Below are 45,097 nucleotides of genomic sequence, written 5' to 3' on the forward strand. Positions count from 1 at the left end.
GGTCTGCCACTTGTAATCCGGAGCGGAAATGCTCCGGCCTCATTGAAGCGGACCACGCGCCATGAGGCCACAGCCGGCGGGAATGTCCTGGTAATCCGGAGCGGAAATGCTCCGGCCTCATTGAAGCGACCATACCTTCGCGGTGTACCGACCGTCGGCGACGAGGGTAATCCGGAGCGGAAATGCTCCGGCCTCATTGAAGCTCCGGGCCGCATACGATCATCGACGGGGTGACGTTGTAATCCGGAGCGGAAATGCTCCGGCCTCATTGAAGCATAGAACAGGGCGTTGCGGAGCGTCCCGGCGGCGTCGTAATCCGGAGCGGAAATGCTCCGGCCTCATTGAAGCAGCACGTCGGTGGACGACAGGTCTCCATCACCGCGGCCGGGTAATCCGGAGCGGAAATGCTCCGGCCTCATTGAAGCGACATCTGGCGGCCGAGCTACGGCGCCGCGGTGGTGACCGTAATCCGGAGCGGAAATGCTCCGGCCTCATTGAAGCACCCCGGCCTTCGCGCGGAGGATCGAGCCGGCGACAAGAGTAATCCGGAGCGGAAATGCTCCGGCCTCATTGAAACAGCTCGTTGTGATCGTCGGTGATGCCGAACAGCCTTTTCACTCCCGGCATTACGGCCCGATCCCTTGGCGAAGGCATTCACCCACGGCTTTCCACCGGAACTGCGCGGGCCGCGCTGGTCTGAAGCCATCCGTCGTGATAGGACTGCGTACCCATCTCCAATCCCGGAGGCCGTACATGAGGCCTGTCGTCCGCTTTTCGTCCTGCCCGCTTCACTGCCGGATCGGCGTGCGGCTCCGGGATATCGGGCCTTGCTGGCCGTCGGGCGGCAGGTCCTGCAACACCACCCGCCCGGTCCGGTGTTCCATCCGCCGCGCCATTCCGGGGCTCCGACGGCGGCCCGCCCCCCTTGTCCGCTCCGTTGAACGGATGAACAGGGTGCCGGAGTCTGTTTCACGCTGTTCCAACCCGCGCAACCCGCCCGCCGCTTCCCATCGCCGCGGGCGGGCGTCCGGCCGGGCGTTACCGCACCCCCGCCATCTCGCGGTCGAACCGCGCCAGCGCCTGTTCCAGCCCCCATTGCACCCGCGCCTTCTCGCTGCGCTCCGTCACCGCGCGGCAGGAGTCCTCGCGGACCGGAGGGGCGCAGCCGGGGGCCGACCACAGGCTGTCGCCGGGCAGGAAGCTGTGCTCCAGGCTGGCGCGCGCCAGCCCGACCAGATCGCCATAGCCCAGCCCGAACTCCTCCACCGCGCGCTGCAGCTCGTTGGTCAGGTCGATCCTGCTCACGCCCTCGTCGTCGGTGGACAGCACCACCGGCACGCCTGCGGCGCGATAGACCGGCAGCGGGTGGTTCCGGCCGCTGACGCCCAGGATCTTGTCGTTGCTGGTCAGGTTGATCTCCACCGCCACCTTGCGCGCGGCCATCGTCCGCAGCAGGCCCTGGGGATCGTCCTCATACATCACGTCGACGCCGTGGCCGATGCGCTTGGCGCCGGCGATCTCCACCGCCTTGCGGATGTGGTCGCGCAGCCGTTCCGGCGGGACGAGGCCCAGCGTCAGTTCGCCGGCATGCAGCGCGACGTTGGTGCCGGGATGGCGCCGTACCGCCTCCGCCACCATGCGCATGTGCAGGTCGTAGTCGTCCAGCGCCACCGGATTGTCCTCCGGCGCCACGAAGTTCAGGCCGACGATTCGCGGCTCCTGCTCTTCCAGCAGGGCGTTGAACAGGGTGGTGGCGAAGACCGGCCCCGGTCCTTGCGTCCGCGCCACCTGCTGGAGGTAGCGCACCGACACCGCGCAGCCCGGCCGCGCCGCCGGCGTGCCGCAACCCAGGACGGAGCGCATCCGCGACTCGGCGGCGTCGATCTCCTGCCGGGCCGGGGCGACCAGCGCCGGCAGGCCGGCGGCGATGAGCCGGTCGGCGGTGCCCGACAGGTCGGCCGCCGCCTGCGGCGTCCAGGCGAACGCCTTGCCGATGGCGGCGGCCGGGCCGGTGCCGAAGGACACCATCAGCTCGACATGGCGTTCACCCTGCCGGCCGGCGCGGTCCACCACCTCGGCCAGCAGATCGCCGGTGGAAGTGGGGGTCGCGTTGGCGGCGGCACGGAACCGTCCGAAGGTGGCGAAGAACTGGTCATGCAGGCTGTAGCCGGAGACCGGCAGCGCGTCGCGCGTCGACAGCGCGTCCAGCGCCACCGGATACAGCACGCTGTCGGCGGTCACCGCCGCGGCGCCCGGCCGCCCGGCCTTGGCGTCGCAGGGCGCCTGCGCCGTCGGCGCCACCAGCGTGTTGGCCTTGACGTCGAAGCACAGCCCGGCATCCGCCGCCATCCGCATGTAGCTCTCGGCATAGACCGCACCGGTCAGGTGGCTGTGCAGGTCCGCCCCCTTGGGCATGCGGTAGAGGAAGGCGCGCAGTTCCGGCGGGCTGGTCCGCACCGCCTCGAACCGCCGCGCCGCCGCCGATCCCGCGGCATCGCCCCCTCCGGCGCCCGCGCCGCCCATTTCCGCCGTGGCGCAGCCCGCCAGCAGCAGCGTCGCCGCCAGCGCCCCCATCATGCCGCCCTTCACGCGCCCGATCATTCCCGTGTCCGACATGCACCCGACTCCTTATTCTCCTTTTGCGGGTATGGATGCCGTGATAATCGCGCAGGCGCAATGGCCGAGCCCGGTGAAAGGGTGCGGATCGAAAGGCTGTAGCGGGGCGGCAATTCCCGGTATGGTGCGGCGATCTTTTCGTGTTCCCGCCGTACCCGCCGTCTTTGGAGCCGCAGCGATGACCGACACCCCCGCCCCGACCCTGCTCGACGCGGCCAAGCGATTCCGCAGCAACGATCTGGCGGGGGCGGAACAGGACTGCCGGGCGATCCTGGCGACGGATCCGCACAATGCCCAGGCGCTGCACCTGCTGGGGCTGGTCGCCGCCCACACCGACCATCCGGAAAACGCGCTGGCCCTATTCGCCCAGGCCATCGCGGAGAACGGCAACGACCCGTCCTTCCACAACAGCCGCGGCAGCCTGCTTTTCCAGCAGGCCCGCCCGGCGGAGGCGGAGGAGGCGTTCCGCGCCGGCCTCGCCATCAATCCGCGCCTGCCCGAACTGCACGGCAACCTCGGCAACGCTCTGAAGGCGCAAAGCCGGCTGGAGGAGGCGGCGGACTGCTTCCGCACCGCGCTGGACCTCCGCCCCGAAGCGCCGGAGATGCACCATTTCCTCGCCGCCACCCTGCGCGAGCTGGGCGAGCTTGAGGAGGCGGAGCAGCATTTCCGCACCGCGCTGGAGCAGGCCCCCGACTATCTCGACGTCCATTACAGCTTGGCGGAGCTTCTCTCCACCCGCGGCCGGCTGGCCGAGGCGGAGGCGGAGTTCCGCACCGTGCTCGCCGCCGCCCCGCGCTTCATCCCCGCCCAGGTCGGCCTCGCCCATGTGCTGCAGAGCCTGGACCGCGCGGCGGAGGCCATCGAGGTGATCGAGGCGGCGCGCGAACAGGCGCCCGACCACCCGATGGTGAAGTTCACCCGCCGGCTGATCTACTCCAACGCGGTACCCGGCTGGCACCTGCCGATGATCAACGATTTCGAGCGGAACGAGGCCTACAAGCAGTCGCTGGAACGGGCGGTGAAGCCCGATTCGCTGGTGCTGGAGATCGGCACCGGCTCCGGCATCGTCGCCATGATGGCGGCCCGCGCCGGCGCCAAGAAGGTCGTGACCTGCGAGGTCAACCCGATCCTCGCCCGCGTCGCCAAGGAAACCGTGGCGCGCAACGGCTTTGCCGGCCGCATCGACGTGGTGCCGCGCCTGTCCACCCAGCTGACGGTTGGCGAGGGCGGCGACCTGCCGGAGAAGGCCGACGTCTTCGTCTCCGAACTGATCAACATCGGCATGCTGGCCCCGCGCATGCTGTCGGTGCTGCAGCATGCCCGCACCCATCTGGTGAAGCCGGGCGGCGCCATCATCCCGCGCGCCTCCACCGTCTACGCCATGCTGGTGGAGACGCCGGAGCTTGCCCGCATCAACCCGGTGGAGACCATCGACGGCTTCGACATGGGCAGCTTCGACGTCTTCCGCTCCCCCGGCTACCAGCAGATCGACCTCGGCGCCGACGCCCACACCCCGCTGTCCAAGCCCTTCACCGCGCTGGATTTCGACTTCACCCGCAACATGCCGGAGGAGGGCGAGCGGGTGATCGACGTGACGATCGTCACCGCCGGCACCTGCCACGGCGTCGCCTTCTGGTTCGACCTCTTCATGGACGAGGAGGTGGTCTACAAGTCGGAAAGCCGGTCGCGCACCAACCACTGGAAGCAGGCGATGACCTTCCTGGAAAAGCCGATCGCGCTGTCCGCCGGCGACCGCCTGCGCATCGTCGCCCGCTACGACAACAACCAGATCTCCTTCGGGGTGGACGGGTTGGCGGGGGGCGAGCGGGGGTAAGCGGGAGCGCTCCCGATCTGTGATAAGGACGTCCGTCATCCCCGCGAAGGCGGGGATCCAGAGTTTCCCGTGCAAGTGTTTGAAGAGTCTGGATTCCCGCCTTCGCGGGAATGACGGGTTTCCCCCGCGGAGGGTCGAATTTTGCCAAATGCACTTGCTTCGCCCTCCCCCAACGCCCCTTCCCGCCGCGCCATCGCCTCCTGGTGTCTCTACGACTGGGCGAATTCGGCCTACAACACCATCATCACCACCTTCGTCTTCGCGGTCTATTTTGCCCGCGGCGTCGTCGGCGATCCGGTCGAGGGCACCGCGCGGTGGAGTGCCGCCATGACCGTGGCCGGTGTCGCCATCGCGCTGCTCAGCCCGGTGCTGGGCGCCATCGCCGACCGAGCCGGGCGGCGCAAGCCGTGGATGGCGCTGTTCACGCTGGTCACCGTCCTGTTCACCGCCGCCCTCTGGTGGGTGCGTCCCGATCCGGCCGACGCCGCCTTCGCGCTGGCCTGCGTGGTGGTCGCCACCGTGGCGTTCGAACTGGCCAACGTCTTCTACAACGCCACCCTGCCGGGGCTGGTGCCGGAGCGGCTGTTCGGCCGGGTGTCGGGCTGGGGCTGGGGCATCGGCTATTTCGGCGGGCTGGCCTGCCTCGTCCTGGCGCTGGTCGGCTTCGTCAAGGCGCCGGCCCCGCTGTTCGGCCTGTTCGGGATGGAGTGGGCCGACTGGGGGCCGCAGGCCAATGTCCGCGCCACCGCCCTGCTGGCCGCCGCCTGGTACGGGCTGTTCGCGCTGCCCTATTTCCTCTGGGTGCCCGACGAGCCGTCCACCGGCCACGGCCTGATCCGGGCGGCGCGCGAGGGGGTGGCGACGCTGGTCGCCACGCTGCGTCAGGTCCGGCGCTACCGCGAGGTGGCGCGCTTCCTGGTCGCCAGCGCCTTCTACCGCGACGGCATCAACACCATCACCATGTTCGGCGGCATCTTCGCCGCCGGCAGCTTCGGCATGAGCTTCGAGGAAATCCTCGTCTTCGCCATCGCGCTCAACGTGGTGGCCGGGGCGGGGGCCATCGGCTTCGCCTGGATGGACGACTGGCTGGGTGCCAAGCCGGTGATCCTGATCGCCCTGGCCGGCATGGGGTCGTGCGGCCTGCCGCTGCTGCTGGCGACCGACCGATTGTGGTTCTGGGTCTTCGCGCTGGGGCTGGGACTGTTTTTCGGGCCGGCGCAGGCGGCCGGGCGGTCGATGATGGCGCGGCTGGCCCCGCCCGGCATGTCGGGCGAGATGTTCGGGCTCTACGGCCTGACCGGCCGCTTCGTCGGCTTCTTCGGGCCGCTGCTGTTCGGGCTGGCGACCCAGGCCTTCGACAGCCAGCGCGCCGGCATGGCGACGGTTCTGACTTTCTTCGTCATCGGCTTCGGGCTTATGCTGGCCGTTCGCGAGCCGGTCCGTTAGAAAATGGGCCGCGTCAAAGCGCCGCACGTGAGACCATTCGAGGGCAGAGCTGTTACCTTCGTTTTTGCTGCGACGCACAAATGTCGAAGCCGAGGGGCACGGACCATGCTGCACATCAAAGACATCGAAGCCTTCGCCCGCATCAACGAGGCGCTGAACGACGAACCGGCCGAGACCGGGCAGACCGACCACGACACCACCAACGCAGGTCCGGCCCATCCGGCCCTGGTGATGGCGATGCTGGCGACCGGCCGCCTGCCGCTGTCGGCGCTGTCGTCCTCCGGGCAGAAGCCCGCCGCCCCGCTGCCGCCCTGGGGCAAGACGATCCGCCGATCCTGACGACACCTCGTCCGGGCGGGAAGCCGCGGAGATGGCGGGCAAGATCGACACGGATGTCACGGATTAAGACACGGATGTCACGGATGTGGCGTTCCGAAGCCATGGCTTCCGGTCGAAGCCGGAGCGTCCACAAGACCAAAAAATCCGTGTCATCCGTGTCTTAATCCGTGACATCCGTGGAAATGTTGCCCCGGACGCCGCGACCTCCCCGGCCACCAGCGGTCTTTGCATAAAATCTCCAATACCGGAAAAAATTCCCATAAGCTCTCCGCAGGACCCACCCTTCCGCGGAGCCGCCCCATGCCCGTCGATTCCCGCACGCTGAAAGACGACCGTTTCCCCTGCTGGGCGGAGGAGCCGCCGGTGCCATCCGAAGGCTCGCTGGTCCCGGGATCGCAGTTCCACGAGGAACAATGGATCATGGCCGCCGGCATGCTGGCGCGCGGCAACAGCTTTCTCCAGGTATCCCGCGCCATGGGCTGCAGCCGCACCACCCTGTGGCGGGCCTATTACGGCTCCAAGGATTTCCGCATCCGCGTCTGGTGGGAGCGTGAAGCCCTGAACCGCGAAGCCGAACTGCGCCTGTCCTCGCTCCGCGTCCTGGTGGCCGAACAGATCGAACGGCTGGTTTCGGCCGGCGACCCCTCCACCGTCCGTTGGCTGGCCGAACGCCTCGGCCTCTTCGCCGGTCTCGATACTCCGAGAGATCTCCCGGACACCAAAACGCAACCGCCCGGCCTGCAATCGCCCCGTCCCGAAGACCCGCCCGCCGTCACCGTGCCCGAACTCGACGACGATGTCCCCGGTGCGTTGCGCGAGCGCACGCCGCCCGATCCGGCCATGATCGCCGCCATCCTGGCCCGGGCGGAAGCGGAGGGTCCGAAGGGCGTCTTCCCCTGGACCGTCAACGAGCATGAACCCTATCCCAACCTCAACCCCGGCCCGGTGAGCCGCCGCGCCGCCGGTCCCTTCTCCCGGCGCCGGTAGGCGGCGGATGAAACACCACCCGGCCCCCTGTTCCACGCTGTTCCAACTCCCGCCCCTCACAGAAGCGACAGCTGATCCCCCACGGCCGGCGGCACCCGGAAGCGGCTGCAGTCGAGCTGCCAGCTCCGATCGCCCAGCCCATGCTTGCGGCAGGCCAGCTTGAAGCGATGGCGCAGCAGTTCGGCGTAAGGGCCGGTGCCCTTCATCCGCGTGCCGAATCCGGAGCGGTAGAGCGCGCCGTCGCGGCTCTGCCGCATCAGGCTCAGCACGCGGTCGGCGCGGTTGGGGGCGTGGACGCGCAGCCATTCCTCGAACAGCCCGGCGATCTCCAGCGGCAGGCGCAGCAGGATATAGCTTGCGGCGCTCGCCCCGGCCCCGGCCGCCGCCTCCAGGATCGCCTCCAGCTCATGGTCGTTCAGGGCGGGGATCATCGGGCTGGCGAGCACCGCCACCGGCACGCCGGCCTGCGTCAAGCTGCGGATCGCCTCCAGCCGGCGCGGCGGCGTGCTGGCCCGCGGCTCCATCACGCGGGCGAGGTCGCGGTCCAGCGTGGTGACGGAGAGCGCGACCGACGCCAGCCCTTCCGCCGCCATCGGCGCCAGGATGTCGAGGTCGCGCAGCACCAGCGCCGATTTGGTGATGATGCTGACCGGCTGCTTGAAGTCGCGGCAGACCTCCAGCACCCGCCGGGTGATGCCCTCCGTCCGCTCGATCGGCTGGTAGGGATCGGTGTTGGCCCCCAGCGCCAGCGGCCGGCAGTCATAGGATTTCGCCCGCAACTCCTTCGCCAGCAGTTCCGCCGCGTTGCGCTTGGCGAACAGCTTGGTCTCGAAATCCAATCCGGGCGACAGGCCGAGATAGGCATGGGTCGGCCGGGCGAAGCAGTAGATGCAGGCGTGCTCGCACCCTTGGTACGGGTTCACCGACCGGTCGAAGGGGATGTCGGGCGACTGGTTGCTGGTGATGATCGACTTGGCCGACGCCGGGGCAACAATGGTGCGGACGGGATCGGACAGCGCCTCGTTCCCACCCTCGGCATAGCCGGTCCAGCCGTCGTCGGTCAGGACGCGGGTCTCGCGCTCGAACCGCCCGGTGGCGTTGCTGACCGCGCCGCGGCCCTTGATCGGGGATCGCCGTATCTCGTCCATGCCCGCAGCTTAGCCGCGGCAGATGGGAACGTAAAGCGAACATAAAGGGATGTGGCCGGTCTTTCGATCACCGGTCTTTCCATCACCCTACCCAACAAACATAAAGATATCTTTATGCTTGCATGGTTCCGATGCCGCTGATACACCCTTGGCAAATTACAGCGGCAAGGCCGGGGATTCGATCCGGCCGGCGCCAATCATCGCTGCCCCAATCATCACTGCCCACCAGGAGTCATCCCTCATGGCCGCCGAATTCACGGACTACAAGGTCAAGGACATCAGCCTCGCGAACTGGGGCCGCAAGGAGATCACCATCGCCGAGACCGAGATGCCGGGCCTGATGGCCCTGCGGTCCGAATTCGGCGACTCCAAGCCGCTGGCCGGTGCCCGCATCGTCGGCTGCCTGCACATGACCATCCAGACCGCCGTGCTGATCGAGACGCTGACCGCGCTCGGCGCCACCGTGCGCTGGTCCTCCTGCAACATCTTCTCGACCCAGGACCAGGCCGCCGCCGCCATCGCCGCCGCCGGCATCCCGGTCTTCGCCTGGAAGGGCGAGACGGAGGAGGAGTTCTGGTGGTGCATCGAGCAGACCCTGCGCGGTCCGGACGGCTGGACCCCGAACATGATCCTGGACGATGGCGGCGACGTCACCCAGATCATGCACGACAAGTATCCGGAGATGCTGAACGACGTCCGCGGCCTGTCGGAAGAGACCACCACCGGCGTCCATCGTCTCTATGAGATGATGAAGAAGGGCACGCTGAAGGTTCCGGCCATCAACGTGAACGACAGCGTCACCAAGTCGAAGTTCGACAACCTCTATGGCTGCCGCGAGTCGCTGGTCGACGGCATCAAGCGCGCCACCGACGTGATGGTCGCCGGCAAGGTCGCCGTGGTCGCCGGCTATGGCGACGTCGGCAAGGGCTCGGCCGCCTCGCTGCGCTCGCAGGGCGCCCGCGTCCTGGTGACGGAGATCGACCCGATCAACGCGCTGCAGGCCGCCATGGAAGGCTATCAGGTCGTGACGATGGAGGATGCCGCTCCGCAGGGCGACATCTTCGTCACCGCGACCGGCAACGTCGACGTCATCACGATCGACCACATGCGGGCCATGAAGGACCGCGCCATCGTCTGCAACATCGGCCACTTCGACAGCGAGATCCAGATCGACGCCCTGCGCAATCTGGTCTGGGAAGAGGTCAAGCCGCAGGTCGACGAGGTGGTGTTCCCCGACGGCAAGCGCCTGATCGTCCTCGCCCAGGGCCGTCTGGTCAATCTGGGCTGCGCCACCGGCCACCCCAGCTTCGTGATGAGCGCCAGCTTCACCAACCAGGTGCTGGCCCAGATCGAGCTGTGGACCAATGCCGCCAACTACGAGAACAAGGTCTACGTCCTGCCCAAGCACCTGGACGAGAAGGTCGCCCGCCTGCATCTGGAAAAGATCGGCGCCAAGCTGACCACCCTGACCGACAAGCAGGCTGCCTACATCAGCGTGCCGACCGCCGGCCCGTACAAGCCGGACCACTACCGCTACTAAGCGGTCGTAGGGTTGAAAAAGAAGGGCCGTCCCGGTGGGGCGGCCCTTTTTCTTTGCGGCAATCAGAAGGTCAGAGCGGCAGCGTCACCGTCGCCCGCAGACCGCCCTCGCCGCGGTTCGCCAGGGTCACGTCGCCGCCGTGGCCGCGGATGATGCTGCGGGCGGTGGACAGGCCCAGGCCGACGCCGCCGGTGTCGCGGGAACGGGAGCGTTCCAGCCGGTAGAAGGGGGCGAAGACCTTCTCGAACTCCGCCTCCGGGATGCCGGGGCCGTCGTCGTCGATGTGGATCAGGGCATTGGCGGCATTGGTGCCGTCGGCGCCGGTCTCCAGCCGGACGATGAAGCCGCCGCCATACTTGATGGCGTTGTCCATCAGGTTGGCCAGCGCCCGGCGCAGCGCCACCGGGCGGCCTTCCGCCACCACATGGGCCGGGCCGTCGTAGAGGGCGCGGTGGCCGGCGTCGACGCGGTCGTCGCACAGGCTCTGCAGCAGGTCGGCAAGGTCGAAGCGGCCGCGCGGCTCGCGCTGGGCGTCGTCGCGGGCGAAGGCCAGCGTGGCGGAGATCATCGCCTCCATCTCGTCCAGGTCGGCCAGCATCCGGCGCTGCATCTCCGGATCGTCCACCAGCTCGGCGCGCAGGCGCAGGCGGGTGATCGGCGTGCGCAGGTCGTGGCTGATCGCCGCCAGCATCTGGGTGCGGTCGGCGACGAAGCGGGCAAGCCGCGCCTGCATCCGGTTGAAGGCGCGGGTGGCGGCGCGCAGCTCGCGCGGGCCTTCCTCGGTCAACGGATCGGCCTGCCCGTCGACGCTGAGCCGTTCGGCGGCGGCGGCGAAATTGGCCAGCGGCGCCGTCACCCGGCGGGCGGCCAGCAGCGACACCAGCAGGATCACCGCGGCGATCGCGCCCATCCACAACAGGAAACGCACGATGCCGAAGGGACCGGCCAGCGGATCGCCGCCGGTGAAGCTGAGCCACGACCCGTCGCCGAGCCGCACCGACAGCCGGACATGCGGCCCCCAGCGCCGCGGCTCGTCGCCGCCCATGAAGGGAGGATGCTGGTGGTCGTCACGGGGCGGGCGCTGGACCTCGACCAGGATGTTGCGGTCGGCGGTGTCGAGCGACTCGCGCAGCCGGCGCTTCAGCCCGTCGAACCGGCCGCTGGAAATGGCGTCGGGCGCCAGCGGCGGCGGGCGGTCGGGGCGCCATTCGACGCGCAGGACCGGATCGTCGATGGCGCGCACCACCCGCTCGCGGCCCGGCGGCGGCGTGCTTTCCACCAGCTGGACGATGGCGGTGATGCGCTGGATCAGCACGTTGGGACCGTGGATCGGCGGCCCCTCGCTGCGGTCGGTCAAATAGACCAGCGCGCTGATCGCCTGGGTCAGCAGCAGCGCCAGCACCACCGTCAGGGCGATACGTGCGGCAAGGCTGTCGGGGAAGCCCAGACGCAGGCGGCGCAGGCTGCGGCGGCGGGCCAGCCTGGATTTCGCCGTCATCTCTTCCGGCCGGGTGGTCACGATGCCAGTCCGCCGCTGCCGACGGTCGGGGTGAAGAGATAGCCGCCGCCGCGCACCGTCTTGATCAGCGTCGGTTCGGCCGGGTCGGGTTCGATCTTGCGGCGCAGCCGGCTGACCTGCACGTCGATGGAGCGGTCGAAGGGAACCGCCGACCGCCCGCGCGCCAGATCGAGAAGCTGGTCGCGGGTCAGCACCCGCTGCGGATGCTCGACGAAGGCGACCAGCAGGTCATACTCGCCGGCCGACAGCTGGACCAGCACCCCGTCGGGCGAGCGCAGTTCCCGCTTGGTCAGGTCGAGCGACCAGCCTTCGAAGCGCAGCACCGTGCCGGCCGCCGCCGGGGCGCCCGCCACCGGCGGGGCGGAGACGCGGCGCAGCACCGCCTTGATGCGGGCCAGCAGCTCGCGCGGGCTGAAGGGCTTCGCCAGGTAGTCATCGGCGCCCATCTCCAGCCCGACGATGCGGTCGGTCTCCTCCCCCATGGCGGTCAGCATGATGACGGGGGTCTGCGCCGTCTGCGGCGTGGCGCGCAGCCGGCGGCAGAGCGACAGCCCGTCCTCCCCCGGCAGCATCAGGTCGAGGACGATCAGGTCGACGCGGGCGCCGTCGAGCGTGCGCATCATCTCCGCCCCGTCCCTGACCCCGGTGACACGATAGCCGTGCTTGGTCAGGAACTGGGCGACGAGGGAGCGGATTTCGCGGTCGTCGTCGACGACGAGGAGGTGGGGCGTGCGGTCCATGGCTCCATGATCGGGCGAGGCGCGTCGGGGGTGAAGGGGAAATGTGTAACGCCCGGTTACGGGACGGCCGGCGGTTACACTCTGTTACCAAATGACCGGTTTGCGGACATTCGACCGCAACGTTCGGCGCCCATTGTCTGGTCATCGGGACAGCGGCGGCGATCCAGCCGGCAACGTCCCAACGGAATAAGCCCCCTCCATCCGGGGTTTAGAGAGCACCAAACACTGAGGAGTCGACACCATGAAACGCGCCCTTCTGACCTCCGCCCTGCTGGTCGCCGGTCTCGGCGTGGCCGTTCCGGTCTTCGCCCAGGGTGGTCCGCAGCCCGGCGGTCCTGGCATGGGGCCGGGCGCCGGCGGACCCGACCGCCACTTCGCCCGCATGTGCGAGGACCAGGAAGCCCGTCTGGCCGGCAAGCTGGCCTATGCGGAGAAGAAGCTGAACATCACCGATCAGCAGCGCGCCGCCTGGACCAAGTTCGCCGACGCCGCCCGTTCCAGCCTGAAGCCGACGCAGGATCTGTGCGTCAAGTTCAAGGACGCCCCGCGGCCTGCCGCCCTGCCCCAGCGCCTGGAGCGGGCCGAGCAGATGATGCAGGCCCACCTGCAGCAGATCCAGACCGTCCGCCCGGCGCTGACCGACCTCTACGCCCAGCTGACGCCCGACCAGCAGAAGCAGGCCGACCGCATGCTGAACCAGGGTCCGGGCGGCATGGGCGGACGGATGGGCGGCCACCATGGCGGCCATATGGGTGGCCCGGGCGGCTGGGACCATGACGGCCCGCGCCATCACGGGATGGGGCCGGGTGGAATGGGGCCGGGCAAGGGCCCGGGACCGGGTCCGGCGCCGGCACCGCAGGAGCAGCCCAAGCAGTGACGTAACAGACAGACTCCCGGCGGCGACCCCAAGCCCCCCAACGCAGCCGCCGTGAGACCATGGGCCGCCGAATCCCCCTTCGGCGGCCCTTGTCTTTTTTGGGACGGGACAGAAGGTGCAAAAGACAAGCCGCCGCTTGCATTGCGGGCCTTCGCACCCCAAAGCTTAACCCCATGACGTCCTCTCACGCTTCGGCGGGCGGCGGTCTCGGGCGGGGGGGCCGTGTGGTCGCCGTGCTGGGGCCGACCAACACCGGCAAGACCTATCTGGCGATCGAGCGCATGCTCGGTCACCGGTCCGGCATGATCGGCTTTCCCCTGCGCCTGCTGGCGCGGGAGAATTACGACCGCATCGTCTCGATCAAGGGAAAGAACGCCGTCGCGTTGGTGACGGGGGAGGAGAAGATCCTGCCCCCCAACCCGTCCTACTGGGTCTGCACCGTCGAATCGATGCCGCTGGACCGCGCCGTCGATTTCCTGGCGGTGGACGAAATCCAGCTCTGCGCCGACCCGGAGCGCGGCCACATCTTCACCGATCGGCTGCTGAACGCCCGCGGCATGGTCGAGACGATGGTGCTGGGGTCCGATTCGATGCAGCCGATGATCCGCCGGCTGGTGCCGAAGGCGGAGTTCATCAGCCGGCCACGCTTCTCGCAGCTGACCTATGCCGGCTACAAGAAGCTGACGCGCCTGCCGCCGCGCTCCGCCGTCGTCGCCTTTTCCGCCACCGACGTCTATTCCATCGCCGAGATGATCCGGCGCCAGCGTGGCGGCACCGCCGTGGTGCTGGGGGCGCTCAGCCCGCGCACGCGCAACGCGCAGGTCGGGCTCTATCAGGCGGGCGAGGTCGATTATCTCGTGGCGACCGACGCCATCGGCATGGGGCTGAACATGGACGTCGACCATGTCGCCTTCGCCCGCATCGTCAAGTTCGACGGCTTCGCCCCGCGCCGCCTGCGCCCCGCCGAGGTGGCGCAGATCGCCGGCCGCGCCGGACGCCACATGCGCGACGGCACCTTCGGCACCACCGACGAGGTGGGGGAACTGGACGCCGATCTGGTCAACCGCGTCGAGAACCACGAGTTCGAGACGGTCAAGACGCTGTCCTGGCGCAACAGCGACCTGCGTTTCGACACGCCGGGCTTCCTGCTGAAATCGCTGGAGGAACGGGCGCCGATCCAGGAGCTGTCGCGCGTGCGCGAGGCCGACGACCATCTGGCGCTGCAGGCGCTGGTGCGCGACCCGGAGATCATGGACCTCGCCCGCGGCCGGGACGCCGTGAAGCTGCTGTGGGAGGTCTGTCAGGTCCCCGATTTCCGCAAGGTGCTGTCGGATGCCCACACCAAGCTGCTGGCCCAGGTCTTCCGCAGCCTGCGAGGGCCGCTGCGCCGGCTGGACGACGACTGGGTGGCGAAGCAGATCGCCCGGCTCGACCGGACGGAGGGCGACATCGACGCGCTGGTCGCCCGCATCGCCCATATCCGCACCTGGACCTACATCTCCAACCGGCCGACTTGGCTGAAGGACCCGCTGCACTGGCAGGAACGCACCCGCGCCATTGAGGACCGGCTGTCCGACGCCCTGCACGAGCGGCTGACCCAGCGCTTCATCGACCGCCGCTCCGCCACGCTGTCGCGGACGCTGAAGGACGGGCGGTCGCTGCTGGGCGGCGTGCGGGCCGACGGCGAGGTGGTGGTGGAGGGGCATGTGGTCGGGCGGCTGGAGGGCTTCCGCTTCGTTCCCGACGCGCCCGACCGCTCCGACGAGGCGAAGTCGCTGCTGACCGCTGCGCGGCGGGCGTTGCGCGACGAACTCGCCAAGCGGCTGCGCGCCTTCGAGGCGGAGCCGGACGACGTCTTTGCGCTGGGGCCGGACGGGGTGCTGAGCGCCGACAATTTGCCGGTGGCGCGGCTGGCCGCCGGACCGTCGGTGCTGGCGCCGCTGGTGGTGCCCTTCGACGAGGGCATGCTGGATCAGGCCCAGCGCGAGCGGGTGCGGGCGCGGCTGGACCGCTGGCTGAAGGACCATATCGCCGCCCGGCTGAAGCCGCTGTTCGCGCTGTCCGCCGCCGAGGGGCTGTCGGGTGCGGGGCGCGGGTTGGTCTTCCAGCTGGTCGAGGGTCTGGGGGTGCTGCCGCGCACACCGGTCGCCGACATGGTGGAGCGGCTGGAGCGCGAGGACCGTAAGGCGCTGACCAGGCTGGGCGTCCGGCTTGGGGTGTCGCATCTTTATCTGACGGCGCTGGCCAAGCCGGCGGCGGTCAGTTTGCGCGGGCTGCTGTGGGCGGTGGCGCAGGGGCATTCCTTGCCGGTGCCGATCCCGCCGCCCGGCCGCGTGTCGGTGGAAGCCCCACCGGTGAAAGACGGCGGCGCGCCGCCGGCCTTCTGGGAGGCCATCGGCTATCCGCTGGCCGCCGGGCGGGCGTTGCGCGTCGACATGCTCGACCGGCTGGAGACGGAACTGCTGACCGCGTCCAAGGCCAATGCGCCGATCCGCGAGGTGGCGCTCGGCCAGCGCGTCGGCCTGTCGGCGGAGGAACTGGGGACGGTGCTGACCGGGCTTGGCTATGTGCGGATCGTCGCCGAGGACGGGGCGGTGACCTGGAAGCGGAAGCGGCCGCAGGGTCAACGCCAAGGAAACAGGCAGCGGCGCGAGCGGCCGACGAACGAGGACCACCCGTTCGCCAAGCTGCGGCAACTGTCGGGGATGTGAACTGGTTTTTTGAGGGGGTGGAATGAACGCACAATCGATCAGCACCTATTCTCCCTCTCCCCCCCGGGGAGAGGGTCGGGGTGAGGGGGATGCACCGCGTGCCTTCCCGAGAATCCACGCCACGCGCCCCCCTCACCCTAACCCTCTCCCCGGGGGGGAGAGGGGATCTTCGGAGGTCCCGCGATGACCGACACCGAAGACACCACCCCCGGCCGGCTGCGGATCGACAAGTGGCTTTGGTTTGCGCGTTTCTTCAAGACGCGCAGCCTCGCCGCCAAGCTGTGCAACGACGGGGGCGTGCGGCTGTCGGGGACGGTGGTGACCAAGGCGCACGCGTCGGTGAAGCCGGGCGACGTGCTGACCTTCGCCCAGGGGCGGCACATCCGCGTCGTCAAGGTGGTGGCGCTGGGCAGCCGGCGCGGACCGGCACCGGAAGCCCAGGCGCTGTACGAGGACCTCGCCCCGCCGGTGCCGGAGGAGCGGCTGCAGGATCCCTACCGGGCGCCGGGCGCGGGACGGCCGACCAAGCGCGACCGGCGCGCCATCGATGCGCTGCAAAGTGAGACCGATTAGGCGGCCGTGCTGATTGTTGCTCGAAAAAAGTGAGACCGCCTCTTAAACGGAGGCGGCACCACCCCCATCTGGCAAGGCTGGACAACAGACCAGATGCGACAAGCGAGCACGATCATGAGCGAGAAGACCCGACCTTCGAGCCTTTCCGCCACCTCTAAGACCAAGCGGGGCGCCCGCGCCGCCACGGCGGTGGCGGTTGCCCTGGTGATGGCCTTGGCCGCCGGCACCGCCGACGCCCGCGCCGGCAAGAGCAGCTCTTCGGGCAGCCGCGGCAGCCGCACGACCGAGGCGCCGGCCGCCACCTCCACCGCGCCCAACGCGGTCTCGCCGATGGAGCGCTCCGCCGCCCCGGCGGCGTCGCCGGGCATGCAGCGCCCCGGGTCCACCGCCCCGGCGGCGGCGCCCTCGCGCGGCTTCTTCGGCGGTGGCTTCATGTCGGGCCTGATGGGCGGCCTGATCGGCGCCGGCATCGGCGCGATGCTGTTCGGCGGCGGCTTCTTCGACGGGCTGGGCAGCTTCTCCGGCATCCTGGGCTTCCTCCTGCAGATCCTGCTGGTCGTCTTCCTGGTCCGCCTCGCCATGCGCTTCTTCCGCAACCGCTCGCAGACCGCCAACACCGCGGCGTCCGGCGGTCCGCTGGGCGGGAACCGGCCGGCTTATGCCGGTGGTCCGCAGGGTGGACAGATGAACCGCGACTCGGCGGATGTCGGCTATAACCCGGTGGGCGGCCCGGTTGGTGGTATGGGCGGCGGCAACGCCGGCCCGGCCCAGCGCCGTCAGGCGGCCGACGAGATCGGCATCCAGCCGGCCGACTTCGAGGCGTTCGAGCGGCTGCTCGTCACCGTCCAGACCGCCTATGGGCGCGAGGATGCCGACGCTCTGCGCGCGGCGACGACGCCGGAGATGTTCGCCTACTTCGGCGATGATCTGGCGGAGAACCGCAACCGCGGCGTGGTCAACAAGGTCAGCGACGTCCGCCTGCTGCAGGGCGATCTGGCCGAGGGCTGGCGCGAGGGGGCGCAGGAATACGCCACCGTCGCCATGCGCTTCTCGCTGATCGACGTCACGGTGGACCGCGCCAGCGGCCGGGTGATCGAGGGCAACGCCTCGCAGCCGACCGAAGCGACGGAGCTGTGGACCTTCGTCCGCCCGCGCGGCGGCCAGTGGCAGCTGTCGGCGATCCAGCAGACGCACTGACGACTCGGTCTTCCCAATGCGAAACGCCCCGGCCGATTGGCCGGGGCGTTTTCGTTTGTGCGATTCGTGCCCTCTCCCGGGGCGAGAGAGGGAGTCTTATGCCGTCGGCAGCACCACCGCGTCGGCAGCCCGGAAGCCCAGCCGCACGGTTTCGCCGGGAACGAAGGCGGGCTCCTGGCCCAGATGCGGCATCTGCACGGTCAGGCCGCCGTCGAGGAAGGCGTTGACGAAGGCGCCCTCGAAGTCGCTGTGGCTGACGCGGGCGGTCAGGCTGTTGTCGCTGTCGCCGGGCGCCAGACGTTCCGGCCGGACATAGAGGGTGGCGCGGTCGCCGGGGCCGAGTCCGCGCGGGTTGCGGCCGCGCAACGGCCCGAAGGCGGTGTCGAGGACCGCCCAGCCATCCGTCGCCTGGGTGACCGAACCCGAAAAGCGGTTCGACTCGCCAACGAAGGACGCGACGAAGGCGGTTTCCGGATGGTCGTAGATGGTCTTGCCATCGCCCACCTGCTCCAGCACGCCGCGCGACATCACGCCGATGCGGTCGGACATGGTCAGGGCCTCGCCCTGGTCGTGGGTGATGTAGATGAAGGTGACGCCGGTGCGCTTCTGCAACTCGCGCAGTTCGGCGCGCATGTGCTGGCGCAGCTTCAGGTCGAGCGCGGAGAGCGGCTCGTCGAGCAGCAGCACCGCCGGTTCCACCGCCAGGGCGCGGGCAATGGCGATGCGCTGGCGCTGGCCGCCGGACAGGTCGGTCACCCGCTTGTCCGCCGTGTCGGGCAGCGCCACCAGTTCCAGCAGTTCGCTCACCCGGCGGCGGCGAGCGGCCGACGGCACGCCGCGCACCTCCAGCCCGAAGCCGATGTTGTCCGCCACCGTCATCAGCGGGAACAGGGCCAGGTTCTGGAAGATCAGCGCGGTCGGTCGCTTGTTCGGCCCGATCCCACGCATGTCCCGGCCGCCGATGCGGATGACGCCGTCGGTCGGCTCCATGAAGCCGGAGATCATGCGCAGGATGGTGGTCTTGCCGCAGCCCGAGGGGCCGAGGAAGCTGAAGAACTCCCCCGCCCCGATGGTCAGCGACACGTCGCGGACGGCGACGGTGTCGCCGAACCGCATGGTGACGTGGTCGAGTTGGACGTCTTGGCTCATGGCCTCTTCTGTCTGCGGGTCACGCCGCCAGGAAGCGGTCCTGGTACTCGTTGCGGATCGAGACGTACCACGCCTCCTGGATCGGCCACCACCACAGCTTCTGCAGCGCGTCGCCCGGATAGGCGTCGGCGAAGAACTGCTTGTTGAGGTCGGTCAGATGCGCCTCGGCGCCGACCGCGGTGCTGGAGATGCCGGAATGGTTGGTGTAGAGCGCGCCGGCCTGGGGCGTGTAGAACCAGTTGATCCAGGCATAGGCGTTCTCCAGATTCTCGGCCTTCTTCGGGATGGCGAAGCCTTCCATCCAGGCGAGCGCCCCTTCCTTCGGCGCGATGAAGCGGATCGGCAGCCCTTCCTTGCGCAGAGCCACCGCGCTGCTGTCCCAGGTCTGGCCGATGATGCAGCCGTTGGTGCGGAAGGCGCCCTGGGCCTCGTTCTCGTTGGTCCAGAACTGGGCGACCGACTTCTTGTTGGCGACGGCCACCTTCAGGATGGCGTCGAAGTTGGCGCGCGCCTTCGCCTCGTCCTTGAACTGGTCGCGGACGGGGTGCGGCAGCTTGCCCTGGCTTTCCAGCCACAGCGCGATGCCGATCAGCGCCGAATGGCCGCGCACCGTCACCTTGCCGGCATTGGCCGGCGCCCACAGGTCGCCGTAGCTGGCGCTGCCGTAGGTCAGCGGCGCCTTCTTCATGTCGTAGGCCAGCGCCTCCGTCCCCCAGTCGGCCGGGGCGAAATAGCGCTTGCCGCCGACGACGCCGCCCATGCCGGCGGAACCCTCGACCGACGACTTCAGGCAGCCGTCCCACTTCACCTTCGATTCGTCGATCGGCTGCACCAGCTCGTATTCGACGTAGTTGGGCACGCGGTCGACGGTGGGGTGGATGATGTCGAAGCCGGCACCGCCGGTGGCCTTCAGCTGGTTCAGCAGTTCGTCGTTGGTGCCGTATTCGGTCAGGGTCGCCTTGACGCCGGTCTTCTTCTCGAAATCGGCCAGCATGTCCGGGCTGATGTAGCCGGCCCAGGAGAAGATCTTCACCGAACCCGACGCCGCGCGGCCCTCGCGCAGGATGAAGGGGCCGACCGAGGCGACACCGGCGGCGGCGGCAGCGCTCTGCAGCAGCAGGCGGCGGGTGAAGCTCTTGGCGGCGCGCTGGGTCTCGGCGCTGGACCGCTGGGACTCGGTCTGGGCGTGATCCATCTTGGACATGACGTCCGGTCTCCCTGGCTCTTGAATGGCGTTTTGTCAGGTTCCCGCGGCGGCGGCTTCGCGCAGCCCCGTTTAAGGCGGAAAGTGTGCCTGAGACAAAAGCCGTCCGTCCATGGGGGAAGATGAAGCTCCGCCAAACTTCATAGAGCCGTCACATCACGTAGAAGCGTGCCTTCACCGTCACGCCTTCGGCGCCGCGCAGGACGGTGCGGTTGCGGCCGCTGCGCTTGGCGAAATAGAGCGCCTCATCGGCCTGGGCCATCAGGTCGTTGACCGAGTCGGTGTCCTGGTCCAGGCACATGCCGATGCTGACGGTGAAGCCGAAGCTGGACCCGCTGCCGGTCTCCACCATCAACTCCGCGGTGGAGCGGCGGATCGCCTCCACCCGTACCAGCGCCGCATCCAGGTCGGCGGCGGGCAGGCACAGGCAGAACTCCTCCCCGCCCAGCCGGCCGAGGAAGCCGCCGTCGGGCAACTGGGCGGCGCAATGGTCGGCGAAGCGCTTCAACGCCAAATCGCCGTTGCTGTGGCCGTGGGTGTCGTTGATCGTCTTGAAATGGTCGATGTCGAACATCGCCACCGCCAGCGGCGAGCCGGTCTCCTTCGCGGCGCGGTAGGCCTGTTCCAGCCGCTCCATGAAATAACGGCGGTTCAGCACGCCGGTCAGGTAATCGGTGTGCAGCATCTCCACCATCACCCGGTGCATGCGGGTGATGCGCTCTCCGGCGCGGACGCGGGCGCGCAGCATCGACAGGTCGATCGGCTTGGCCAGGAACTCGTCGGCGCCGGAATCGAAGGCCTCGATCCGCCGGGCCGTTTCGGTGTCGCCCGTCATCAGGATGGTGAAGGTGCGGTGCTGGTCGTCCTCCGCCCGGACATGCCAGCACAGCTCCAGCCCGGTCATCACCGGCATTTCCAGATCGGTGATGAGGATGTGGATGTCGTGGCTGCGGTAGAGCGACAGCGCCTGCGCCCCATCCTCCGCAAGCAACACACGGTAACCGTTGCTTTCCAGATCTGTCCGGATCAGGTCGCGAAAGAAATTGGAATCATCGACGACAAGAATATTCGTTTCCACCACAACACCCACGCCGTCCGCAAAGATTCCGTGCGCGCGGACCTTAGCAAACTTCCCGTCGCGATGGGATAGCGGCGTGGCGACACGTCGCGGTTGCTTTGGTGATAAATCGGGCGATTAATTGGCAGCCCAAACGAACCTCAGCTTTCGAGCATGCGCCGCAGCAGTTCGACATCCTCGGCGAAGGACGGATCGGTGGCGCGCAGCTCGTCCACCTTCTTCACCGCATGCATGACCGTGGTGTGGTCGCGGCCGCCGAACTTGCGGCCGATCTCCGGCAGGGAGCGGGCGGTCAGCTGCTTGGCCAGATACATGGCGATCTGGCGCGGGCGGGCCACCGCGCGGGCGCGGCGGGCGGAATGCATGTCGGCGACGCGGATGTTGTAATGCTCCGCCACCCGCTTCTGGATCTCGTCGATGGTGACGCGGCGGTCATTGGCGCGCAGCAGATCGTGCAGCACCTCCTGCGTCGTCTCCAGCGAGATGGAACGGCCGACCAGCTCGGCATGGGCGACGATGCGGTTCAGCGCCCCTTCCAGTTCGCGCACGTTGGACGTGATCTTGTGGGCGAGGAACTCCAGCACCTTCAGCGGGATGCTGGCCTGGAGCGCGTCGGCCTTGGCCTGGAGGATGCCCAGCCGCAGCTCGTAGGTGGTCGGGTGGATGTCGGCCACCAGCCCCCAGCCGAGGCGGGAGCGCAGCCGCTCCTCCATGCCTTCCAGGTCGGACGGGCTTTTGTCGGCGGAGATGATGACCTGCCGGTTCTGGTCGACCAGCGCGTTGAAGGTGTGGAAGAACTCCTCCTGCGTGGAGTCCTTGCCGCTGATGAACTGAACGTCGTCGATCATCAGCACGTCGACCGAGCGGAACTGCTGCTTGAAGGCCATCGTGTCCTTGAAGCGCAACGCCCGGATGAACTGGTACATGAACTTCTCGGCCGACAGGTACAGCACCTTGCGGTTCGGGTCGTTCTTGCGGATCTGCCAGGCCAGCGCGTGCATCAGGTGGGTCTTGCCCAAGCCCACCCCGCCATAGAGGAACAGCGGGTTGAAGGTCACGGTGGTGGCGTCGGCGACGCGGCGGGCGGCGGCATGGGCCAGCTCGTTCGGCTTGCCGACGACGAAATTCTCGAAGGTGAATCGCGGATCTAACGCCGCCGACAGGTCGGAGCGGTCCTCCAGAATCGCGGGGACGGCGTTCGGCGATTCGTCCGACGCCCCGCCATAGGAGGCGGAGGTGTAGACGGTCGACGGCGCCGGTTCGGCGGAGGACGGCGGCAGCGGACGGGGAGCCGGGCGGGAATCGGCGGCACGCGATTCGAAGCCACGCTGGGGCGGAGCGGCGCGACCATCGTCGCGGCCCCCATCACGGCCATGATCCCGGCCGTCATCACGGTCGTCGTTGTCGGCGACCAGCGCCGCCGGCGGGTTGGTGGAGGCGACGATGACGTCGATCGACTGGACTTCCGGATTCTCGCCGGACCAGAGGGCGCGGATGCGGTCGGCATAGTGGGTCAGCACCCAGTCGCGCATGAAGCGCGTGGGCACGACGATGCACACCTCGCCGCCGACCAGGCTGGCGACGGACAGCGGCTGAAGCCAGCTCCGGTAGGCGATCTCGCCCACCTCTTCCTTCAGGCGTCCGCGAATGCGCGCCCACTGCTGATCCAACGACACGCCGACCGACATGCTCCCTTACTCCCGCTCCTTCCGCCGGCCGGCCCCACCGCCGTGGCGGCGCGGGATCACCCCGCAACCGGCCCCAAACCCGGCCCCAAATCCGGTTCTGCAACCGGAATAGCCGCCCGTCTGGTCCAGCCCGGAAGACTCCGGGCAAGGATAACCCCGAACGGAACACCATACCCAAAAAAGCACGCGCAAGAGTCGACGGGATCGTAAATCCCGCCCCAAGCACGACAGCTTGTAAGTAAAAGAAGATCGTGCGAACGACCGGGACTCAACAAGCCCTGATCCGGCGTAAGACCTTCAGTATTTCACTGCTGTGTTCAACCGGACACAGAGTGTTGCATCACCCCAATTCGTCCGGCCGAATGGATCAAAAGTCTAACGAGGCTGCGGAAATCTGGCAATGGGACAGATGGCGAACGGCCCAAAAAGATAAAAACGTTCGCTTTGACCACAAGACCGATCCCGAATCTCATACGCGACCGTAAGAACAATCTAAGACAATTGTCGAGCATCCGCATATTTACTTTAAACGCAAAAAGCCGCGCCCCGAGTCACGGGCGCGGCTTTTTGAAAGCAGCGGATGAAGACTCGATCAGAGAGCCTTGATCGCAGCCGACAGACGCGACAGCTTGCGCGACACGGTGTTCTTGTGCAGCACGCCCTTGGACACGCCGCGCATCATTTCCGGCTGAGCGGACTTGAACGCCTCGGCGGCGGCGGACTTGTCGCCGCTCTGGATCGCGCCCTCGACCTTCTTCACGAAGGAACGGATGCGGCTGATGCGGGCACGGTTGACTTCCGTGCGACGCTCGGTCTGACGAATGCGCTTTTCAGCGGACTTATGATTGGCCATGGAAACCCTACTCCGAACGACACGGCTGTCGTGATGCGAGCGCGCCTTATACGCGGCAGCGCACCCCGAGTCAAGGCGTGGTCGCCCGTTGATTTTGACTAATCGTAGCTAAACGACATCTTGATGGGATCTGGTCCGTCCCCCGCAAGATGCAGGGGACGGATCAGCAGGCAGAGTCAACGCCGGGTTGGCGCTGTGTCGGCGACTCAGCGATTCTTCCAGCCGGGCTGGCGCTTCTCGGCGAAGGCCGCCATGCCTTCCTTCTGGTCTTCGGTGGCGAAGGTCGAATGGAACAGGCGGCGTTCGAAGCGGATGCCCTCGGTCAGGGTCGATTCATAGGCGACGTTGACCGCCTCCTTCGCCATGGCGATGACCGGCTGCGACAGCGAGGCGATCTTGGTGGCGACCTTCACCGCCTCCTCGACCAGTTCGGCGGCCGGGACGATGCGGGAGACGAGGCCGCAGCGCTCGGCCTCGGCGGCGTCGATCATGCGGCCGGTCAGGACCATCTCCATCGCCTTGGACTTGCCGACGAAGCGGGTCAGGCGCTGGGTGCCGCCGGCGCCGGGGATGGTGCCGATGGTGACCTCCGGCTGGCCGAACTTGGCGGTGTCGGCGGCCAGGATGAAGTCGGCCATCATCGCCAGCTCGCAGCCACCGCCGAGCGCGAAGCCGGCGACCGCGGCGATGGTCGGCTTGCGGCACTTGGCCAGCCGCTCCCACTTCGCCGTGATGAAGTTGGAGTTGTAGACATCCATATAGGAGAAGCCGGCCATCTCCTTGATGTCGGCGCCGGCGGCGAAGGCGCGCTCCGACCCGGTGACGACGATGGCGCCGATGGCGGAATCGGCCTCGAAGGCGTCCAGCGCCTGGCCCAACTCGGTCACCAGCTGATCGCACAGCGCGTTCAGCGCCTTCGGACGGTTCAGCGTGATCAGGCCGACCGGGCCGCGGGTCTCGACGAGGATGGTTTCATAGGACATGGCTGCAGCACTCTCCCGATGGGGCGAGCCCGGTTGCCTCCGGGACTCGTGGTTGTTGAGATGTTCGATCCTGAACCGGCGCGAGTATGGCGGGTGTCCCCGCGATCAGCGCGGCGTCAAAGTGAAGCGGACGGCGGTCGCGACCTGCCGGCCGGCTGGTTTGGGGAACTCCAGCCGCAATTCCTCACCCTCGCGGACGAAGACGCGGTCGGCGGTCCGGCGCCAGCCAAGCTGCGGCAGGGTCTGGTCGTAGAAGGCCAGCACCGCCTGACGCGGCACCTCGCCCGACAGCACGGCCTGGACGATCCGCCCGCCCGGCTTGTCGAAGACCAGCGGTTCCGATTCGGCGGTCGCCAGCCCGGGCATCACCGGAACGTCGGTGAAGCCGGGGACGAACGGCCCGGACTCGGCAAAAGCCGGTGGGGCCGCTTGAGCCGGAGGAATGGGAACGAGGAAGCTCCCCAGGCCCGCGACCGCGGGGCCGGCAAGGAGGAAAGCGGCGGACGCCGCCCGGAGCATGGCCGGTAGAGCCGTCATGCCCCAGCTATATCACCGTTGGCGCGCCGCACAAAAGAAAGTCGAGCGGCCTGACTGTACAATCCGCTGAACGCCCCCCGTCCGGGCACGGTCGCAGTCGCAATCGGGGCAGCCCTCCCCCTCCCGGTCGTAGACGGCGAACTGGTGCTGGAAATAGCCCAGCTCCCCCGACGCCTGCCGGTAGTCGCGCAAGGAGGAGCCGCCGGCGGCGATCGCGCGCTCCAGCACCTCGCGCACCGCGCTGGCGAGCCGGTCGACCTCCGCGGCCGTCAGACTGGCGGCGGTGCGGGTCGGCAGGATGCCGGACTGGTACAGCGCCTCCGACACATAGATGTTGCCGAGCCCGGCGACGATGCTCTGGTCGAGCAGGGCGGCCTTGATCGGGGTGATCTTGCCGGCCAGCCGGCGGGCCAGCTCGGGGCCGGAGAACTCGTTGCCCAGCGGCTCCGGTCCCAGATTGCGCAGCATCGGGTGGTCGCCCAGCGCGTCGGCCACCGTCAGGTCCATCAACCCGAAGCGGCGGGCGTCGTTGAAGGTGACGACGGTCCCGATATCGGTCTCGAACACCACATGGTCGTGCTTGTCGAAGGACTCGGGCCGTTCCGGCGCGATGATCATGCGGCCGGACATGCCGAGATGGGCGATCAGCACGCCGCCGTCATCCAGATGCATCAGGATGTATTTGGCCCGCCGCCGCACCGACTCGACGCGCCGGCCGGTCAGCCGCTCGCAGAAGCGCGGCGGAAAGGGGGTGCGCAGGTTGGGCCGCCGCTGCTCCACACGGACCAGCCGCCGGCCTTCGAGATGCGGGGCGAGGCCCCGGCACACCGTCTCGACTTCGGGAAGTTCAGGCATCGGCAGAGTGTGGGGTGGGAGGAAGGCGGGTGCAAGGGCGCGAGGCGGTCGGCGGGACGGGAGGTTCGGGAGTTGCGGGCAAGATGAACACGGATGTCACGGATTGCAGCACGGATTTCACGGATGTGGCGTTCCGAAGCAGCTGCTGTCGGGTCTGGCCGGCGCACCGCCACGCTCAAGAAAAATCCGTGACATCCGTGCCTAAATCCGTGACATCCGTGTCAATCTTGTCCTCCGATCCAGCGTCTCCCCGAAACTCCCGTCACCGATATTCCTTGAACCGCTCCGTCGCCTGGATCAGCGCGGCGCGGATGCCGGGTTCCATGGCGGAGTGGCCGGCGTCGGGGACGATGCGGTAATCGGCTTCCGGCCAGGCGCGGTGCAGCGCGTCGGCGGAGATCACCGGGCAGACGATGTCGTAGCGGCCCTGGACGATGACCCCCGGCAGATGGCGGATGCGGGAGACGTCGCGCAGCAGCTTGTCCTCCGGCGTGAAGCGGTTGGAGCGGAAATAATGCGCCTCGATCCGCGCCAGCCCCAGGGCGTGGCGGTCCTCGCCGCTGGCCGCAATCAGGTCGGGCGACGGCAGCAGGGAGGAGCAACTGCCCTCATAGATGCTCCACACCCGCGCCGCGGCCATGCGCACCATCGGGTCGGCCGAATCGAGCCGCTTCCAGTAGGCCTCCAGCAGATCGTCGCGCTCGTCCTCCGGGATATGGCCGGCAAAGGCGGCCCAGGCCTCGGGGAAGAGGATGCGCATGGAATAGAGGAACCAGTCGATCTCCGCCTTCCGCATCAGGAAGATGCCGCGCAGGATCAGGCCCAGGCAGCGCTCGGGATGGGTCTGGGCATAGGCCAGCGCCAGCGTCGAACCCCAGGAGCCGCCGAACAGGTGCCAGCGCTCGATGCCAAGGTGCCGGCGCAGCGTCTCGATGTCCTCGACCAGCCGTTCGGTGGTGTTCTCGCGCGTTTCTCCCAGCGGCGTGGAACGGCCGGCCCCGCGCTGGTCCATCACGACGATGCGGTAATGGGCGGGGTCGAAGAAGCGGCGGTGGGTGGGCGAGGCACCGGCCCCCGGCCCGCCATGCAGGAACATCACCGGCACGCCGCGCGGGTTGCCCGCCTGCTCCCAATAGACCGTGTGGATCCCGTCGACGGCGAGGGTGCCGGTCTGGAACGGGTCGATGGGCGGATAGAAGTCGCTGCGGGGCATGGCCATGCATCCAGTGGTCCGGGCCACAAGTGTAGAGGAGCCACCGGGGCTTGCGCCAGCGCGACGAAGTCGCGAAACGACAAAGGCCGCCCGGAGGCGGCCTTGCGTGTCGATCATATCTTTCTGGAGAAGATGGCGCGCCCGAAGAGATTCGAACTCCTGACCCTCAGATTCGTAGTCTGATGCTCTATCCAGCTGAGCTACGGGCGCGCTGTGTCGTCTTCCCTGTCGGCGTCGGCGGCAGGCCGTCGGCGTCGAGGCGCGCAACCTACTCAAAAGCTTCACCGGGCGCAAGCGCTTTTCTTCAAAAAATTTCCGGCGCGACGCCCGGCCCGTTTCCGCCTACAGCCGGTCGGCCAGGCCGGCACAATCCAGCACCACGCCGCGCCGCGCGAAGGCGGCGAACAGGCCGCGCACCGCCTCGCGATGGGCCGGCGGAATGCGCAAGGGGCGCTGTCTGGTGAAGAAATTGCAGAAGGACTCGCCGGCGGTGAACTGGGTGCGACCGCCGGGGCTGCGCCAGTCGGTGCCGGCCCCCAGCTCGAGCAGCGCCGTGGCGCTCGCCCAGCTCATGCTCTCCACCGCCGCGAGGAGCGGCGTCGCGTTGCCCCATACGACATTGAGATCGACCCCGGCGCGGGCCAGCAGCCGCAGATGCTCCGGCTGGTCGGAGCGCACGGCCTCGTGGATCACCGGCTTGTCGTTGCTCCCACGGGCATTGGGATCGGCCCGCCCGGCCAGCAGGACGCGGGTGAAGGCGGGGTCCTCCAGCCGCACCGCATACATCAGCGGCGGCTCGCCCCCCGCCGTCTTGACGTTGGCGTCGGCACCGGCGGCCAGCAGCGCCTTGGCCGTCTCGTTCGTCGGAGCGGGAAAGATGAAGAAGATCGGGCGGAAACCGTCCCGGCCAACGCCGTTGGGGTCAACGCCGCCGCGCAGAGCCTCGACCACCTTGGAAACGCGGCCTTCCTGCACGTCGTCGGCCAGGGCCGCCAGCTTCGGATCGTCGAAATAGCGGCTGGTGTCCAGTCTGCGGGCGGTGGCGCCCATGGCATTGCTCTCCTGACTCATTGCACATCCGGCGGCGAGGACGACCGCCAGCATCACACGGAAGACCTGGCGGCGGATCATCCGGACGCGCCCTGCTCCGATGAATCCTGCAGAGTGGCGACGTCCTCGCTCTTCTCGCGCTCGATGCCGTTGATGACGCTGATGATGGAATGCTGCCCGCCCGGGCTGGTCATCGGCACCGGCTTGCCCGCATCGTCGAGCGCCGGGACGGTGACGACCGGCCCAATGGCCGGCGGCAGCAGGTTGCCCTGACTGACGAGATTCTTCAACGCACGGGGGAAAGCGGTGGTTCCGCCTTCCACCAGCTGGCGCGTGTCGGGCGAGAGGAACGGGAAGCCCAGCTTGTCGGCGATGAAGTTGCCTGCGGCCACGGGCATGCCGATCCCGGACCCCAGACCGCCGGCCAGCAGACCGACCCCCGATTGCAGGGCGGCTGAATTCTGGACGCCGGTCAGCGGATCGCCCGGTGTCCGGAACTGCAGGAAGTCGGAGGGATCGCCGGTGTCGCCGCCGACCGTCTTGGGATTGAGACCGGCCGCGTTGAACATCATGCCGGTCAGGCCGCCGGACACGCCCGCCGCCTGCGCCTTGCCGCCGCCGAGCGAATGGCCGGTGACCATGACGTCGGGGCCGAGCTTGTTGGCGACGTTGGCGCCGAGTTGGGCGGCAGCCTTGTATTGGATCGTCTCGCCCCCCAGCGCCTGATCCATGTTGGTCTGCAGATCCTCCATCTCGCTCGGCACCGTGCCGCGGAAGGCGAGGACCGTCTGCTGTCCGCCCGGCCAGTCCGCCGGCGTGCGGTAGATCGTGGCCTTGGCGTCGCGCAGCAGCGCCGGATCGATGCCGGCCTTGTTCAGTTCCGAGTCGCTCATGGCCGTCCAGCCGAGCGGCGGATCGTTCTTGGGCGGCTTGCCGTACTGGTCGTAGGTGTCGCCCGACAGGCGGGCCAGTTCGACCGCCCGGTTGTCGCGGGCCAGCCGTTCGGCCGCCGCCTTCTGCGCCGGGGTGCTGCCGGCGCCGCGCCCCTTGTCGATCAGGGATTGGCGCTGGTTCAGCCGGTCGACCTTGGCCTCGACCGAGTTCGGACAGGACTCGACCACCCGCTGGCGCGGCGCGCGGGCCGGGGACAGCTGCTCTTTCGCCGCCTTGTAGAGGCGGCCGACCACCGGCTGCGACTCCATCGCCTTGTCGGCGAGATAAGCGGTGCCCTGGACCGCCGCCTTTCCGGTCTCGGCGGCGGCGCGCATGCCGAAGCCGGCAACGCGGCCGGTGGCCTTGGCGGTCTCGACCACCGCATCGCTTGCGGCACCGGCCGCCGATTTGGCCATATCGGCCGCCGCCGAGATCGCGGCCTGTGCGGAGGAGGCGGCCCGCACCGCAGCCTGGCGGGCGGCGTCGGAGGCCGCCGCGTAGGCTTCGGCCAGAGCATCACCCCAGCTCATGCCGCGCCGTCCTTCGGGCCTTCCGCCAACAGGGCGAAGAGGGTCAGGGCGGTGCGCTCGACCCCATCGGCCTTTTCGGTCGGCGTCAGCGCCGGATCGTTCAGGATTTGGGACATGGCCGGAAAGCGGCGATCGAAGTCGATCCCCATCGTCCAGGCGGTGACGATGTAGCGGCCGAGGTCGCGCTCCGTCTCCAGCCCGTATCCCCGCGCCCGCTCATATTGCTGGCGCAGGGTCTGCTGTCCCTCGGCAGTGTCGAGAACCGGGCCGGCCTTGGGATCCGACTGTGTCAGGATGCGGATCATCTTCCGCAGGAACCCTTCCACCGCCAGCGTTTCGACCTGCCGGTCCGAAAGCGTGAGACCGGTTGCCATGCCCCTCTCTTCTGCTCGCTAAAAAACGGATCGCAGATCGACAGTAAGGGAGCAACCGAAGACGCAACAGTAATTTCAAGGGGCGAATGCCGGGCGGGTGGGAACCGGCGATCCAAGTCCGGCGCAAGATGGCCCGGTGAAAGTTGGCAGTGGCGCCAGAGCGGCCAAGCCTGAAAACGCAAAAAGCGGCCGAAGGGCCGCCTGCTGTCAAATCATCGAATTTTCAGGACCTGTATTCGAAGCAGAATGGCGCGCCCGAAGAGATTCGAACTCCTGACCCTCAGATTCGTAGTCTGATGCTCTATCCAGCTGAGCTACGGGCGCGCTGTGTATTCTGCGACGGTCGGCAGTGTTACCGTCCATCCATCCCGGCGTCGGCGGCAGGCCGTCGGCGTCGAGGCGCGCAACATACTCAAAGCCCCCCTGCCCCGCAAGCGCTTTTTTCACGAAATTTCGGCAGCCCTGCGGCAGCGGGGCATGAGCATACAAATAGCCCCCGATTGCCCGGCGGCGGCGGCTGGGTTATACAGTCCGCTTGCTGTTTTTGGAGAGTCAGTCCCGTGGCCGAAGCCCCCTTCAACAAGCATTTCCCGGTGTCCTGGGAAGAGCTCCACCGCAATGCCAAGGCGCTGGCCTGGCGCCTGATCGACCGCGGCCCGTGGAAGGGCATCATCGCGATCACGCGCGGCGGCATGGTTCCTGCGGCGATCATCGCGCGCGAGCTTGAGATCCGCATGATCGACACCGTCTGCGTCTCAAGCTACGACCACCAGCAGCAGCGCAACGCGACGGTGCTGAAGGGTGTCGAGGGCGCCAACGCCGGCGACGGCGAGGGCTGGCTGATCATCGACGATCTGGTGGACACCGGCAAGACGGCGGAAGTCGTGCGCAAGATGCTGCCCAAGGCACATTTCGCCACCGTCTACGCCAAGCCGGCCGGCCGGCCGCTGGTCGACACCTTCATCACCGAAGTCAGCCAGGACACCTGGATCCACTTCCCCTGGGACATCGAGCTGCAGTTTTCGCAGCCGATCGCCAAGCTGCGCAACGGCTGAGCGCCCACGGGTTTCGGCGTGGCCGTCCGCTGCCGGCGGGGGCCGCGCCCAAGCCTGCGTCTTCTCCGGTTCATTACATAAAAATTTACGGTTTGCGTCCTAAATGACGCGCGGCGGCGCCTCTGCGCCCGCCATCGCTTCCCAACATCGCGTGGCGGCCCGCGCATGACCGACGAAATACGCCCGGAAGAGCTGCACCAGGACGAGCTGCGGCACAAGATCGACGCCCTGGTGGCGCGGCTGCCGGCCAGCCTCGTCTACAGCCTGCTGAGCGAGATCGAGGGCATGGACAGCGAGCCGACCGACCGTGTCCAGCTCGTCCGCCAATATGTCATCGAGTATCTGAACCGCCAGCGCACCAACCGCGCCCGGCGCCTGTTCACCAACCTGTTCGAAGCCTTCCTGATCGACGACGACGTGCTCTATCACGGCGGCGTCGCCGTCCCCGGCATGCTGCAGCGCGTCGATGTCGGCGCCCTGTGGGAGGCGCTGAGCCGCGACGCCTTTCCGCTGCTGGCGGTGGAGGCGCAGGAAACGCTGGACGAGATGGCGCGCGGCGAGGTGATCGACCGCATCCTGCGCTCCCCGGTCGCCATGGTGATGAAGGAGCGGATGCGCGTCGCCGCGGTGAAGCATCTGGATGCCGTGCTGGCCAACAAGAAAGCCACGGAGGAGCTGCTGGCCGGCATGTCGCGCAACCGGCCGCGCCGCACCCGGCTGATGTCGGGTTTCCTGGAAAAGACGCCGACCATCGATGTCAACACGCTGCGGCTGATGCATCTGGTGCTGACCCATGCCGAGGGGGCGGGCAAGCCGGTCGCCGAGCGGCTGGAGGAGTTTCCCGCCAATTGCGGCGGCGAGGCGGAGGCGAACCGGCTGGCCGACCGGCTGCTGGACGCGACGGACCAGCTGCGCGACCGCTGCGGCGATGATCTGGCGAATTTGCTTCCGCTGTCGGTGCTGACGGTGAAGCGCAACTATCCGGTGGCGGCGCTGTATATCCGGCAGAGCGGCGTCGATCCCGGCCGCGGCGACGCCATGACCGCGGCGCTGACCGGCCATTTCATCGGAGTCACCCGCGCGCTGACCGCGGCGCTGACCGTCATCCTGAAGCTGAACGACCGGGTGCCCGGTTCCGCCATCCGGCCCAGCGCCAAGGAGAAGGCGCGGCTGGAAGCGCTGGTGCAGCGTCTGGACCAGCTGGTCCACGCCGCCACCTCGGCCGGGCTGATGGAGGACCGCCGCAGCGAGCCGGCCTTCCGCAACGCCTGGACCCAGGCGGCGAAGATCATCGGGTCGCGTGTCGCCGCGGTGGCGATGGAACGCTCCGCCCAGGCGGCAGCCGCCCGGCGCCAGCCGGTGATCGACCATGCCGACATCGTCTGGCTCGACCGGCTGCTGTGGCGCTGGCAGGCGATGTCGCGCGATTTCGGTTTTGAGACCTACGATCTGGTGAAGTGGCGCGAAAGCCTGCTGGAAGAGCTGCGCGCCAATGTCGAGAAGGCGATGAAGTTCGAGGAGACCGATCCGCTGGACGAGCGGATGGAGCATCTCCTGCGCATCGACGGCATCGCCGGTGTGTTCGGCCAGCGCGTCAGCGCCTGGATCCCCACTTTCAGCCACAACATGACCCGCCTGCTGTCGCACCGGCTGGAGCGCGGCGGCGAACTGGGCGCGGAGGAGCAGGCGATCATCGACGACCTCGTCGCCACCGCGCGCACCGAAGTCGGCAAATCGCGCTATTGGAAGAGCAATGAGCTGATGGACCTGATCGAACTGTCGGAGCGGACGCGGTCGGTAGGGTGAGCGGGGCGGCGGCTGTTCCTTGCGGCGTTAGAACCCCCACCCCAACCCTCCCCCGCTCTCGGCGGACCGAAGGTCCGCTGAGAGCGGGGGAGGTTAGGTGGGGGTCTAACCTCACCGTTAGCCGACTACATCACCCCAGACGACCGGTGCCGCGGGTCGAGCCAATCCCGCAGGCCATCGCCCAGCATCGTCAGCCCCATCACGCTCAGCGCAATCGCCACACCCGGAAACACCGCCTGCAGCGGCGCGGTGAACAGGTAGGTCTGGGCGTCGCCCAGCATCCGGCCCCAGCTGGGGCTTGGCGGCTGGATGCCGAGGCCGAGATAGCTCAGCGCCGCCTCGTTGACGATGGCGACGGCGAACAGTACGGTGGCCTGGACCACGACGATGCCGGCGATGTTCGGCAGCACATGCACCAGCGTCGCCGACGCAGGACCACGCCCCAGCGCCAGCGCCGCCCCGACGAAGGGCCGCCGCCACACCGCCAGCGCCGCGCCGCGGGTGACGCGGGCCAGCACCGCGGCATTGAACAGCGCCAGGGCCAGCACGACGTTGACCGCTCCGGCGCCCAGCACCGCAGTCAGCAGGATCGCCGTCAGCACGGCCGGAAAGGCGAAGACCAGATCGCCCAGCCGCGCCACCACCTCGTCGCCCCAGCGGCCCAGCCCGGCGGCCAGCAGCCCCAGCGGCACCCCGCCCAGCAAGCCGAGCCCGACCGCCGCCGCCCCGACGGCCAGCGAATTGCGGGCGCCGACCATGATCATCGACAGCACGTCGCGCCCGAAATGGTCGGTGCCGAGCCAATGGGCGGCGCTGGGCGGCTTCAGCCGGGCGATCACCCGCACCTGCTCCGCCGGGTAGGGAGTCCACAGCAGCGACAGCAGCGCCATGACGACCAGCAGCAGGGTCAGCACGGCGCCGAGATGAAGGGAAAGCGGAAGGCGCCGTCTCACGACGACACCCCTTTCGGACGCGGATCGGCGAGCGCGCAGGCGATGTCGACCAGGGCGTTCACCACCACGACGAACAGCGCCAGCAGCACCACCACCCCCTGCACCACGATCAGGTCGCGTTGGCCGATGGCCTGATAGAGCAGCCGGCCCAGCCCCGGCAGGGTGAAGACATTCTCCACCACCACCGCCCCCGCCACCAGGAAGGAGATCTGCAGCCCCAGCACCGTCGCCACCGGGATCAGCGCATTCGGCAGGGCATGGCGCAGCAGGACCGCGGTGCGGCTGACTCCCTTGGCGCGGGCGGTGCGGATGTGGTCCTCGGCCAGCGTGTCGAGCACGGCGGTGCGGGTGACGCGGGCGAGGATGGCGGCCTCCGGCAACGCCAGCGCCAGGGCCGGGAGCAGCAGCGCATGCAGGGCCGGGCCGATGCCGCCGCCCCAGCCGGGCCCAGTCCAACCAGGGAATCCTCCGGCCGGGAACCAGTGCAGGGTCAGGGAGAACAGCAGAATCAGCAGGATGGCGATCCAGAAGCTGGGCATCGACACGCCGAGCTGCGAGAAGCCCAGCACAGCCCAATCCCCGCCCCTGCCCCGCCGCGCCGCCGCCAGCAGGCCGAGCGGCAAGGCGAGAGCGGTGCTGATGACCAGCGACAGCAGGGCCAGCGGCAGGGTCACCGCCAGCCGTTCCGCCACCAGTTCTGCCACCGGGCGGGCGTAGGTCAGGCTGACGCCGAGATCGCCGCGGGCAAGCGCGCCGGCCCACTGCAGGTAGCGGGTAAGGATCGGCTGATCGAGACCCATCTGGCTGCGCAGGGCCGCCAGCGTGTCGGGCTGCGCGTTGACACCCAGCATCAGCAGGGCCGGGTCGCCCGGAACCAGTTGCAGCACCGCGAAGACCACGATGCTGGCCAGCCAGACGGTGACGATCAGGCTGACCAGCCGTCGCAGCAGGAACGCAAGCACGCGGGTCTATCCTTACTTGCTTGGTTTTATTTCCAGGAAACGCCGGTGACGTCGTTGGCCTGGACCGGGCGGTTCACCCACATGCCGGTCAGGCCGGCCTTCTGCACCGTCACCGACGGCAGCATGAACAGGAAGCCGTTGACCGCATCCTCCGCCAAAACTTTCTGCTCCTCGCCGTAGAGCGCGTTGCGCTTGGCGGGCTCCTGGGTGCGGTTCAGCTCGTCGTTCAGGGCGTTGAAGCGCTCGCTCTTGTAATTGAAGTAGTAGTCGGGCCGGGCGTAGATGTCGATGTCCAGCGGCTCGGTATGGGCGATCATGGTCAGGTCGTAATCCTTGCCCTTGAACGTCTTTTCCAGCCACGCCGCCCATTCCACCGGCTCGATCTTCGCGCGGATGCCGACCTCGGCCAGCATGGCGGCGACCAGTTCGCCGCCGCGCCGCGCATAGGGCGGCGGCGGCAGGCGCAGGGTGGTGTCGAAGCCGTTGGGAAATCCCGCTTCGGCCAACAGGGCCTTCGCCTTGGCCGGGTCGTAGGGGTACATGCCGGTCAGGTCGACATAGCCCTCGCGGTGCGGCGGGAAATGGCTGCCGATGGCGACGCCGTTGCCGTAGAGCACGCCGTCGATCAGCGTCTTGCGGTCGATGGCATAGGCCATGGCGCGGCGGACGCGGACATCGTCGAAGGGCTTGCGGGCGTTGTTGGTCGACAGGATGGTCTCGCCTTCCGTCGAGCCGACCATCACCGAGAATTTCGGGTCGTTGCGGAACTCCGGCAGCGCCTCGTAGGTGCTGAACAGGGTGAAGGCGTCGATGTCTCCGGCCTTCAGCGCCGCGACCTGGGCGGCGGGGTCGCTGATGAAGCGGAAGGTCACCCGGTCGAGCGTCGGCTTCATGCCGTCATAATCGGGGTTGCGGACCAGCACGACGCGGTCGCCGGCGACCCAGCGGTCGAACTTGAAGGGACCGGTGCCGACCGGCTTCTGCTTGTTGGTCGCCGCCGATTCCGGGGCGACGATGGCGGCGTCGCCGCTCGCCATGTGGAACAGGAACAGGCCGTCGGGACGCGACAGGGTGACGACCACCGTCTGCGGATCCGGCGTTTCGACCGACGCGATCGGGGCGAAATAGGCCTTCTGCGCGTTGACGGAGTCGGCGGCGCGGGCGCGGTCCAGCGTGAACTTCACGTCGGCGGAATCGGCGGTGGTGCCGTCATGGAACTTGGCGTTCGGGCGCAGGGTGAAGCGGTAGGTCAGCCCGTCGTCCGACACGGTCCAGCGTTCCGCCAGACCGGGGACCAGCTTGCCGTCGGCATCGACGCGCAGCAGCGGTTCGAACAGGTTGGCGTAGGTGACTTCCTTGATGGCGCCGGCCGCGCCGGCGGTCGGGTCCAGATGCGGCGGCTCCAGCGCCATGCCGACGACGAGGTCGGTGCGCGGCTGGGCCGTTGCCGTCAGGGATGTGGCGGCCAGCGCCAGCGCTGCTGATGCTACCAGGGTGAAACGCTGCTTGGCGGTCGACATGGTTGGCAAACTCCCCCGTCTCGTCGTTATCGACGTTCTCTTTGCCGCGATGATGCGGTGCGGCGAGGGAGAGCGCAAGCGAAGCCGCCACGCTATTCCACCCACCAGCTTTCCAGCATCGGACCATAAAGCGGGGTGACGGCGGGACGGTGCAGGGTCGACCAGCGGGCGATGCGGTCCACCGGGCTGTGGAACAGCGGAACCATGTAATGCCCCCACAGAAGAACCCGGTCGAGTGCCCGCACCCGGCCGACCAGCGCCTCCCGCGTGGTGGCGGCGGCGATGGAACGGGCCAGCGCATCGACCGCCGGGTCGTGGATGCCGGCGAGGTTGCGGCTACCCTCCTGCCCGGCCGCATCGGATCCGTAATAATAGAGCTGCTCGTTGCCCGGCGACAGGCTGGACGCCCACCAGCGCATGGTCATATCGAAATCGAAACCGTCCAGCCGGGCCTGGAACTGGGCGCTGTCCACCGTGCGGACGCGCGCCTCGATCCCCAGCGGTTCCAGCGAACGGGCGAACTCCAGCGCCACCCGTTCCTCCGCCGGATCGGACAGGAGGATTTCGAAGGCGAAACGATTGCCCGCCGCATCGGTCAGCCTTCCGTCTCGCACCCGCCAGCCGGCTTGCTCCAGCAGCCGCAGCCCCTCGCGCCTGTTGGCCCGCAGGCCGGCGGGGCCGCCGCCGGTTCCGGGCAGGGCGAAGGGCTTGGTGAAGAGGTCCGGCGGCAGGCGGTCGCGGAAGGGCTCAAGCGCCTGCAACTCCTCACCCTCCGGCAGGCCGCGGGCGGCGAGTTCGGAGTTGGGATAGTAGCTGGCGGTGCGGGTCAGCAGGCCGTGGAACAGGTTGCGGCCGATCCAATCGAAATCGGTCGCCATCCCCAGCGCCCGGCGCACCCGGACATCGGCGAAAATCGGCCGGCGGGTGTTGAAGATCAGGCCGCGCGCCGGTTCGGGCCGGTGGTTCGGCAATTCCTCGCGGATGATGCGACCGTCGCGCAGGGCCGGGCCGTCGTAGCCGGTGGCCCATTTGGCCGGATCGCTTTCGTAACGAACGTCGCCCTGCCCTGCCTTGAAGGCTTCCAGCGCCACGGAATCGTCGCGGTAATAGTCGAACTCCAGCCGGTCGGCGTTGAACTGGCCGACACGGACCGGCAGGTCGCGGCCCCAATAGTCGCGCACCCGCTCGTAGACGATGCGGCGGCCGGGATCGACCGAGGCGACGCGGTAGGGACCGCTGCCCAGGATCGGCTCCAGCGTCGTGCGGCTGAAGTCGCGGCCCGCCCAGAAGGCCTTGGAATGGATCGGCATCAACCCCATCAGCAGCGGCATCTCGCGGTCGATGGTGCCGTCGGGGTTGGCGGCGAAGGCGAAGCGGACCGTTTGCGGATCCGGCGCCTCGGCCGCCGTGACCTTGGCGTAGAACAGGCGGCGGTTGGGGGTGCCGTGCTGCCTCTGCGCCTCCAGCGAGAACAGCACGTCGGCGGCGGTCACCGGCGTGCCGTCCTGCCAGCGCGCCTTGGGGTTGATGTGGAAGGTGACGGCGGAGCGGTCGTCCGCCACCTCCACCCGGTCGGCCAGCAGGCCGTAGAGTGAAAAGGGCTCGTCCCACGACCGCGTCAGCAGCGTTTCGAAGACATAGCCCATCCCCAGCGCCGGCACCCCCTTGACGATGTGCGGATGCAGGCTGTCGAAGCTGCCGGTCACCGCCTGCCGGATGGTGCCGCCCTTGGGCGCCGCCGCGTTGACGTAAGGAAAGGCGGTGAAGTCCGGTGGCAATGCCAAGTCGCCATGCATGGCGATGCCGTGATGGGGCGCTTCAGCCCTTGCGGACACGGGCGCCAGCAGGGCCAGAAGGGCGAGGAGAAGAAGGATCGGGCGGGCCATGGCCGTCAGGGTTGCCGCTTTGCCGCACCTGCGCAAGAGCCAGCGCAAGTTCCTTGGACTCAGGGTGCGTTCCGCCTAAACTCCCGCCCCGCGTGGCGCCGGACCGGGCATCGGCGCCAAAACAAGAACGTGCCCTGAATACGCCAGTCGAAGGAACGCGATACATGGATCTGAGCAAGCTCGCCGCGGGCAAGAACGTGCCCTGGGACGTGAACGTCGTCATCGAGATTCCGATCGGCGGCCAGCCGGTGAAGTACGAAGTCGACAAGGACTCGGGCGCGGTGTTCGTCGACCGTTTCCTGCACACCGCGATGTTCTATCCCTGCAACTACGGCTTCATCCCGCACACCCTGTCGGGTGACGGCGATCCGGTGGACGTCTGCGTCGTCGGCCAGCACGGCGTCGTCCCGGGTGCGGTCCTGCGCTCGCGTCCGATCGGCGTCCTGTACATGGAGGACGAGGCCGGCGAGGACGAGAAGCTGCTGGCCGTTCCGGTCGACAAGCTGCACCCGTTCTACACCGACGTGAAGAACTACACCGACCTGCCGGCCATCGTGACCGAGCAGATCGCCCACTTCTTCGAGCACTATAAGGATCTCGAGAAGAACAAGTGGGTGAAGGTCCGCGGCTGGGGCAACGCCGAAGAGGCCGCCAAGAAGATCGAGGAAGGCCTGGCCCGCGCCCTGGAAGCCAACAAGGGCACCCCGGGTCCGGTGGTCTGAGGGTAGTGGTTTGAACCGTGCGGCCTCAGCCCTGTCGGCTTAGGGCCACACGGTCGGGCATGCATCTCCCCGCCTCCGGCACATCCGCCGGCTGCGCGGGGAGATGCCCCAATCCAACAAGCGTCCGGCGCACCGCAAGGTCCAGCGGCGTGTGCGGCTCTTCGCCCAGGAAGGCCCGCAGGCGGCGGTTGTCGAGCCGCACCGGCTGTTGCCACAGATAGCGCATCTCGCTGATCTCGCGGAGCAGCGGCACCGCCAGACCGCCCAGCCGCAGCAGCCACCAGGGTATTCGCCGCACCGGCAGGTCGGGTTCGCCAAGAGCGCGGGCGATGGCAGCGGCCATTTGATCGCCGTCGGCGTCCCAATGGCCATCCATATGGAACATCGCGTCATCACCCAGGTCCGCCTCACGGTCGAGCAGACGCATCGCCGTTTCCGCCACGTCGGGCAGATAAGCCCATTGATGGCCGATCCCCGGCCGGCCGGGCTGGGTGATCCGGGTCGGCGGCTTGCCGGGCGTCAGCAGACCCTGGCTGAACCAACTGCCGCCGGGACGCGGGCCGAAGAAGTCGCCGCAGCGCAGAATCAGCAGCTTCGCCCCCTGCCCCACCGCGCGGTGCAGGCGGCGTTCCATCTCCACCCGGATGGCGCCTTTGCGGGTAAGCGGGTTCTGCGCCGCCGTTTCCGGGATCAGCGGGAAGACGTCGGGGCCATAGTTGTAGACGGTGCCGGGCAGCAGGACGCGGGCGCGGTTGGCACAGGCCGCGGCAATGCTGTTGTCCAGCATGGGTAGAACCAACCGGTCCCAATCCCGGTAGCCGGGCGGGTTCACCGCATGGACGATCAGCGCCGCCCCCTCGGCCGCAGCCAGCACATTGGCGGCGTTCATCGCATCGCCGACGATCCAGTCGATACCCTCCGACCGCGGCGACTCCGCCGGCTTGCGACGCAGGCCGCGCACCCTCCAGCCGCGCGCCGCCAGCGCCCGCGCCATTTCGCCGCCGATGCCACCGGTCGCCCCCAGAACCAGGGCGATCCTGTCCGTGCCGGTCGCCTGCCGTACCATCGCTGCCTCCATCGCTTTTGCGGTCCGTGATGGGAGGAGAATGGGCCGGGAAAAGGATGAACGGAATTGTCGAACTGCGGCTATCCGCTATACTGAAATCGATGAACCTGCCGCCACCCAGCTGGGACCTCTACCGCAGTTTTCTGGCCGTGATCCGTGAAGGATCGCTTTCGGCGGCGGCGCGCGCCCTGGGGTTGACACAACCGACGCTGGCCCGCCACATCGCGGCGCTGGAGGAGGCGGTCGGCGGCTCCCTGTTCGTGCGCTCGCCGCGCGGTTTGGACCCGACCGACGCGGCCCTGTCCCTGAAGCCGCAGGCGGAGGCGCTGGACAGGGCGGCGGCCAGCCTGTGGCGCACGGCGTCGGGTTTTGGGGCCGGGCTGGGAGCCGATGTGCGCGGCACCGTGCGGGTCACGGCCAGCGAGGTGGTGGGCGCCCGCATCCTGCCGGCGATCCTTGCCGGCCTGCGGACCCGCCATCCGGCGCTGGAGGTTGAACTGGTGCTGTCCAACTCGGTCGATGACCTGTTGCGGCGTGATGCCGATGTTGCCGTCCGCATGGTGGAGCCGGACCAGCAGGCGCTGCTGGTGCGGCGGATCGGCAGCATCGCGCTCGGCATGTACGCCCACCGCGACTACCTCGACCGCCACGGCATTCCACGGCAGTTGGAGGATCTCGGCCACCACAGCCTGATCGGCTTCGACCGCGAGACGCCCGACATCCGCGCCATGATGCGGCGGATGCCGGCCATCGCTCTGCCCCGCTTCGCTCTTCGGTCCGACAGCCATCTGGCTCAGCTGTCAGCCGTCGAGGCCGGGTTCGGCATCGGCATCTGCCAGGTCCCGCTGGCACGCCGGAACCCCGACCTGCGGCGGGTGCTGGCGGACGCCTTCGACATGCCGATGGGCATGTGGGTCGCCATGCACGAGGATCTGCGCTCCACCCCGCGCTGCCGCGCCGTCTTTGACGGGTTGGCGGCGGGTCTGAGGGATCACGTGTCAGCGGATCACAGGACGTAGCATCAACTGGTCCAGCCCATCCGACGTTCGACGCCGTCCGCCGCCTCCTTCAGGATTTCGGCGCTGCGGCGAAGGGCGGCTTCCTCCTCTGTCGACAGGTTGGGCAGGACGGTGTCCACCACGCCGCCGGCGCCGATGACCCGCGGTAGTGACAACACCATCTGCGGCACCCCGCAGACATCGTCGGTCAGCATGGCGCAGGTCGCCACCAGCCGTTCGTCGGCACCGATGGCCGACACCAGCCGGGCCAGCCCGCCGCCGATGCCGAAGGCGGTGTGGCCCTTGCCGTTGATGATGCGGTAGGCGGCGCGGCGCACCCCCTCGTCGATGGCGGCGCGATCCTCCGCCGTCAGGCTGCGGCGGAGCTGGGCGGCCGCCTGCTCGACGGACAAGCCGGCGACGGTGGCGCTCGACCACAGCAGAACCTCCGAGTCGCCATGCTCGCCCACCACATGGGCGTGGACGGAGCGCGGCGTCACCGCCAGCTGTTCGGCCAGCAGGGCGCGGAAGCGCGCGGTGTCCAGCACGGTGCCGGAGCCGATGACCCGGTTGCGCGGCAGGCCGCTGATCCGCGTGGCGATCTGCGTCATCACGTCGACCGGGTTGCTGGCGACCAGCAGAACGGCGTCGGGTGCCGCCTTCAGCACCTCCGGAATGATGGCGCCGAATACCTTGGCGTTGCGTTCCAGCAGTTCCAGCCGGGTTTCGCCCGGCTTCTGGGCGACGCCGGCCGACAGCACGACCACCCCCGCCCCCTCCAGCGCGGCATAGGAGCCTGCGCGGACGGTGACGGCATGGGTGAAGGGCACGGCATGGGCGATGTCCTGCGCCTGGGCCTGGGCCAGCGCCTCGTTCATGTCGACCAGCACGACCTCGCTCGCCGCACCGGTGGTCACCATGGCGAAGGCGGCGGTGCTGCCGACGAACCCGGCCCCGACGATTCCGACCTTCATGAACAGGCTCCTTTGCGCAGGTTGACGACTGGTCCGGCGGACAGCTTGGCGGCGGTCGGTGCCCCACCGCAAGGCGCAAGGCGACAACTCCCCCTTGTTTTCGGTCCTCTGCTTGTTTTCAACGGGCGCGACGAAACGCCCCCTTGCTCAATGGTCATACCAGCCCGTAATGTTGCGCCGCAGCAAATGGCGGGGATGAAAGTCCGAGCTTGCGCTGTTCGTCATCAAAATCGTCGGCATCCCGTGGCAGACTGGGGCCGGCGCCTTTTCCCAGCACCGGATCCGGTCATGACCGTTCGCAACCTCGACAAGCTGTTCAAGCCCGCCTCGATCGCCCTGATCGGCGCCAGCCGCAAGCCCGGAACGGTGGGGGCCGTGGTGGCCCGCAACCTGTTCCAGGCCGGATTCGACGGCCCGGTGATGCCGGTCAACGCGACCGAGCGCGCGGTGGAAGGGGTGCTGACCTACAAGACGGTGGACAGCCTGCCGATCACGCCGGACCTGGGCGTCATCTGCACCGCCCCCGACACGGTGGCGGCGACCATCGATGCGCTGGGCAAGCGCGGGACCAAGGCCGCCATCGTCATGACCAACGGCATGTCGGCCGAACAGACGCAGGCGATGCTGGAAACGGCGAAGCCCTATCTGATGAGGGTGCTGGGACCGAACAGCCTGGGCGCCATGGTACCGGGCCGCGGCATGAACGCCAGCTTCGCGCCGGTGGCGCCGCGCAAGGGCGACGTGGCGCTGGTGGCGCAGAGTTCCATGGTGCTGACCTCGGTCGCCGACTGGGCGACGTCGCGCGGCATCGGCTTCTCGCATCTGGTGTCGCTGGGCGACCGCGGCGACGTGGATTTCGGCGATCTGCTGGACTATCTGGCCTCCGACGTCACGGTGCGCGCCATCCTGCTCTATATCGAGAGCATCACCCACGCCCGGAAATTCATGTCGGCCGCCCGCTCCGCCTCGCGCCAGAAGCCGGTGATCGTCATCAAGGCCGGCCGCTCCGACGAGGCGCAGGAGGCCGCGGCGTCGCACACCGGGGCGCTGGCGGTGTCGGACGCCGTCTATGACGCGGTGTTCCGCCGGGCCGGCGTGCTGCGGGTGAACGATCTGGCCGAGCTGTTCGACGCCGCCGGCACGCTGGGCACCGGGGTGCCGATCACCGGCGACCGGCTGGCGATCCTGACCAATGGCGGCGGCATGGGCGTGATGGCCACCGACAAGCTGATCCAGGCCGGCGGCCAGCTCGCCGCGCTGGCTCCGGAGACGCAGGAGGCGCTGGCCAAGGCACTGGGTCCGCAGCCGGCCGGCGCGCCCTTCCGCAACCCGCTGCGCATCGGTGCCGACGCCACGCCCAAACGCTATGCCGAGGCGCTGAACGCGCTGATGCAGGACACCGGCAACGACGCGGTTCTGGTCCTGCACTGCCCGTCCGCCCTGACCGACAGCGAGGCCATCGCCCAGGCGGTGGCGGAGACGGTGCAGGCCAACAAGGGGCGCCGCCACCCGGTGCTGACCAGCTGGATCGGCGACCAGTCGGCGATGGAGGCGCGCAAGCTGTTCGCCGATGCCCGCATCCCGACCTACAACGGCCCGTCCGACGCGGTGCGCGCCTTCATGCATCTGGTGCGCTACCGCCGCAGCCAGCAGCTTCTGATGGAGACCCCGCCGTCGGTTGCGGAGGATTTCCAGCCAGACGAGATCACCGTAAAGAAGGTGGTCTCCCGCGTCATGGCCGAGAAGCGCGAGTGGCTGAGCGAGTTCGAGGCCAAGCGCGTGCTGGCGGCCTACGGCATCCCGGTGGTCGACACCCGCGTCGCCGAGACGCCGGAGGAGGCGGCCAATGCCGCCCGCGTCATCGGCGGGCCGATCGCGCTGAAGATCCTGTCGCACGACATCACCCACAAGTCCGACGTCGGCGGCGTCGCGCTGGGCCTGACCAGCCCGGAGGACGTCAAGGCCGAGGCCGAGGCGATGCTGGGCCGCGTCGCCGAGCTGGCGCCCGAGGCGCGGATCGAAGGCTTTACCGTGCAGGAGATGGCCGTCCGCCCCGACGCCTATGAGCTGATCGTCGGCATGACCGAGAACGAGATGTTCGGCCCGGTCCTGCTGTTCGGCGAGGGCGGCATCGGCGTGGAGGTGGTGGAGGATTACGCGCTGGCCCTGCCGCCGCTGAACATGAAGCTGGCGGCCGAGCAGATGAGCCGCACCCGTATCCACCGCCAGTTGCAGGGCTATCGCTCGCGCGCGGCGGTCGATCTGGACGCGGTGGCGCTGACGCTGAACAAGGTCAGCCAGCTGGTGGTCGATTTCCCCGAGATCGCGGAGATGGACATCAACCCGCTGCTGGCCGACGCCGACGGCGTGCTGGCGCTGGACGCCCGCATCAAGGTCGGCGTGCCCGTGTTGGCGGGGGCGGCGCGGCTGGCGATCCGGCCATACCCGAAGTCGCTGGAAGACCGCATCACCATCAAGGACGGCCGCCAGTTCTTCGTCCGCCCGATCCTGCCGGAGGATGAGCCGCTGGTGCATCATCTGGTGGAGAACCAGACGGCCGAAGACCTGCGCCTGCGCTTCTTCGCGCCGCTGAAACGGCTGTCGCACCAGGCGGCGGCCCGGCTGACCCAGATCGACTATGACCGCGAGATGGGGCTGATCGCCGTCGGTCCCGACCCGCAGACCGGCGAGACCATCATGTACGGCGTGGTGCGCATCACCGCCGACCCCGACAACCGCCGCGCCGAATATGCGGTGATGGTGCGGTCCGACATGAAGGGCCAGGGGCTGGGCTATATCCTGATGAACAAGATCCTCGATTACGCCCGCTCGCGCGGCATCCGGGAAGTCTATGGCGAGGTTCTGCGCGAGAACACCAACATGCTGAACATGTGCCGCGCCCTGGGATTCGTCCGCAAGGAGAACCTGGACGAGCCCGGCGTGGTGGAGGTGCGGATCGAGCTGGGTGGCGGGCTGGCTGCCTGAGGGTTCTTATACCGGCGGTTGACTATGGATCGGGATGAGGCAATATCAGGCTTGGCGGGCAGAGGCTGCAATCCCCTGCCCGCCGGCCCGATCCTTACCGGAAGAGGTCAAGCAACCGCTTGACGATTTCCAGCACGAGGATCAGGAGCTTGAGGATTTGCATCATCCTCTTCACTCCTCGTAAGCGGCGGGG

36 protein-coding genes, 2 tRNA genes and 1 CRISPR repeat array (1 of these 39 running past the window's edge) are annotated in these 45,097 nt (G+C 68.4%); of the genes, 14 read left to right on the plus strand and 24 right to left on the minus strand.

Translation table 11 applies throughout. From position 1 onward, the window contains the following. Positions 1–577: direct repeats of the CRISPR family, unit length 37 nt; unit sequence GTAATCCGGAGCGGAAATGCTCCGGCCTCATTGAAGC (it extends 656 nt beyond the left edge of the window). A gap of 461 nt (positions 578–1,038) precedes the next feature. Next, complete coding sequence (locus TSH20_RS18150) at positions 1,039–2,616, minus strand: adenosine deaminase (protein WP_146205311.1); 1,578 nt, start codon at positions 2,614–2,616, stop codon at positions 1,039–1,041. A gap of 178 nt (positions 2,617–2,794) precedes the next feature. Between TSH20_RS18150 and TSH20_RS18155 the strand changes: the two genes are divergently transcribed. The 4 genes from TSH20_RS18155 (at position 2,795) to TSH20_RS18170 (ending at position 7,225) form a co-directional block, all read left to right on the plus strand. After that, a complete protein-coding gene (locus TSH20_RS18155) occupies positions 2,795–4,453 on the plus strand; it encodes a tetratricopeptide repeat protein (protein WP_109076023.1) in 1,659 nt (552 codons plus the stop codon). Between the two features lie 141 nt (positions 4,454–4,594). Then, on the plus strand, positions 4,595–5,899 hold the full coding sequence (locus TSH20_RS18160; RefSeq protein ID WP_109076024.1) for an MFS transporter: 1,305 nt from the start codon (positions 4,595–4,597) through the stop codon (positions 5,897–5,899). Between the two features lie 105 nt (positions 5,900–6,004). Continuing rightward, complete coding sequence (locus TSH20_RS18165) at positions 6,005–6,238, plus strand: hypothetical protein (protein ID WP_109076025.1); 234 nt, start codon at positions 6,005–6,007, stop codon at positions 6,236–6,238. Between the two features lie 300 nt (positions 6,239–6,538). Beyond that, positions 6,539–7,225 carry a hypothetical protein gene (locus tag TSH20_RS18170; RefSeq protein ID WP_109076026.1) on the plus strand — a complete coding sequence of 229 codons (687 nt, stop codon included), beginning with the start codon at positions 6,539–6,541 and terminating at the stop codon, positions 7,223–7,225. Between the two features lie 56 nt (positions 7,226–7,281). On the opposite strand, the gene TSH20_RS18175 is transcribed toward TSH20_RS18170, so the two are convergent. Then, positions 7,282–8,373, minus strand: coding sequence for a PA0069 family radical SAM protein (locus TSH20_RS18175; protein ID WP_109076027.1), 1,092 nt, complete (start codon positions 8,371–8,373; stop codon positions 7,282–7,284). 241 nt (positions 8,374–8,614) lie between these two features. Here TSH20_RS18175 and ahcY point away from each other — a divergent pair, with 241 nt between their 5' ends. Next, positions 8,615–9,913: an adenosylhomocysteinase gene (gene ahcY, locus TSH20_RS18180; RefSeq protein ID WP_109076028.1), complete on the plus strand. Its 1,299-nt coding sequence runs from the start codon at positions 8,615–8,617 to the stop codon at positions 9,911–9,913. A gap of 70 nt (positions 9,914–9,983) precedes the next feature. On the opposite strand, the gene TSH20_RS18185 is transcribed toward ahcY, so the two are convergent. Next, positions 9,984–11,432: an ATP-binding protein gene (locus TSH20_RS18185; RefSeq protein ID WP_348770444.1), complete on the minus strand. Its 1,449-nt coding sequence runs from the start codon at positions 11,430–11,432 to the stop codon at positions 9,984–9,986. Then, positions 11,429–12,172, minus strand: a complete 744-nt coding sequence (locus TSH20_RS18190) for a response regulator (protein WP_085087326.1) — start codon at positions 12,170–12,172, stop codon at positions 11,429–11,431. Before TSH20_RS18190 ends, TSH20_RS18185 begins: the two co-directional genes overlap by 4 nt. A gap of 241 nt (positions 12,173–12,413) precedes the next feature. On the opposite strand from TSH20_RS18190, the gene TSH20_RS18195 reads away from it, so the two are divergent. The 4 genes from TSH20_RS18195 (at position 12,414) to TSH20_RS18210 (ending at position 17,530) form a co-directional block, all read left to right on the plus strand. After that, positions 12,414–13,049: a Spy/CpxP family protein refolding chaperone gene (locus TSH20_RS18195; RefSeq protein WP_085087324.1), complete on the plus strand. Its 636-nt coding sequence runs from the start codon at positions 12,414–12,416 to the stop codon at positions 13,047–13,049. 173 nt (positions 13,050–13,222) lie between these two features. Continuing rightward, positions 13,223–15,760 (plus strand): helicase-related protein, encoded by a 2,538-nt coding sequence (locus tag TSH20_RS18200; RefSeq protein WP_109076029.1) that lies wholly within the window; start codon positions 13,223–13,225, stop codon positions 15,758–15,760. Between the two features lie 183 nt (positions 15,761–15,943). After that, the gene (locus TSH20_RS18205; RefSeq protein ID WP_109076030.1) at positions 15,944–16,333 is read left to right on the plus strand and encodes an RNA-binding S4 domain-containing protein; all 390 of its coding nucleotides are present in this window, start codon (positions 15,944–15,946) and stop codon (positions 16,331–16,333) included. 114 nt (positions 16,334–16,447) lie between these two features. Then, complete coding sequence (locus TSH20_RS18210; protein ID WP_109076031.1) at positions 16,448–17,530, plus strand: Tim44 domain-containing protein; 1,083 nt, start codon at positions 16,448–16,450, stop codon at positions 17,528–17,530. Between the two features lie 96 nt (positions 17,531–17,626). Here TSH20_RS18210 and TSH20_RS18215 read toward each other — a convergent pair whose 3' ends face one another. The 14 genes from TSH20_RS18215 to TSH20_RS18280 all read right to left on the minus strand — a co-directional run bounded on the left by TSH20_RS18215 (position 17,627) and on the right by TSH20_RS18280 (position 30,301). Further along, entirely contained in the window at positions 17,627–18,679 is a 1,053-nt protein-coding gene (locus tag TSH20_RS18215; RefSeq protein ID WP_109076032.1) for an ABC transporter ATP-binding protein, read from the minus strand. Between the two features lie 19 nt (positions 18,680–18,698). Beyond that, complete coding sequence (locus TSH20_RS18220) at positions 18,699–19,883, minus strand: extracellular solute-binding protein (RefSeq protein WP_199231845.1); 1,185 nt, start codon at positions 19,881–19,883, stop codon at positions 18,699–18,701. Between the two features lie 151 nt (positions 19,884–20,034). After that, positions 20,035–20,961 (minus strand): diguanylate cyclase, encoded by a 927-nt coding sequence (locus TSH20_RS18225; protein WP_136704950.1) that lies wholly within the window; start codon positions 20,959–20,961, stop codon positions 20,035–20,037. A gap of 140 nt (positions 20,962–21,101) precedes the next feature. After that, positions 21,102–22,649, minus strand: coding sequence for a chromosomal replication initiator protein DnaA (gene dnaA / locus TSH20_RS18230; protein WP_109076034.1), 1,548 nt, complete (start codon positions 22,647–22,649; stop codon positions 21,102–21,104). Between the two features lie 592 nt (positions 22,650–23,241). Next, positions 23,242–23,502 (minus strand): 30S ribosomal protein S20, encoded by a 261-nt coding sequence (rpsT, locus tag TSH20_RS18235; protein WP_109076035.1) that lies wholly within the window; start codon positions 23,500–23,502, stop codon positions 23,242–23,244. Between the two features lie 206 nt (positions 23,503–23,708). Beyond that, the gene (locus tag TSH20_RS18240; RefSeq protein ID WP_109076036.1) at positions 23,709–24,485 is read right to left on the minus strand and encodes an enoyl-CoA hydratase; all 777 of its coding nucleotides are present in this window, start codon (positions 24,483–24,485) and stop codon (positions 23,709–23,711) included. 105 nt (positions 24,486–24,590) lie between these two features. Next, positions 24,591–25,022: a hypothetical protein gene (locus tag TSH20_RS18245; protein ID WP_109076037.1), complete on the minus strand. Its 432-nt coding sequence runs from the start codon at positions 25,020–25,022 to the stop codon at positions 24,591–24,593. 12 nt (positions 25,023–25,034) lie between these two features. After that, on the minus strand, positions 25,035–25,877 hold the full coding sequence (gene mutM / locus TSH20_RS18250; RefSeq protein ID WP_109076038.1) for a bifunctional DNA-formamidopyrimidine glycosylase/DNA-(apurinic or apyrimidinic site) lyase: 843 nt from the start codon (positions 25,875–25,877) through the stop codon (positions 25,035–25,037). A 262-nt stretch (positions 25,878–26,139) separates the two neighbouring features. Further along, positions 26,140–27,090, minus strand: a complete 951-nt coding sequence (gene pip, locus TSH20_RS18255) for a prolyl aminopeptidase (protein ID WP_158282013.1) — start codon at positions 27,088–27,090, stop codon at positions 26,140–26,142. Positions 27,091–27,223: 133 nt separating this feature from the next. Continuing rightward, positions 27,224–27,300: transfer RNA gene (locus TSH20_RS18260), tRNA-Arg, on the minus strand. Positions 27,301–27,432: 132 nt separating this feature from the next. Beyond that, a complete protein-coding gene (locus tag TSH20_RS18265) occupies positions 27,433–28,221 on the minus strand; it encodes an ankyrin repeat domain-containing protein (protein WP_109076040.1) in 789 nt (262 codons plus the stop codon). Continuing rightward, positions 28,218–29,603, minus strand: coding sequence for a hypothetical protein (locus TSH20_RS18270; protein ID WP_109076041.1), 1,386 nt, complete (start codon positions 29,601–29,603; stop codon positions 28,218–28,220). Before TSH20_RS18270 ends, TSH20_RS18265 begins: the two co-directional genes overlap by 4 nt. After that, positions 29,600–29,977, minus strand: coding sequence for a hypothetical protein (locus TSH20_RS18275; RefSeq protein WP_109076042.1), 378 nt, complete (start codon positions 29,975–29,977; stop codon positions 29,600–29,602). The genes TSH20_RS18270 and TSH20_RS18275 overlap by 4 nt, the downstream gene beginning before the upstream one ends. Positions 29,978–30,224: 247 nt before the next feature. After that, positions 30,225–30,301, minus strand: a tRNA-Arg gene (locus tag TSH20_RS18280). A 236-nt stretch (positions 30,302–30,537) separates the two neighbouring features. Between TSH20_RS18280 and gpt the strand changes: the two genes are divergently transcribed. Both gpt and TSH20_RS18290 read left to right on the plus strand, forming a co-directional pair. Further along, on the plus strand, positions 30,538–31,032 hold the full coding sequence (gene gpt / locus TSH20_RS18285) for a xanthine phosphoribosyltransferase (protein WP_158282014.1): 495 nt from the start codon (positions 30,538–30,540) through the stop codon (positions 31,030–31,032). Positions 31,033–31,197: 165 nt separating this feature from the next. Beyond that, positions 31,198–32,838, plus strand: coding sequence for a hypothetical protein (locus tag TSH20_RS18290; protein ID WP_109076044.1), 1,641 nt, complete (start codon positions 31,198–31,200; stop codon positions 32,836–32,838). Between the two features lie 125 nt (positions 32,839–32,963). Here the strand turns inward: TSH20_RS18290 and TSH20_RS18295 are convergent, their stop codons facing one another. From TSH20_RS18295 to TSH20_RS18310, 4 genes are all read right to left on the minus strand, one after another. Further along, positions 32,964–33,791, minus strand: a complete 828-nt coding sequence (locus tag TSH20_RS18295) for an ABC transporter permease (RefSeq protein ID WP_109076045.1) — start codon at positions 33,789–33,791, stop codon at positions 32,964–32,966. Next, positions 33,788–34,753 (minus strand): ABC transporter permease, encoded by a 966-nt coding sequence (locus TSH20_RS18300; RefSeq protein ID WP_109076046.1) that lies wholly within the window; start codon positions 34,751–34,753, stop codon positions 33,788–33,790. The genes TSH20_RS18295 and TSH20_RS18300 overlap by 4 nt, the downstream gene beginning before the upstream one ends. A 26-nt stretch (positions 34,754–34,779) precedes the next feature. Continuing rightward, complete coding sequence (locus tag TSH20_RS18305) at positions 34,780–36,273, minus strand: ABC transporter substrate-binding protein (RefSeq protein WP_109076047.1); 1,494 nt, start codon at positions 36,271–36,273, stop codon at positions 34,780–34,782. Positions 36,274–36,365: 92 nt separating this feature from the next. Continuing rightward, entirely contained in the window at positions 36,366–38,159 is a 1,794-nt protein-coding gene (locus TSH20_RS18310; protein ID WP_109076048.1) for an extracellular solute-binding protein, read from the minus strand. Positions 38,160–38,323: 164 nt separating this feature from the next. Here TSH20_RS18310 and ppa point away from each other — a divergent pair, with 164 nt between their 5' ends. Continuing rightward, positions 38,324–38,881, plus strand: coding sequence for an inorganic diphosphatase (ppa, locus tag TSH20_RS18315; protein WP_109076049.1), 558 nt, complete (start codon positions 38,324–38,326; stop codon positions 38,879–38,881). Between the two features lie 25 nt (positions 38,882–38,906). Here ppa and TSH20_RS18320 read toward each other — a convergent pair whose 3' ends face one another. Further along, positions 38,907–39,947 (minus strand): NAD(P)H-binding protein, encoded by a 1,041-nt coding sequence (locus TSH20_RS18320; protein WP_109076061.1) that lies wholly within the window; start codon positions 39,945–39,947, stop codon positions 38,907–38,909. 56 nt (positions 39,948–40,003) lie between these two features. On the opposite strand from TSH20_RS18320, the gene TSH20_RS18325 reads away from it, so the two are divergent. After that, complete coding sequence (locus TSH20_RS18325) at positions 40,004–40,966, plus strand: LysR family transcriptional regulator (RefSeq protein ID WP_247871708.1); 963 nt, start codon at positions 40,004–40,006, stop codon at positions 40,964–40,966. Between the two features lie 2 nt (positions 40,967–40,968). Here TSH20_RS18325 and TSH20_RS18330 read toward each other — a convergent pair whose 3' ends face one another. Continuing rightward, positions 40,969–41,919 carry an L-lactate dehydrogenase gene (locus TSH20_RS18330; protein ID WP_109076051.1) on the minus strand — a complete coding sequence of 317 codons (951 nt, stop codon included), beginning with the start codon at positions 41,917–41,919 and terminating at the stop codon, positions 40,969–40,971. A gap of 288 nt (positions 41,920–42,207) precedes the next feature. On the opposite strand from TSH20_RS18330, the gene TSH20_RS18335 reads away from it, so the two are divergent. Then, on the plus strand, positions 42,208–44,904 hold the full coding sequence (locus TSH20_RS18335; protein WP_109076052.1) for a bifunctional acetate--CoA ligase family protein/GNAT family N-acetyltransferase: 2,697 nt from the start codon (positions 42,208–42,210) through the stop codon (positions 44,902–44,904). The last annotated feature ends 193 nt before the right edge of the window (positions 44,905–45,097 follow it).

Source organism: Azospirillum sp. TSH20 (assembly GCF_003115935.1).
Taxonomy (GTDB): Bacteria; Pseudomonadota; Alphaproteobacteria; order Azospirillales; family Azospirillaceae; genus Azospirillum.

What these genes read in the sequence shown, in the direction of transcription:
- TSH20_RS18150 (WP_146205311.1), bottom strand. Translation starts at nt 2,616, where the DNA reads ATGTCGGACACGGGAATGATCGGGCGCGTGAAGGGCGGCATGATGGGG.
- TSH20_RS18155 (WP_109076023.1), top strand. Translation starts at nt 2,795, where the DNA reads ATGACCGACACCCCCGCCCCGACCCTGCTCGACGCGGCCAAGCGATTC.
- TSH20_RS18165 (WP_109076025.1), top strand. Translation starts at nt 6,005, where the DNA reads ATGCTGCACATCAAAGACATCGAAGCCTTCGCCCGCATCAACGAGGCG.
- TSH20_RS18170 (WP_109076026.1), top strand. Translation starts at nt 6,539, where the DNA reads ATGCCCGTCGATTCCCGCACGCTGAAAGACGACCGTTTCCCCTGCTGG.
- TSH20_RS18175 (WP_109076027.1), bottom strand. Translation starts at nt 8,373, where the DNA reads ATGGACGAGATACGGCGATCCCCGATCAAGGGCCGCGGCGCGGTCAGC.
- ahcY (WP_109076028.1), top strand. Translation starts at nt 8,615, where the DNA reads ATGGCCGCCGAATTCACGGACTACAAGGTCAAGGACATCAGCCTCGCG.
- TSH20_RS18190 (WP_085087326.1), bottom strand. Translation starts at nt 12,172, where the DNA reads ATGGACCGCACGCCCCACCTCCTCGTCGTCGACGACGACCGCGAAATC.
- TSH20_RS18195 (WP_085087324.1), top strand. Translation starts at nt 12,414, where the DNA reads ATGAAACGCGCCCTTCTGACCTCCGCCCTGCTGGTCGCCGGTCTCGGC.
- TSH20_RS18200 (WP_109076029.1), top strand. Translation starts at nt 13,223, where the DNA reads ATGACGTCCTCTCACGCTTCGGCGGGCGGCGGTCTCGGGCGGGGGGGC.
- TSH20_RS18205 (WP_109076030.1), top strand. Translation starts at nt 15,944, where the DNA reads ATGACCGACACCGAAGACACCACCCCCGGCCGGCTGCGGATCGACAAG.
- TSH20_RS18210 (WP_109076031.1), top strand. Translation starts at nt 16,448, where the DNA reads ATGAGCGAGAAGACCCGACCTTCGAGCCTTTCCGCCACCTCTAAGACC.
- TSH20_RS18215 (WP_109076032.1), bottom strand. Translation starts at nt 18,679, where the DNA reads ATGAGCCAAGACGTCCAACTCGACCACGTCACCATGCGGTTCGGCGAC.
- TSH20_RS18220 (WP_199231845.1), bottom strand. Translation starts at nt 19,883, where the DNA reads ATGTCCAAGATGGATCACGCCCAGACCGAGTCCCAGCGGTCCAGCGCC.
- dnaA (WP_109076034.1), bottom strand. Translation starts at nt 22,649, where the DNA reads ATGTCGGTCGGCGTGTCGTTGGATCAGCAGTGGGCGCGCATTCGCGGA.
- rpsT (WP_109076035.1), bottom strand. Translation starts at nt 23,502, where the DNA reads ATGGCCAATCATAAGTCCGCTGAAAAGCGCATTCGTCAGACCGAGCGT.
- TSH20_RS18240 (WP_109076036.1), bottom strand. Translation starts at nt 24,485, where the DNA reads ATGTCCTATGAAACCATCCTCGTCGAGACCCGCGGCCCGGTCGGCCTG.
- TSH20_RS18245 (WP_109076037.1), bottom strand. Translation starts at nt 25,022, where the DNA reads ATGACGGCTCTACCGGCCATGCTCCGGGCGGCGTCCGCCGCTTTCCTC.
- mutM (WP_109076038.1), bottom strand. Translation starts at nt 25,877, where the DNA reads ATGCCTGAACTTCCCGAAGTCGAGACGGTGTGCCGGGGCCTCGCCCCG.
- pip (WP_158282013.1), bottom strand. Translation starts at nt 27,090, where the DNA reads ATGCCCCGCAGCGACTTCTATCCGCCCATCGACCCGTTCCAGACCGGC.
- TSH20_RS18265 (WP_109076040.1), bottom strand. Translation starts at nt 28,221, where the DNA reads ATGATCCGCCGCCAGGTCTTCCGTGTGATGCTGGCGGTCGTCCTCGCC.
- TSH20_RS18270 (WP_109076041.1), bottom strand. Translation starts at nt 29,603, where the DNA reads ATGAGCTGGGGTGATGCTCTGGCCGAAGCCTACGCGGCGGCCTCCGAC.
- TSH20_RS18275 (WP_109076042.1), bottom strand. Translation starts at nt 29,977, where the DNA reads ATGGCAACCGGTCTCACGCTTTCGGACCGGCAGGTCGAAACGCTGGCG.
- TSH20_RS18290 (WP_109076044.1), top strand. Translation starts at nt 31,198, where the DNA reads ATGACCGACGAAATACGCCCGGAAGAGCTGCACCAGGACGAGCTGCGG.
- TSH20_RS18305 (WP_109076047.1), bottom strand. Translation starts at nt 36,273, where the DNA reads ATGTCGACCGCCAAGCAGCGTTTCACCCTGGTAGCATCAGCAGCGCTG.
- TSH20_RS18310 (WP_109076048.1), bottom strand. Translation starts at nt 38,159, where the DNA reads ATGGCCCGCCCGATCCTTCTTCTCCTCGCCCTTCTGGCCCTGCTGGCG.
- ppa (WP_109076049.1), top strand. Translation starts at nt 38,324, where the DNA reads ATGGATCTGAGCAAGCTCGCCGCGGGCAAGAACGTGCCCTGGGACGTG.
- TSH20_RS18320 (WP_109076061.1), bottom strand. Translation starts at nt 39,947, where the DNA reads ATGGTACGGCAGGCGACCGGCACGGACAGGATCGCCCTGGTTCTGGGG.
- TSH20_RS18325 (WP_247871708.1), top strand. Translation starts at nt 40,004, where the DNA reads ATGAACGGAATTGTCGAACTGCGGCTATCCGCTATACTGAAATCGATG.
- TSH20_RS18330 (WP_109076051.1), bottom strand. Translation starts at nt 41,919, where the DNA reads ATGAAGGTCGGAATCGTCGGGGCCGGGTTCGTCGGCAGCACCGCCGCC.
- TSH20_RS18335 (WP_109076052.1), top strand. Translation starts at nt 42,208, where the DNA reads ATGACCGTTCGCAACCTCGACAAGCTGTTCAAGCCCGCCTCGATCGCC.